Here is a 57671-nt window from a genome sequence, read left to right on the forward strand (position 1 = left end):
CTGCGGTGTGTCAGGCCAGCCGCTGCCTCTGTAGGAGCCAACTTGTTGGCGAGCCAGACGCTGCGGTGTGTCAGGCCAGCCGCTGCCTCTGTAGGAGCCAACTTGTTGGCGAGCCAGACGCTGCGGTGTGTCAGGCCTACCGTCTCGCGAACAAGTTCGCTCCTACAGGGACTCACAAACAAAAACGCCCCGACACAAGGTCGGGGCGTTTTGTCTTGCGTGTTACTTCACATCAATGCGACACCGCGCCGCTGGCACCCAGGCCAGTCTGCGAGCGTACGAACTGCGGGAAGAACAAGGCACGTTCGCCCTCGGCCGCTTTCGACTTGTCAGTGATCGAGAAGAACCAGATACCGATAAACGCGATAGCGATAGAAAACAGCGCCGGGTACTCGTACGGGAAGATCGCCTTCTCGTGATGCAGGATCTGCACCCAGATGGTCGGGCCGAGAATCATCAGCACGACCGCGCTGATCAAGCCCATCCAGCCGCCGATCATGGCGCCACGGGTGGTCAGGTTTTTCCAGTACATCGAAAGCAACAACACAGGGAAGTTGCAGCTGGCCGCGATGGAGAACGCCAGGCCCACCATGAACGCGATGTTCTGGCTTTCAAAGGCGATACCCAGAAGGATTGCCACGACGGCCAACGCAACCGTGGTGTACTTCGATACACGGATTTCGTCTTTCTCGTTGGCTTTGCCTTTCTTGATCACACTGGCATACAGGTCGTGGGACACCGCCGAAGCACCGGCCAGGGTCAGACCGGCAACTACCGCCAGGATGGTCGCGAACGCCACCGCCGAGATGAAGCCCAGGAACAGACTGCCACCGACCGCATCGGCCAGGTGAACCGCTGCCATGTTGTTACCGCCGAGCAACGCTCCCGCCGCGTCCTTGAATGCAGGGTTAGTGCTGACCAGCAGGATCGCGCCGAAACCGATGATGAAGGTCAGGATGTAGAAGTAACCGATGAAGCCAGTAGCGTAGAGCACCGACTTGCGAGCTTCTTTTGCATCACTCACGGTGAAGAAGCGCATCAGGATGTGCGGCAGGCCAGCGGTACCGAACATCAGTGCCAGACCCAGCGAGAAGGCGGAGATCGGATCTTTCACCAGGCCGCCCGGGCTCATGATCGCTTCACCTTTGGGGTGAACCTTGATCGCCTCGGAGAAAAGCGTGTTGAAGTCGAAGTTGACGTGTTTCATGACCATCAGTGCCATGAACGACGCGCCGGACAACAGCATCACCGCCTTGATGATCTGTACCCAAGTGGTTGCCAGCATGCCGCCGAACAACACATAGAGGCACATCAGGATACCGACGAGTACCACCGCCACCGCGTAGTCCAGACCGAACAGCAACTGAATCAGTTTGCCGGCACCGACCATTTGCGCGATCAGGTAGAACGCCACCACCACCAGCGAACCGCAGGCGGACAAGGTGCGGATTTCCTTCTGCTTGAGGCGATAGGACGCCACGTCAGCGAAGGTGTACTTGCCCAGGTTACGCAGGCGCTCGGCGATCAGGAACAGGATGATCGGCCAGCCGACGAGGAAACCGATCGAGTAGATCAGGCCGTCGTAGCCGGAGGTGTAGACCAGCGCGGAAATACCGAGGAAGGATGCCGCTGACATGTAGTCACCGGCGATGGCCAGGCCGTTCTGGAAACCGGTGATCTTGCCGCCTGCCGAGTAGTAGTCCGATGCGGTTTTGTTCTTTTTCGACGCCCAGTACGTGATGCACAGGGTGAAGGCGACGAACACCACGAACATGATGATTGCCGATATATTCAGCGGTTGTTTCTGCACAGCGCCCGTGAGCGCCTCTGCCGCCCAAAGGGTCGGGGCGAAAGCAGCAAGGCCAAGGGCCGCAAATAGGCGCCGGATCATTGCTGTGCCTCCTTCAGGATCGCGTTGTTCAGGTCATCGAACTCGCCGTTGGCACGACGAACATAGATGGCCGTCAGGATGAACGCGGAAAGAATCAATCCCACGCCGATCGGCATGCCCCAGGTGATGGTTGATGTAGGGCTGAGTTTGGCGCCCAGTATATGAGGCCCATACGCAATCAGTAGGATGAATGCGGCGTAAAGCCCAAGCATGATCGCCGAGAGAATCCAGGCGAATTTTTCTCGCTTCGACACCAGCTCCTTGAAACGCGGGCTGTTTTGAATCGAGAGGTAAATGCTGTCGTTCATTGTTTTTGTCCTCGCAGCACAGATGAGATGTCACGTATTGCACTGTAGTCGGCTCTGGGCGGCACTCCAGACGACCTTAGTATTAGAACGACATTAGTCGTAGATCAGGCAATACGCACTTTGGAGTTGCTGGAAGGCCTGCGGGTATCCGTTGGAGCGAGGCTTGCCCGCGAAGCTGAAAACCCGATTCGCCTGACACACCGCGTCGTCAGCTTCGCGGGCAAGCCTCGCTCCACCAGCTTGTACAAGGCACAAAAAAAACCGCCCGGTCGTGAGACGGGGCGGTCTTTGATGAAGCGGGTATTTAAAGCAGCTTACTTACCGGTCCACGCTTTTACGCGATCCGGGTTTTTAGCGATCCAGGCCTTTGCAGCGGCTTCCGGCTTGGCGCCGTCCTGGATGGCGAGCATGACTTCGCCGATTTCATCCTTGGAGCTCCACTGGAATTTCTTCAGGAAGTCCACAACGTCCGGGGCTTTCTTGGCCAGGTCCTGGCTACCGATGCTGTCCACGGTTTCAGCGGCACCGTAAACGCCTTTTGGATCTTCAAGAAATTTGAGTTTCCACTTGGCGAACATCCAGTGCGGCACCCAACCGGTAACGGCGATGGATTCTTTCTTGTTTTCAGCGCGGGTCAGCTCGGCAATCATGCCGGCACCGGAACTCGCCTGAAGTTTGTAACCGTCCAGACCGTAATCCTTGATCGCCTGATCGGTCTTGATCATCACGCCTGAACCGGCGTCAATCCCGACAATCTTCTTCTTGAAGGACTCGTCGGTTTTAAGGTCTTCCAGGGAATTGGCTTTCACGTACTCAGGCACGATCAGACCGATCTTCGCGTCCTTGAAGTTCGGGCCGTAGTCGACCACCTTGTCTTTGTTCTTGGCCCAGTACTCACCGTGGGTCACTGGCAGCCACGCGGACAGAATCATGTCCAGTTTGCCGGTGGCAACGCCTTGCCACATGATCCCGGCAGCGACCGCTTGCAGCTTGACCGGATAACCCAGTTTCTCTTTGATCACTTCGGCGGCGACGTTAGTGGTCGCGACACTGTCGGACCAGCCGTCAACGTAGCCGATACTCAGCTCCGGTTTAGTTTCAGCAAGGGCCAGCGTGGAACTGATGGCAAGGGCCAGAACGGCACCCGCACCCAGGATTTTGCGCATCTTCATCATTACTTCCCCGGTAGTTCTGAACCCGAAAGGCGTCGGGCGTCGTTAACGTTTTTTTAAGACCGCGACCTGCGCCCACATTTGGCGCGTCACGCGCCTTTAACGCTTCAACTGCTTGCCCGTGCGATGAACTTCATCGCGCTGACGCCTTGATCATCAACCTGCACCGGTCCACTGCCTTTCCTGTCAGCGACACTCAGCCATCGGGAAACGACATCACTGAGCCATCAACGACAATCAAGTCGTAAAACAGCCTGAGGCCGAACGGAAATTGCATGGGAAACGAAGACGGGCCATCGGTAGGAGCGCGCTTGCCCGCGGAAACGCCGGTTATGACGACAGATTTGCTTCGCCTGGAAGATTCTCCGCGGGCAAGCGCGCTCCTACAGCGCAGCGTTGCCAATGCTAATATGCCGGCCTCCCGCACCACTTCGGCCCGATCATGCCCGCCACCTTCCGCTCCCCTGTTGCCCTTTATTTGCTTGCTTGCCTGATCGCCCTTCTGGCCCTGTGCGGCTACTGGTATGCCTTGGGCAAGCCGGTGGTTTTGCCGGACGCAGCGACGCCGACGCACAAGCTGCAATGCGCGTCCTACACCCCATTCGATAAAGATCAATCGCCGTTCGATCAACCCTTCAAGCTGCGACCCGAGCGCATGGACGCCGATCTGGCATTGCTCGCCACGCGCTTTGAATGCATCCGCACCTATTCGATGACGGGCCTGGAAGCGATTCCGGCCCTGGCACGCAAGCACGGCTTGAAGGTGATGCTCGGCGCGTGGGTCAACAGCAACCCGGTCGACACGGCCAAGGAAGTGAGCGAGCTGATCGAACAAGCCAACGCCAATCCGGATGTTGTCACCGCCGTGATCGTCGGTAACGAAGCGCTGTTACGCAAAGAGCTCACCGGCGCGCAACTGGCGACGTTGATCCGTCAGGTAAAAGCGCAGGTCAAACAACCGGTGACCTACGCCGACGTCTGGGAATACTGGCTGCAATACCCGGAAGTCGCGCCGGCCGTAGATTTCCTGACGATCCACCTGCTGCCGTATTGGGAAGATGACCCCAAAGGTATCGACGAAGCGCTGGCCCATGTCGCGCAGATCCGCGAAACATTCGGCGCCCGCTTCGCCGGCAAAGACATTCTGATCGGTGAAACGGGTTGGCCCAGCGAAGGCCGCCAGCGAGAAACCGCACTCCCGAGCCGAGTCAATGAGGCAAAGTTCATCCGCAGCTTTGTGGCCATGGCCGAGCAACATGGTTGGCACTACAACTTGATCGAAGCGTTCGACCAGCCGTGGAAACGCTCGGCCGAAGGCGCAGTCGGCGGATATTGGGGCTTGTTCGATGCCGATCGCCAGGACAAGGGCGTGTTGGCCGGTCCCGTGTCCAATCTGCCGTACTGGCCATTCTGGCTGATGGTCAGCGGTATCATCGCTGTGTTGACGCTGGTTTTCGGCGGGCGGGTCGATCAGCCGCGCAGTGCGTTGCTCCTTCCTTTAATGGCCGCAATCGGAGCGTGCTGCATCGGCACATGGGGTGAACTGGCACGCGTGACCAGCCGCTTCGCCGGCGAATACGTGTGGGCGGTTTTGCTGGTCGTGCTAAATGGGCTGGTCATGGCGCACGCGGCTCTGATCTTGTCGGCGCGCAAAGGTTGGCGCGGCAAGGCCTTCAACTGGTTCGAATCCCGCGCTGGCTGGTGGCTGTGCGCGGCAGGGTTCGCGGCGGCCGTGATGATGCTGGCGATGGTTTTCGACCCGCGCTATCGCAGTTTCCCGACCGCCACACTCTTGCTCCCGGCGCTGGTCTATCTGTGGCGTCCGGTTGCCGCGCCGCGTCGAGAGATCACATTGCTGGCCTGCATCATTGGATTAGGGATCGTCCCGCAGTTGATACGTGAAGGTTTGGCCAATCCCCAGGCCTGGGGCTGGGCGTTCGTCAGCGTGCTGATGACGTTGGCGCTCTGGCGCAGTTTGCAGGTCACTGCAGCGTTGCCAGTTGCAGCGACAGTGCGCGTCGAAGTCACGGCTGTGTAACCGCACGTGCGTAACGACGGATACATTGTGTTACCGCTTGCCGGGTTGGGGCCTTACTTGCGGGTAACACGGAAACAAAAAACCGTCCTCTGCAGGCCGAAAATTTTTTCGATATCGCCAACTGCTTGATTTCAAAGGATTTGAAAAAGTTGGCACGCACCCTGCTATATCTCCTGCATAACAAGAATAAAAAGCGGCAACCTAATAAAAATAAGATGAATCGGCTCTGACATAACAAGAACAACGGCACAGAGACGCAGCTAACAGATTTTTTTGGAGTGGATGTGCTTTACCGGGGGTTGACCCCGCAACCGGACAGAGAACAATAAAACTACCCTCAGGTAGCGTCCCGAACTGGTTGGATACCTCGCGATAAACGAAGGCATCAAAGCAAGTCAGCGCTCAAAAAAATACGTTTGCTCTTGTATCCCGTATGGGGATCACTGAAGAAGCAGTAAAGGGACTGGTCGCCAAAAACAATAACAGGCCGCCCTAAAACAATAAAAAAAGAGCACGTGCAACGATTTAAAGGGGAGCTTCGGCTCCCCTTTATGCTGTCTGGGGTTTGGTGCCGGTCGCAGGATGATCATGTGGGAGCGGACCTGTCCGCGAAGAGGTCGTAAGCCCACACATCTGCATCGCCAGCACAACCGCATTCGCGGACAGGTCCGCTCCCACATTCAAATCGTGTAGCGTTTTACCGCGCCCGCACCAACCTCAGCCCTGCAATCACTACCGCGAACACCGCCAGACTTGCCGTGTACAGCACCAACGCCAGTATCCCCAGCAGCAGCGCGATAAAAGCCAGCACACGCCCGGTTCGGTGGGGGATGACGAACGCCACCACCGATGCAATCAACGCCCCCCAGCCAAACACCTGAAAGTGAATCAACAGCCCAAGATTGGCGCGCACCTGACATTCCCACTTGAGCGCTTCATCGCTGCAAACGCCTACCCATTGCACGTCTTCCATCAACCCGTAACGCAAGCCATAGCTCACAGCCAGCCAGAGAGCCAAGGCAACAAACAGCACAACGAGCGGCAGACGACGGGACACAGAAAACTCCAGAAAGATAGAAAGCGGCCGACAGCATATCTTGAGCCGGGAAAATGCTGAATCGGATAAGTTTTAAAGCACAACCGTGCACGCCAAAAGCGCCAGAACGTGTATTGTCCCGAAAGCTTTATATATCTGTCTTGCCAGAGCGGCACTTTGGCACTACACCCGTGTCATAGCCTGCGGTATTCCAACAGCACTTCTTTCCCAAGGGATTTAGTCATGCTTCGTTTTCTACGCTTCGCCGCCGTGATGGGCGGCCTCTTTTTGAGTGCGTCCGTGATGGCGGTCGATGTCGACCCGTCCAGTTATGGCTTTCCTTTGACCAACCCGTTCGAAGCGACTATCGCCACAACCCCGCCTGATCTGCGCGCCAAAGTGCCAGATGACGCAGACATCGATCAGGACGATTACAGCCTCACCCTTCGCCCGGAACGCGAATTCACACTGCCAGACAACTTCTGGGCCGTGAAAAAACTGCGCTACCGTCTGGCGAAACAGGACCACCCCGCCCCGCTGATCTTTCTGATCGCAGGCACCGGCGCGCCTTACAACAGCACGCTAAACGAATTCCTGAAACAGCTTTACTACGGCGCGGGCTACCACGTTGTGCAGTTGTCTTCGCCAACCAGCTACGACTTCATGAGCGCCGCTTCGCGTTTCGCAACGCCGGGTGTGACCAAGGAAGACGCCGAAGACCTGTATCGCGTGATGCAGGCCGTTCGCGCGCAGCAGAGCAAACTGCAGATCACCGACTATTACCTGACCGGTTATAGCCTGGGTGCGCTCGATGCTGCTTTCGTCAGCCATCTGGACGAAACCCGCCGCAGCTTCAATTTCAAAAAAGTGCTGCTGATCAACCCGCCGGTCAACCTGTACACCTCGATCAGCAACCTGGACAAAATGGTCCAGACCGACGTCAAGGGCATCAATAACAGCACTACGTTCTACGAACTGGTACTGGCCAAGCTGACCCGTTACTTCCGCCAGAAAGGCTACATCGACCTCAACGATGCGCTGCTGTATGACTTCCAACAGTCCAAGCAGCACTTGTCCAACGAGCAGATGGCGATGCTGATCGGCACTTCGTTCCGCTTCTCGGCAGCCGACATTGCGTTCACCTCGGACCTGATCAACCGTCGCGGGCTGATTACGCCGCCCAAGACCCCGATCACCGAAGGCACCAGCCTGACGCCGTTTCTCAAACGTGCGCTGCAATGCGACTTCGATTGCTACGTGACCGAACAAGTGATTCCGATGTGGCGCGCCCGCACCGACGGTGGCAGCCTGCTGCAACTGGTCGATCAGGTGAGCCTGTACGCCCTGAAGGATTACCTGAGCACCAGCAAGAAGATCGCGGTCATGCACAACGCCGATGACGTGATCCTCGGCCCTGGCGACCTCGGTTTCCTGCGCAAGACCTTTGGCGATCGCCTGACCGTTTACCCGTACGGCGGTCATTGCGGCAACCTGAACTACCGCGTCAACTCCGACGCCATGCTGGAGTTTTTCCGTGGCTAAACGTCTGCTTCTCCTCGCTGCCCTGCTGTGCGCAGGCATGGTTCACGCGGCCGACGCGCCGATCGTTTCAAAGGCGACACCGGTCAGTCGCAACGACACCCCCGATGGCTTTACCGAGCCGTTGAAGTCGTTGAAATTCAACCCGGGGCTTGATCAACGGGAATTCGAACGCGCCACGCTTAACGCGCTGAACGTGTACGACCCGCTGGAATCCTGGAACCGTCGTGTCTACCACTTCAACTACCGCTTCGATGAGTGGGTGTTTCTGCCCGTGGTCGACGGCTACAAGTACATCACCCCAAGCTTCCTGCGCACCGGCGTCAGTAACTTCTTCAGCAACCTGGGTGACATTCCCAACCTGGTGAACAGTCTGCTGCAGTTCAAAGGCAAGCGCTCGATGGAAACCACCGGTCGTCTGTTGCTGAACACCACCATCGGCATCGCTGGTTTGTGGGACCCGGCAACGATGATGGGCCTGCCACGCCAGAGCGAGGACTTCGGTCAGACGCTGGGCTTCTATGGCGTCCCGGCCGGTCCGTACTTCGTGCTGCCGATCCTTGGGCCTTCGAACTTCCGCGATACGGGTGGGCTGGTGTTCGACTTTACGGCCGAATCGCAGATCAACTTCCTGAACGTCTCGCAAGTCAGCGAAGACCATCCGGAAATCTACCTGCTGCGGGCGATCGATCGCCGCTACACCACCAGCTTCCGTTACGGCCAGATGAACTCGCCGTTCGAGTATGAAAAGGTGCGTTACGTCTACACCGAAGCACGCAAGCTGCAGATTTCCGAGTAAGGGAATCGCTTGAAAAAAACGGCCCCATGATGGGCCGTTTTTTGTGGGTGAACGATTTCTGTAGGAGCCAACTTGTTGGCGAGAGGAAATACGCGGTCGGTCTGGAAAATTCTCGCGAACAAGTTCGCTCCTACAGAAAATAACTATCCCGGAAACCCCAAATGAAGGCTCGACGTATCTAATCCACCGATCAATCCCCCGCAAAAAACCCACCCATCGAGCGCCTGAACAGGCATAGCATAACCACCATTCAAATCCTGCTCAGGAGTTGCCTTTCCATGACTCAACTACGCAAAGTGCTGTCGATCCAGGCGGGCCAGCCAACTTCCGATGGCGCCGGTGTCCAGCTGACCCGCGTGTTCGGCGGGCCAGGCGTGGAGCAGTTCGATCCGTTTCTGATGCTCGACGAGTTCGGGTCCGACAAGCCTGACGACTACATCGCAGGTTTCCCGGCGCATCCCCATCGCGGCTTTGAAACCGTAACCTACATGCTTGAAGGCCGCATGCGCCATGAAGACCACATGGGTAACGTCGGTCTGCTGCAAGGCGGTGGCGTGCAGTGGATGACCGCGGCACGCGGGGTGATTCACAGCGAAATGCCGGAGCAGGAAGAAGGCACCATGCGCGGTTTCCAGCTGTGGCTGAACCTGCCGGGCAAATCAAAATTGAGTGATCCCGGTTACGACGACATCCAGCCAGAGCGCATTCCACGCCTGACCACACAAGGGGGCGTCGAAGTAGTGGTCATCGCCGGGCAATTCGACGACGGACAGGTTCAGCAAGCAGGCGCCGTGCAGCGACCCGACACCGAGCCGCTGTATTTCGATTTTCACATGCCTGCGGGCAGCGCCATCAGCCCGAAAGTGCCTGAAGGGCATCGGGTGCTGCTGTATGTCTACGAAGGCGAACTGGAAATGGCTGGCCAGCCGCAGAAGCTCGGGACCAAGCGAATGGCGCGGCTCTCGGAAAGCGGTGAAGTGCAGCTGCGCAGCGAGTCAGGCGCGCGGGTGTTGTTGATCGCAGGCAAGCCGCTGGGCGAGCCGATCGTGCAGTACGGCCCGTTCGTGATGAACATCCGAGAAGAGATCGAACAGGCGCTGCGCGATTTTCGGGATGATCGGTTGACCGCGTGATTTCTACGCTTCTGTAGGAGCCAACTTGTTGGCGAGGCGACGGATGCGGTGCATCAGGTAAAACGCCTCGCGAATAAATTCGCTCCTACAGAGCTTCGTCATGATCGCTTAGGGTAGAGCTTCGGCTCGCCCGGCGGGCGGCTTTTGAAACGGCGATGTGCCCACAGATACTGCTCCGGGCACGCCGTGACAGCCTTTTCGACCCACTGATTGATCCGCAGGCAATCGGCCTCGTCACTCTCACCAGGGAAATCCTGCAGCGGCGCATGAACCACCAGCCGATAGCCGCTGCCATCGGCCAGGCGCTCTTGAGTGAACGGCACCACCAGCGCGCGCCCTAGCTTGGCAAACTTGCTGGTGGCCGTCACCGTGGCCGCCTGAATGCCGAACAGCGGCACGAACACGCTCTGCTTGGCGCCGTAGTCCTGATCCGGCGCGTACCAAATGCCACGACCGGCGCGCAGCAGCTTGAGCATGCCGCGCACGTCCTCACGCTCCACCGCCAGCGAATCGAGGTTATGCCGCTCACGGCCACGACGCTGAATGAAGTCAAAAAGCGGGTTTCTGTGCTCGCGGTACATGCCGTCGATGGTATGTCGCTGGCCCAACAAGGCAGCGCCGATTTCCAGGGTGGTGAAATGGAGCGCCATGAGAATCACGCCTTGGCCGTTCTCATGCGCCTGCTTTAGATGCTCGGCGCCTTCGATGTGCGCCAGACGCGCCAGTCGCTCTCTGGACCACCACCAGCTCATGGCCATCTCGAAAAACGCGATCCCGGTGGAGGCGAAGTTTTCCTTGAGCAAGCGCTTGCGTTCGGCCTTGGACAGGTGCGGGAAACACAACTCCAGGTTGCGCGCGGCAATCACTCGACGGTCGGTCGCGAAACGGTACATCAGCGCGCCAATCCCCCGGCCCAATACCAGCAGAACTCGAAACGGTAATTGCACGGTCAGCCAGAGCAGGCCCAGCCCCAACCATAGTGGCCAGAAGCGCGGGTGAAGAAAATAAGCTCGAAAACGCGGGCGATTCATTACAGCTTCCGTCAGGGCAAAGGCGGGCATTCTACATCGTTATGGACAATGGGTTGCGCAAGAACGGTAGTGGCTCGCTTGCGACTCGCGGGCGTTCTCGTTATAAGTCTCGGCACTTTTAGCGACAAGCTGCTGTATGCCGACATGAGCCAAATCGAATCGCAAGACCAGGATCACGTATTCCAGCTCAAGGGCAGCATGCTTGCCATCACTGTGCTGGAGCTGGCGCGCAACAATCTGGAAGCGCTGGACCGTCAATTGGCGGCCAAAGTCGCCCAGGCGCCTAACTTCTTTAGCAACACCCCATTGGTGCTGGCGCTGGACAAGCTGCCTGCCAACGAAGGCGCGATTGATCTGCCGGCGCTGATGCGCGTGTGTCGCCAGCACGGTCTGCGCACACTGGCCATTCGCGCCAACCGCATCGAAGACATCGCCGCCGCCATCGCCATCGATTTGCCCGTGCTGCCGCCATCAGGCGCCCGTGAACGGCCTCTTGAAATCGAAAGCGAAGTGAAGAAGAAGCCGGTCATCATCGAAAAGCCGCCTGAGCCGTTGATCAAACCGACCAAAATCATCACCGCCCCCGTGCGTGGCGGGCAGCAGATTTACGCCCAAGGCTCGGATCTGGTGGTGATTTCGTCGGTAAGCCCTGGGGCGGAACTTCTCGCCGATGGCAACATCCATGTCTATGGCCCTATGCGGGGCAGGGCATTGGCAGGCATCAAGGGCGACACCAAAGCACGGATTTTCTGCCAGCAGATGGTCGCAGAACTGGTTTCCATCGCCGGTCAATACAAGGTTTCCGAAGACCTGCGCAGAGATCCTCTGTGGGGTGCCGGAGTTCAAGTCAGTCTGTCCGGCGACGTGTTGAACATCACCCGTCTTTAACGGATACTGCGCCATTTTCAAAGCCACTCTGATTCGTCGCGCAATCGCTGCGTCATGAGGGGCTCTTCAGGAACTTATTGTTCCTCTTCCTCTAGGGGTGAAACACCTTGGCCAAGATTCTCGTGGTTACATCCGGCAAGGGTGGTGTGGGCAAGACCACCACCAGCGCCGCTATCGGTACCGGGCTCGCACTGCGCGGCCACAAAACAGTCATCGTCGACTTCGACGTCGGTCTGCGTAACCTCGACCTGATCATGGGTTGTGAACGCCGCGTCGTTTATGACTTCGTCAACGTGGTCAACGGCGAAGCCAATCTTCAACAGGCGTTGATCAAAGACAAAAAGATCGAAGGCCTGTACGTGCTGGCGGCCAGCCAGACCCGTGACAAAGACGCGCTGACCAAAGAAGGCGTCGAAAAAGTCCTGATGGAACTCAAGGAAACTTTCGAGTACGTCGTCTGCGACTCCCCGGCCGGTATCGAAACGGGCGCGCACCTGGCGATGTACTTCGCTGACGAAGCGATCGTTGTGACCAACCCTGAAGTGTCGTCGGTGCGTGACTCCGACCGCATGCTGGGCCTGCTGGCCAGCAAATCCCGTCGCGCCGAGCGTGGCGAAGACCCGATCAAAGAACACCTGCTGCTGACCCGCTACAACCCTGAGCGCGTAAGCAAGGGCGAGATGCTGGGCGTCGAAGACGTCAAGGAAATCCTCGCGGTAACACTGCTGGGCGTGATTCCGGAATCCCAGGCGGTGCTCAAAGCTTCCAACCAGGGCGTCCCAGTGATCCTCGATGATCAAAGCGACGCAGGCCAGGCCTACAGCGATGCGGTTGATCGCTTGCTGGGCAAGGAAAAAGAGCATCGTTTCCTGGACGTACAGAAAAAAGGATTTTTCGAACGCCTGTTCGGGGGTAATTAATGAATATTTTTGACTTCTTTCGTGCCAGCAAAAAGGTAAGTACCGCGTCGGTTGCGAAAGAGCGTCTACAGATCATCGTGGCGCACGAACGCGGCCAACGCAGCACCCCGGATTACCTGCCCGCTCTGCAAAAAGAGCTGGTGGAAGTGATCCGTAAATACGTCAACATCGAGAATGATCAAGTGCACGTCGCCCTGGAAAACCAGGGCAGCTGTTCGATTCTCGAGCTCAACATCACCCTGCCAGATCGTTGATCCGGCAGTAGCTCGCGGCGGTATCCAGCGTCCTTCCTTTCGGAGCGGCGCCGGGTACCGCCGTTAGCGTTTCTAGCGTTTAAGTTTTGAGGCCGTTACATGCCGTTGTCGAACATCCGCATCATTCATCAGGACGAAGCCGTTCTGGTGGTCGATAAACCTACCTTGCTGCTGTCAGTTCCAGGTCGTGCCGACGACAACAAGGACTGCCTGATTACCCGTCTGCAGGAAAACGGCTACCCCGAGGCGCGGATCGTTCATCGGCTGGATTGGGAAACTTCGGGCATCATTTTGCTGGCTCGCGATCCGGACACGCATCGCGAGTTGTCGCGGCAGTTTCATGATCGCGAAACTGAAAAGTCCTACACCGCGCTGTGTTGGGGGCAACCGGCGCTGGACAGCGGCAGTATCGATCTGCCCTTGTGCTACGACCCGCCGACCAAACCGCGGCATGTGGTCGATCACGAATTTGGCAAGCACGCGCTAACGTTCTGGAAAGTGCTGGAGCGTTACGACACCCACTGCCGCGTGGAATTGACGCCGATTACCGGGCGATCGCATCAGTTGCGGGTGCATATGCTTTCAATCGGTCATCCGTTGTTGGGTGATGGGTTGTATGCGCATCCCGAAGCGCTGGCGGCGTATCCACGGTTGTGTCTGCATGCGGCGATGTTGAGCTTTACTCATCCTGGGTCTGGCGAGCGCCTTCGATTCGAGTGTCCTGCGCCTTTTTGACAGTCGCCGTTACGCGGTCCCCTGTAGGAGCATTCGGAGGTTACGACGGTCTGGGCCGCATCCGGACGATGCGGTGTGTCTGACACCCTCTAATTGTGTGTATATCCATTATCTCGAGTGTGGCTGACATTGGTTCCGCCCTTACGGCGGGTCACTTTTTCCAAGAGCCCGGATTGCCGGCCCAGAAAAAAGTAACCAAAAAGGCCCTGCTCCGATGTCCGGCCCTCCTTCGTCGGGTTCCCTTGCTCCGGCATTGCTCCGGGGACACGCCGCCATCGGCCATCCATGGCCGGGGGCGGCTAGCGCGGCATCCATGCCGCGCTGTCCCCTACGCAACACCTGCGCTCGGCCTTCCAAAGTCGCACTTTGTGGCGTCTGTGAAATCTTGGTACGACACACGTTGATCGCTCCCACGCTTGGGAGCGAAGCTCATGACGCTCCGCGTCATCGGACGCGGAGCGTCCGGGGCTGCATTCCCACGCGGAGCGTGGGAATGATCAGAAAGCGAAAAGCCCAAGGAGCAAAGCGCGCTTCGCTTTTGTTCTTCATCCACGCCAGCCCAGACACCACAAAGCGCGACTTGGGTGCAGGCCGAACGCAGGCGACGCGCAGTGGGATGGCGAGCAGGGACGCCCGCCAAGCGCCGTCAGGACATGGATGTCCGTTCGGCGCGTGCCCACGGAGCGTCGCCGGAGCAAGGGAACCCGACGCAGGAGGGCCAAACCAGGAGCAAAAGCGCTTTGGTTACTTTCGCCTGGGCCGGCTTCCGGCTTTTCGAAAGTGACCCGCTGTAAAAGCGGAACCAATGTCAGCAACACCCCAAATAACGGATATACACACCAACCCGGTACAGCCGACCCATCGCATCGCAGCCTCCCGCTGGTCGTCAGCTCCTACAGGGGAGTGAGTGAACCGCTGCACCTGCCGGATACCTATAACCCTGGTACATCCGAAACACGGCATCGCGACCGTCGTTACCTCCGATTGCTCCTACGGGGACCGCGTGATCGACCTCCATCCTCTTTCGCCCCACTCGCTCCAACCGGCATTGGCCTGTAAACTCGTGCCCATTGCTGTCTGGAGTAACTTATGCGCGAAGAGTTGAACCAAGGCCTGATCGACTTCCTCAAGGCCTCTCCCACCCCCTTTCATGCCACCGCAAGCCTTGTCCAACGTCTCGAAGGCGCCGGTTTCCAGCGTCTGGACGAGCGCGAAACCTGGACCACCGAAGCCGGCGGCCGCTATTACGTCACCCGTAACGACTCCTCCATTGTCGCCTTCAAACTGGGCCGCCTTTCAGCCTTGAGCGGCGGCATTCGGCTGGTCGGCGCCCACACCGACAGCCCCTGCCTGCGAGTCAAGCCGCAACCTGAACTTCAACGTCAGGGTTTCTGGCAGTTGGGCGTCGAAGTTTACGGGGGCGCCCTGCTCGCCCCATGGTTTGACCGCGACCTGTCGCTGGCCGGGCGCGTGACCTTCCGCCGGGATGGCAAGGTCGAAAGCCAGCTGATCGATTTCAAACTACCGATTGCGGTGATCCCGAACCTGGCGATCCACCTCAATCGCACGGCCAACGAAGGCTGGGCGATCAACCCGCAGACCGAATTGCCGCCAATCCTGGCGCAGGTCGCCGGTGACGAGCGTGCTGATTTCCGCGCACTTTTGACCGACCAACTGGCCCGCGAACACGGCTTGAACGCAGACGTCGTGCTCGATTACGAGCTGAGCTTTTATGACACGCAAAGCGCAGCGGTTGTCGGTCTGAATGGCGATTTCATTGCCGGCGCGCGACTGGACAATCTGCTGTCGTGCTTCGCCGGGCTGCAAGCGTTGCTCAATGCCGACACCGAAGAAACCTGCCTGCTAGTCTGCACCGACCACGAAGAAGTCGGATCGTCTTCGGCGTGCGGCGCTGATGGCCCAATGCTTGAACAAATCCTGCAACGCCTGCTGCCTGAAGGTGATGAGTACGTGCGCACCATTCAGCGCTCGTTGCTGGTGTCAGCCGACAACGCTCACGGCGTGCATCCGAACTACGCCGACAAACACGATGGCAACCACGGCCCCAAGCTCAACGCCGGGCCCGTGATCAAGGTCAACAGCAACCAGCGTTACGCTACCAACAGCGAAACTGCCGGGTTCTTCCGCCATCTTTGCATGGCCGAGGAAGTGCCGGTGCAGAGCTTCGTGGTACGCAGCGACATGGGTTGCGGTTCGACCATCGGCCCAATCACGGCCAGCCATCTGGGCGTGCGCACGGTCGATATCGGTCTTCCGACATTTGCCATGCACTCGATTCGTGAGCTGGCGGGCGCCCAGGACCTCTCGCATCTGGTGAAGGTGCTGACTGCGTTTTACGCCTGCGTTGAGTTGCCGTAAGGGCTGACGTAACCCTGTAGGAGCGAACTTGTTCGCGAGGCGTCGTGCCTGAAGCACCGCATTGTCAGCCTCGCCAACAAGTTGTCTCCTACAGAAGCGCCGCCGCAGCGATGCAAAATCCGACCTAGACTTACAGCATCGCTTCCTAGAAAGAGCATGCTGCCATGGACGAATACCTCGCTCTTCTCATTCCAGTTGTACTGGGAATGCTGTTGTTGTGTGTCGGTTACAGCTACCGAGATTACAGCAGCGGCGTTGCATCCATAACGCTGGGCATGCTGCTAATGCTTGGAACCGCAGCGGTCAAGATTCTTGCGAAACTCACCTGAGTCGCCGCACCTCGTTCCACTGCTGGCCTGTGCGAAATCCCGCTCGCCAATGCCGGACGTCACTCGTAAACTCAGACGCTTCAGTCTGATACGCCCGGTTGATCCTGTCTGGTCGTCTCGGGCGCCTGTCGATTTAAGGTTGATTGCCCGGTGATTGCCCCTTCCCGCCTGCTTGTCCTGTCCCGCCTCTTACTGATTGCCCTGCTGGCACTGTTCCCTTTTGCGCTGACTCAGGCCGCAGGTTTGCCAAGCCTGCTGGGCAGCGGACAGAAAGCCCAACCTCAGGCGCAGGAGCCACTGGGACAATCGCTGGACGAAGTCATCACGTCCCTGGAAAACGACCAGCAACGCGCTCAATTGCTGCAAGACCTCAAAAAACTGCGCGACGCCACCAAAAAAGCCCAGCCCACCGCCGAACAAGGCGTGCTCGGGCTGATCGGCAGTTCTTTCGCGGAACTGGAAAAGCAGTTCACCGGAGACGACAGCCCGCTCAGCCGCTGGACGGACGAAGTCGAGTTGGCGCAAGGCGAACTGGTCGCGTTGATGCTGCCCGCCAATCAATGGTGGCCGATCATCTTCAGCTTTGCGGTGGTGTTGGCGTTGTGGGGGCTGTCAGCAGCGGCACTCATCTGGCTGGGTCATAAAGTGCGTCTGCGCTTCGGGCTGTCGGAAGAACTGCCGCAACACCCGCGCCCTTGGGACATGCTGCGCTTCGCCCTGCGCAAACTCGGGCCGTGGCTGGTGGCGCTGATTTTCACGATCTACCTCAGCTACTCGCTGCCTCCTTCGCTGGGTCGGGATTTGGCGATGGTACTGGCTTACGCGTTGGTGGTGGGGACGCTTTTTTCGGCCATCTGCGTGATTGCGTTTTCGTTGCTCGATGGCCCGCATCGGCATCAGGCGCTGTACATCTTGCGTCACCAGGCGTTTCGCCCGCTGTGGTGGATCGGCAGTTTCGCAGCCTTCGGCGAGGCGCTCAGCGATCCGCGTCTGGTGGCCAGTCTCGGCGTGCACCTGGCGCACACCGCCGCGACCCTGGCCAATGTAATGGCCGCCGTGTCGAGCGGCTTATTTGTCATCCGCTTCCGCCGTCCCATCGCCCATCTGATTCGCAATCAGCCGTTGTCGCGCCGACTCAAACGCCGCGCCTTGAGCGACAGCATCGAAGTCATCGGCAGCTTCTGGTATCTCCCCGCACTGGTGCTGGTGGGCGTCTCGCTGTTCGCAACATTCTTTTCGGCGGGCGACACCAGCACCGCGTTGCGTCAGGCGCTGATCTGCACCGTGTTGCTGGTATTGAGCATGGTGATCAACGGCCTGGTACGGCGCCATTCGCAACGTCCCGCCCACGGTCACAAACGCCACGCCCTGTACTCGGACAGGCTGAAAAACTTCTTTTACATCGTTGTGCATCTGCTGGTCTGGGTGGTGTTCATCGAGTTGGGGCTGCGAGTCTGGGGGCTGTCGCTGATCCGTTTTGCCGACGGCGAGGGGCATGACATCAGCGTCAAGCTGATCGGCCTGACCGCAACACTGATGTTTGCGTGGCTGATCTGGATCATCAGCGACACGGCGATTCATCACGCCCTCACCCGCTCGCGCAAAGGCCTGGCCAATGCCCGCGCGCAGACCATGATGCCGCTGATTCGCAACGTGCTGTTCGTGACGATTTTAATAATCGCGCTGATCGTCGCACTGGCGAACATGGGCATGAACGTCACGCCGCTGCTGGCCGGTGCCGGTGTGATCGGTCTGGCCATTGGCTTTGGTGCGCAGTCTTTGGTGGCGGACCTGATTACCGGGCTGTTCATCATCATCGAGGACTCGCTGGCCATCGACGATTACGTGGACGTCGCCGGACATCTGGGCACGGTCGAAGGGCTGACCATTCGGACTGTGCGCCTGCGTGATATCGACGGCATCGTGCACACGATTCCGTTCAGCGAGATCAAAAGCATTCAGAACTATTCACGAGAGTTCGGCTACGCTATCTTCCGAATCGCCATCCCTTCGAATATGAACATCGACGACGCGCTGAAGATGATTCGTGACGTTGGTCAGAAGATGCGTGCCGACCCGTTGCAACGCCGCAATATCTGGTCGCCGCTGGAGGTTCAAGGGGTCGAGAGTTTCGAGTCAGGCAACGCCATTCTTCGCGCGAGATTCAAGACAGCACCGATCAAGCAATGGGAAGTTTCCCGGGCGTTCAATTTGTCGCTCAAGCGTTACCTGGATGAAGCCGGCATGGATCTGGCAACACCACGACTGAATGTGCAGGTGAGCACCAGTGGCGGTAGCTTTAATGAGGTTCGCGGCACCCAAGGCGATTCAGCGAGCTAACCGCCATTAAGCACAATCATGTGGAAGGGCGCCTGGTGGGAGGGAGCAAGCTCGCGATGGGGCTATCAGCCAATGCAATATTGCCTGTCACCCTGCAATCGCGAGCAAGCTCCCTCCTGGAGCAAGCCGCATCAGGCCAAAGCCATCGCTGATCCCAAAACGGCCCGAAGTGTGATCAGGGCGTCGTAGAAGCCGTTTTAACGGTGTCGAACATTGCCGCAAAGCGTGGTTTGTTTGCCGCGTAGTACTCGGCGACGACTTTATCCGCAGAGCTTTCGCGAGCCCGCATCATCATGCTTTCAAGATCTGTCTTGGGGATGGAGTAGTGGGCGAAGAACTGCGCCACTTGCGGGTATTGCGCACTGAATCCTTTGCGAGCGACCGCGTGAATCTGCTCAGTGCCGCCAAACAGGTGCTCAGGGTCATCGAGATAGCGCAGCGGGTATTTGGAGAACATCCAGTGCGGACTCCAGGCATTGACCAGCGACCACTTACCACGCTTGAGGTTGCGATCCAGTTCGCTGAGCATGCCGCTCTCGGATGAGGCAACCATCTTGTAACCCACGATCTTTTTCTCGTTGATGGCTTTCTCGGTCAGTTTGTACTGCCCGTTGCCAACCTCGGACGTCAGGATCTTGCCGTCGAACTTCTCTCGGATTTCCGGTTTGTTCAGGTCCGCAAGGCTTGAGACCTCGCTGACCGGAACGCTGTCCGGTACTGCCATGCCAATGCGCCCTTCATACAACACGCCCAAGTCTTCGAGCTTGTCTCTGTACTTGTCGTAGAACGCCTTGTGCGTGCCAGGAAGCCAGACCATCGGGATCAGATCGATGTTGCCGTTGGCCATGGCCTGGAACTGAATACCGATATCAGCCATGACCAGCTTGACCGGCTGCTTGAGTTGATCTTCCAGAACGAGAGTGGCCAGTTTCACGGCGATCTCGGTGTCCGACCAGTTGACCCAGCCGATGCGTACGGGCGGCTGCTCGGCGGCATGCGTGATCAAAGTCACGGTGGCCAAGGCGACACCTGCCAACCAGCCAATACGTTTTTTCTTATGAAGTGAACAAGCAACCATTGTGCATTCCCCTTTCGTGTATGGAGGTTCCGGGTGTGGCAGTGAAAGTGGCAATTGCGCCGGTCTGAGCCGACTGTTCAGCGGATGGTATCCACACAATGCGTGGGGACGCAAGCAGAATGTACACCTGCGTCAACCGTTGTTGACACTCATGTACATTTCACTTAATTTCGCGTCAAACCACGCCTGATGTTCCCCTCCAGGAGCGCGCCACAATGTCCACCGACCCGCTGCTACAGCCTTACACCATCAAAAATCTGACCCTGCGAAACCGCATCATGACCACGTCTCATGAACCGGCGTACCCGGTTGACGGGATGCCGAAGGAGCTATATCGGGCCTATCACGTGGAGCGGGCCAAGGCAGGGGTCGCGCTGACGATGACCGCGGGGTCGGCAGCCGTCTCTCGTGACAGTCCGCCTGTGTTCAACAACGTGCTGGCGTATAAGGACGAGGTCGTCGGCTGGCTCAAGGACCTGACCGATGAGTGCCACGAACACGGCGCTGCCGTCATGATCCAGCTGACGCATCTGGGTCGTCGTACCCGCTGGGACAAGGCGGACTGGCTGCCGGTGGTCTCGCCCTCCCATCGCCGCGAGGCGTCCCACCGCTCGTTTCCCAAGAAGCTGGAGGCATGGGACATCCAGCGCATCATCCAGGATTACGTCGACGCCGCCGAACGGATGAAAGCTGCCGGCATGGACGGTCTGGAGCTTCAAGCCTACGGGCATTTGATGGATCAGTTCTGGTCGCCTCTGACCAATGACCTGGACGACGAATACGGCGGTTCCCTGGACAATCGCCTGCGTTTCACCTTCGATATCCTGCGCGGCATTCGCAAGCGCTGTGGGGAAGACTTCCTGCTCGGCGTGCGCTACACGGGCGATGAGGATCTGCCGGGCGGGTTTGGTGCTCAGGAAGGGATGGCCATCTCACACAAGCTCAAAGACAGCGGCCTGGTGGACTTCCTCAACGTCGTCAAAGGGCACATCGATACCGACGCGGGCCTGACTGATGTGATCCCGATCCAGGGCATGCGTAACTCACCGCATCTGGATTTCGCGGGTGAAATCCGTGCCGCCACGGGCTTCCCTACGTTCCACGCCGCCAAGATTCCCGACGTTGCCACCGCTCGCCATGCCATTGCGTCCGGCAAGGTCGACATGGTGGGCATGACCCGTGCGCACATGACTGATCCACACATCGTGCGCAAGATCATCGAGAAGCGCGAAGAGGAGATTCGGCCGTGTGTCGGCGCCAACTATTGCCTGGACCGGATCTACCAGGGTGGCGCGGCCTACTGCATTCACAATGCGGCAACCGGGCGTGAAACCACGATGCCCCACGAGATCCCGAAAGCCGCCACTGCGCGCAAGGTCGTTGTGATCGGCGCAGGCCCCGGCGGACTGGAAGCGGCACGGGTCGCCGCAGAACGCGGGCATGACGTGACTGTGCTGGAAGCCGCCGATCGCCCGGGCGGACAGATACGGCTGACCGCGCTGAGCGAGCGGCGCCGGGAAATGATCGGCATCATCGACTGGCGCATGGCGCAATGCGAACGGATGGGGGTGAAATTCCACTTCAACACGTGGGCCGAAGCGCACACGGTGCTGGACCATGAGCCGGATGTGGTGATCGTCGCGACCGGAGGCCTGCCGGACACCGATGTGCTTAAGGAAGGCAACGAGTGGGTCGTGTCGGCGTGGGACATCATTTCCGGCGATGTAAAGCCTGGCAAGAACGTGCTGATCTTCGACGACGCAGGGGATCACGCTGCGCTCCAGGCGGCTGAAGTCATTGCTAAAAGCGGTGCTCGGCTGGAAATCGTCACCCCGGACCGCGCCTTCTCACCCGAAGTCATGGCCATGAACCTTGTGCCTTACATGCGCAGCCTGCAGGACCTGGATGTGGTATTCACCGTGACCTATCGCGTCGAATCGGTCTTACGGCGCGACGGCAAACTCGTCGCGGTATTTGGCAGCGATTACGGCAAGGTCAATAAGGAGCGCGTGGTCGATCAAGTGGTGATCAACCACGGCACGCTGCCGATGGATGAGTTGTATTTTGAGCTACGTCCCCTGTCGAGCAACGGCGGCGCGGTCGAGCAACACGATTTGATCGCGGGCAAGGCACAGAATCTGGTGACCCATCCGGAGGGACGTTTCCAGCTGTTTCGCATCGGTGACGCAGTGGCCGCGCGTAATACCCACGCCGCTATTTACGATGCGTTGCGTCTGGTGAAGGACATCTGACGACCGCAGTGCCTGACACACAAAGGACTGCTGCGCAGCCCATCGCCTGCAAGCAAGGCTCCTACGCCCTTCGGGCAGAATCAAAAGCGTCACGTTCGGAGTCGTGCCGATACGCCCTTCGGGCAGAAGCAAAAGCGTCAGGTTCGGCGTCGTGCCGATACGCCGCAGTGGCAGATCAAAGAGCACCAGGTTCGACATTGGGCCTGGGACAGATGGGCCTGATGTTGAACCTCACAAACCATTGCGCGCTACCGTGGCGCCTGACTGTAACGCCTGGCCCAACATGCTTTCAAAGCCCGCATCCATCAGGCCATGCAAGGCAGCGGCGGTCACACCTTTGTACGCCACCAACGAATCAATCATCGCCTGCGGATCATGCCGGTCCAGCAGCTGACTGGCCGACACCACCACGCCGTGTGCCGCCTGCCGGGCAACGTCCTCGGGAACGCCAGCGTTGATGGCTTGATGAATGAGCGCGGTCATCAACAATGCAGGAAATGCCGGACCCGTGCCCGACATCGCGCTCAGGTAGTCAATGCAATCTTCGTCTGGTACTCGGCTCGCCGTGCCGACGCACTCAAGCAGACCTTGGATGAGCTCAACCTCGGGGGGCGTGAGTTGACTTGCGCAATACCAAGGCGTGAATGAGCGTCTTATCTCGACCGCAGCATTAGGCATTGCCCGCACGACGGTTGCAGCGCCAGTGGCCTCAACAATCGCCTGGGAGGAGACACCGGCCATCAGCGAAATGACGCGCTTACCCGCGGCGTCAATAGTGAGCGCTTTGAATTGCTCGGGGCGCACCGCGATGATCACGGTGGCACTGGCATCCACCAGCGCCTGGTTTTCGGCCAGCAGATGGGCGCCTGTATGCGCCAACGGATGACTGCCGGAGCGGTTGGACAGCAACAGTCGATCAGGTGCGATGAACGCGCCATCCAGCATTGCTGCGGCAAGCGACCCGCCCAACCAGCCGGTGCCACCAATAATGCCGATGACACCCATCGTGTCAGCTCTCATCCACCGATGCCTCGAACGTGTCGACCAAGGCTACAAACTCCCCCGGCTGCTTCTCGGAGTAGCCGAATTTGCCGAAGAAACGGTCAAGCTCGCGCTTTTTCGGGGCCTTGCCGGTAAAGATGCTGACGTAGTGCGGGATGCGACGGAAGCGCTCAGTGACGTCTTCACTGGTCTTCATGGAGATATAACCGATCTGCGTGAGGTAAATGGTACGGGCCCGTGTGTCGGCGCCATCGCAATCGTATCCAAAGCGCCTGAACATCGCTGACAACGCGTTGATGCGGGCCTGGTCCGCTGCCGCGATTTCCGCCGACACTTCCTCAGACTGCAAAGCCCAGCTGCGCACGGCAAATTCGAACTGGGAGTCGAAAAGTTCGGTATTGAGCCAGCACTCGAAAACATTGAGGATCGCCTCGGTAATATTTTCCGCATAGCTTTCGCATTGCTTGACCATCCCTCCGGTGTTCTTGTCCTTCCAACGGGCCAGGAGCGCGTCCAGTAGTTGCTCGCGGTCCTGAAAAAACCAATAGAAGCTGGTTCTGGACAGATTCAAGCGTTTGGCCAGCGGCATCACGCGAACGGCATCGATACCCGACTCTTTCAACGCATCATAGGCGGCCTCAAGCCATCCTTCCGGTGAGCCCCGCCAGCCAGAATCCTGGGATTTACCCCGTTCCTTGCCTGATACCGACATCACGTGTCGCCTTTGTCTTTGAGTAAGTGAGCGAACTGTACGCCCCTGCTTTTTGGATGTACATCCATGTACATTCTACCGACAGAGGGAGTAAGGCTTTGCTGAATCAGCCGCGGTGATCAAAACAAGGCCCACGTGAGGCGCCTGGCAGTGTGTCTGAGAAGCGCGCGCTTACGATCAAAATGCAGCAGTCTTGCTCACACATCCGCCACCACCGCACTCACATGAATCGCATCATGCCGCCAATACTCCAGATCGCAATCGATCAGCCGCCCCTGCTGGTCATGATTGACCCGCGCGATGCGCAGGCCGGGGCTGCCGATGGAGACTTTCAACGCCGCCGCTGCATCGATCGGTAACGCCGTCGGCACCATTTCGAAACGCACCTGGCCGTAACGAATGTCGTAATGACTGGCGTACAACTCGGTCAACGATTGATTGAGATCGAACTCGAGAATCATCGGGAAATATTCAGGATTGAGGTAGTGCTCGACGTACAGCACCAGGCGTTGGTCGATGCGTCGTGCGCGGCAGATCTGGATCACGCTCGATAATGCGGGCAAGCGCAACAACTCACACACCATCGCCGAAGCGGGCTGTAAACGCGCGGAAATCATCTGGGTTTCGGGCACACGCCCTTGGGCAGTAACCATGGCGTGAAAGTGGCTGCGACGCATCAAGTCGTAAGCCAGACGCGGCGGCGAGATGAACCAGCCTCGCCTTTCCTCTCGGTAAATCAGGCCCTGCGCCTCAAGCTGCACCAGCGCCTCGCGCAACGTGATGCGCGTGGTGTCGAACACTTCACTGAGTTTGCGCTCGGCTGGCAGCTTGCTACTGGGCGGCAACAGGCCGTGCTCGATCTGCTCTTGCAGAGCGTTGCAAATGGTCGTCACGGCTCGTGGCACGTCTTCGCGCATTTCGTTACCTATCTGGACTAGACCAGCGCTATTTGGGGGCAAAGTCTGCAACGCAACGGCCCATTTGTGTGCTGCAAAGCCTAGGGAGCGTAGATGACTGTTCGGTGACAGGCCACAAACGTGCCTTCAAAATTCGGCCACAGCCAATGCATTTAGCCTTTTCAGATCAATTACTTGAGCATGGTCTACGCTTAGCCGACAGCCGTATCCGTAGCCCTGGCATTCACCAGCAAAAGTCGGTCCAGACACGAAAGTGTCATTGAACAGGCCTAACTTGGCTCAGGTATTGCTGACCTAGACCAACCCATCCGCAACGATCACTTCTAAGAATTCGTCGAGAAGTGCACAAGGAGCTTCGAATGAAACACCTTTTGCTGGCATCACTCCTGGGTTCGGCCATCGCGCTGAGCACATCGGCCATGGCCGCGGACGCTGACCTGAAAACGCTGGAAGCCGCTGCCAAGACCGAAGGTGCGGTCAACAGCGTGGGCATGCCCGACGACTGGGCGAACTGGAAAGGCACCTGGTCGGACCTCTCGACCAAATACGGTCTCAAGCACATGGACACTGACATGAGCTCGGCTCAGGAAGTGGCCAAGTTCGATGCGGAAAAAGACAACGCCAGTGCCGACATCGGTGACGTCGGCGCAGCCTTCGGCCCGATTGCTACGGCAAAAGGCGTGACCCAACCTTACAAACCCACCACGTGGGATCAGGTCCCGGACTGGGCGAAAGACAAAGATGGTCACTGGGCATTGGCCTACACCGGCACCATCGCTTTCATCGTCAACAAGAAGCTGCTGCACGGTTCTGAAGTCCCAACCAAATGGACCGACCTCAAGTCCGGCAAATACAAAGTCACCATCGGTGACGTGAGCACCGCAGCCCAGGCGGCCAACGGCGTGCTCGCCGCTGCGATCGCCATGAAAGGCGACGAAAGCAACATCGCCCCAGGCCTGCAATTGTTCACGGAACTTGCCAAGCAAAAACGTCTGGGTATCAACAACCCAACCATCCAGACCATGGAGAAAGGCGAAGTAGAAGTCGGCATCGTCTGGGACTTCAACGGCCTGAGCTACAAAGCCAAGATGACCAACCCGGATGACTACGTGGTGCTGATCCCGTCCGACGGTTCGGTGATCTCTGGTTACACCACCATCATCAACAAATACGCCAAGCACCCGAACGCCGCCAAGCTGGCGCGTGAGTACATCTTCAGCGATGCAGGCCAGACCAACCTGGCGCGCGGTAACGCCCGTCCGATTCGTGCCGAGCACCTGAAGCTGCCGGAAGACGTGCAGAAGCAACTGCTGCCCAACGAGCAGTACAAAGGCGTGACCCCGATCAAAGACCCAGCCGCCTGGGAAAAAACCTCGAAAGCCCTGCCACAGCAGTGGAACGAGCAAGTGATCGTCGAAATGCAGTGATGCCCCGCTGGCGCTTCAAGGACGAAGCGCCAACTTCAATCCTGCTTCTGCCCGAAGGGCGTAGGAGTCTGGCTTGCCGACGATCTGCCGGGTACCGGCAGCCAAACCTGAATATGCGGTGTGCCTGTTGCACCGAGGCGTCTGGTTCTGGGGCTGCTTCGCCGCCCATCGTCGGCAAGCCGGACTCCTACGGCCTCCGGCCAGAATCAAAACCACATCAGGGCCCGACCAAGGCAGCATCAAAACCAGATCAAGGCCCAGTGTTGCTTCACCCTCGAATTCGAATACCCGGAGCGGCACATGAAACACAACGTCATCCTGATCCTGCTGGACGGCTTGAGCTACAGCGTTGCCCGTCATGCAATGGGGCATTTGCTGGCTTACAGCGATGCCGGCCGCGCTGCGCTGTACAAGCTGGAATGCGAGCTGCCGTCGTTGTCCCGTCCGCTGTACGAATGCATTTTGACCGGGGTTGCACCCATCGACAGCGGCATCGTGCATAACCAGGTGTCACGCCTGTCCAATCAGCGCAGCGTGTTCCACTATGCTACTGAAGCAGGGCTGACCACCGCAGCAGCGGCTTATCACTGGGTCAGCGAGTTGTATAACCGCTCGCCCTTCATTGCCGCGCGCGACCGCCACACCGATGCACCGGAACTGCCGATCCAGCACGGTCATTTCTACTACGTCGATCACTACCCCGACTCACACTTGTTCGATGACGCCGAGCATCTGCGCCTGCGCCATGAGCCGAACTTTCTGTTCGTTCACCCCATGAACATTGACGACGCCGGGCACAAGCACGGCCTCGACACCCCGCAATACCGCAACAGCGCACGCACCGCCGACATCATTCTGGCCGAGTACCTGCAGCGCTGGCTCGACGCTGGTTTCCAAGTGTTGGTAACGGCTGATCACGGCATGAACAACGACCGCTCGCACAACGGCATCTTGCCGGAAGAGCGCGAAGTGCCGCTGTTCGTGATCGGTGACGCCTTCAGCCTGAACCCCGACGCACATCCCAAACAAACCGAACTTTGCGGCACCGTCTGCGAACTGCTCGGCGTGACCCACGACAAGCCAGTCTGCAGGGAGATACTCAAGTGAATTCACAAAGCCGGGGCAAATGGCTGGGGCTGTTGTGCCTGCTGCCCTTCGCCATCTTCTTCATTATTTTCCAGATCGCGCCGTTGGTGTGGGTGGCGATCAACAGCCTGCATTCCGAGGCTGGCTGGGGCATTGAAAACTTCATCAAGGCCTTCGACTCGCGCTTCTATCGTCAGGCGATTCAGTACAGCCTGGAGATCAGTTTCTGGTCGAGTGTGATCGGCATCATCATTGCGATCCTCGGCAGTTATTCGCTGCGCAAAGTGCCGTCGCGGCTGCGGGATTTCGTGAGTGCCTTCGCCAATATGACCAGCAACTTTTCCGGCGTGCCGCTGGCGTTCGCGTTCATCATCCTGCTGGGCTTCAACGGCGCGCTGACGCTGATCCTCAAACAAGCGGGGATCATCGATGACTTCAATCTGTACTCCAAGACCGGCCTGATCATTCTCTACACCTACTTCCAGATTCCGCTCGGCGTACTCCTGCTGTATCCGGCATTCGACGCGCTGCGCGAAGACTGGCGCGAATCGGCGTCCTTGCTCGGCGCCAGCAGTTGGGATTTCTGGCGGCACATCGGGATTCCGGTGCTCACCCCTGCCCTGCTTGGCACCTTCGTGATTCTGCTGGCCAACGCCCTCGGCGCTTATGCCACGGTCTACGCGCTGACCACCGGCAACTTCAACGTGCTGCCCATCCGTATCGCAGCGATGGTGGCCGGAGACATCACGCTGGACCCGAACATGGCCAGCGCCCTGGCGATGATTCTGGTGGGCTTGATGACCCTGGTGACCATCGTCCATCAATGGCTGTTGAAGAGGAGCTACCATGTCTCGCGCTGAACGCGGCCCGGCCGGGCTCTACCACCGCATCGTGGTGTACATCCTTTTTCTGATTCTGCTGGCGCCGTTGCTGGGGACGTTCGTGTATTCGATCGCCACCAGTTGGTCGGCGACGATCCTGCCCAGCGGCCTGACCTTCAAGTGGTACATCGCGCTGTGGAGCGACCCGCGTTTCTTAATGGCCTTCGCGCAATCGTTGCTGGTGTGCGTCGGCGCTCTATTGCTCTCGGTGGTGCTGGTGTTGCCGCTGCTGTTCGTGGTGCATTACCACTTCCCGAAACTCGACAGCGTGATGAACATCCTGATCCTACTGCCCTTCGCGGTGCCGCCGGTGGTGTCTTCGGTAGGGCTGTTGCAGCTCTATGGTTCCGGGCCGATGGCGATGGTCGGTACGCCGTGGATTCTGATCGGCTGCTACTTCACCGTAGCGCTGCCGTTCATGTACCGGGCGATCACCAATAACCTGCAAGCGATCAATCTGGTTGACCTGATGGACGCCGCCCAACTGCTCGGCGCGAGCACCTTTCAGGCCGCCGTGCTGGTGGTCCTGCCGAACCTGCGCAAGGGCCTGATGATCGCCCTGTTGCTGTCGTTTTCCTTCCTGTTCGGCGAATTCGTGTTCGCCAATCTGCTGGTGGGTACGCGTTACGAGACCCTGCAGGTGTACCTCAACAACATGCGCAACAGCAGCGGCCACTTCAACAGCGCGCTGGTGATCTCTTATTTCCTCTTCGTGCTGCTGCTGACCTGGGCTGCCAATCGATTGAACAAGGACAAAGACTGATATGAGCTTCGTCAGTGTTGAAAACCTGCAAAAGAATTACGCCAGCACGGCGGTCTTCAGCGATATAAATTGCGAGATCAAGAAGGGCGAGTTCGTCACCCTGCTCGGTCCGTCCGGCTGTGGCAAATCCACGCTGCTGCGCTGCATCGCCGGGTTGACCTCAGTCACCAGCGGCCGGATATTTCTGGACGGCAAGGACCTGGTCCCCGTTGCCCCGCAAAAACGCGGCATCGGCATGGTGTTTCAGAGCTACGCGCTGTTCCCGAACATGAACGTGGAGCAGAACGTCGCGTTTGGCCTGCGCATGCAGAAGGTCAGTGCCGATGAAAGCAAACAGCGGGTGGCCGAGGTGTTGAAGCTGGTGGAGTTGGGCGAATACGCCAAGCGCTACCCTCATCAGATGTCTGGCGGGCAATGCCAGCGTGTGGCATTGGCGCGTTCGCTGGTGACGCGCCCTCGCCTGCTGTTGCTCGATGAGCCGCTGTCGGCGTTGGACGCACGGATTCGTAAGCACTTGCGCGAGCAGATCCGCGCGATCCAGCAGGAACTGGGCCTGACTACGATTTTCGTGACCCATGATCAGGAAGAAGCGCTGACCATGTCGGACCGGATTTTCCTGATGAACCAGGGCCGGATCGTCCAGAGCGGCGACGCGGAAACCTTGTACACCTCGCCGGTCGATGCCTTCGCCGCAGGTTTCATCGGCAACTACAACCTGCTGGAGCCCGATGCCGCCAGCCGCCTGATGCAGCGTCCGATCAACAGCCGCGTGGCGATTCGTCCCGAAGCCATTCAGTTGAGCCTGACCGGGGGGCTGGAAGGCGAGATCCGCAGCCACAGTCTGCTGGGCAACGTGATTCGTTATCGCGTACAAGCGCGCGGCGTGGATCTGGTGGTGGATGTGCTCAACCGCTCGGCCAGCGACTTGCACCCCAACGGCCAGCGCGTCACCCTGAACATCGAAGCGTCGGCACTGTGCGAGGTGGCATAAGCGCCGCATGACCCGCGACGAAATCCTGTAGGAGCGTGGCTTGTTCCGCGATCGGCGGGGAACCCGTCGTAGAATCTGCGACGGAATTCAGACTGACACACCGCATTCGCCTGGATTGCTGTCGGTTCCCGGCAGATCGCGGGACAAGCCACGCTCCTACAGTTGATCTGCGTGTAAATGATTTAAGAGGACAGCAGCAATGGCACTAGCAATTTTCGACCTGGACGAAACACTGATTCACGGCGACTGCGCCAGTCTGTGGAGCGAGCAGATGGGCCGCCTTGGCTGGGTCGATCCAGAATCTTTCATCAAGCGCGACCACGAGCTGATGGAGGCGTACGGCAACGGCGACCTGGCGATGGAGGACTACATGGCCTTCAGCCTGGAACCGATGATCGGGCGTACACCCGAAGAAGTGGAGTTTCTGGTGGGGCCGTGGGTCGAGGATTTCATCGAGCCGATCATTTTCAGCGACGCCACCAAAACCATCGCTCAGCATCGCGCGGCTGGCGACCGGATTCTGGTGATCTCGGCCTCAGGTGTGCACTTGGTCAAAGCCATCGCCGAGCGCATCGGCGTCGATGAAGTACTGGCGATTGATCTGGGCATCGCCCATGGCGTATACAGCGGCCAGACCACCGGCGTGCTGACCTACCGCGAAGGCAAGATCACCCGCTTGATGGAATGGCTGGATCAGGAAGGCGAGAACCTTGAGGGCGCCAGCTTCTATTCCGATTCGCGCAACGATTTACCGCTGCTGCTGAAGGTCGATTTCCCCCATGCAGTGAACCCGGACGCAACCCTGCGCGAACACGCCGAAAAAGCCGGCTGGCCGATTCATCACTGGAAGTAGCCCGGCACCTGTAGGAGCGAACTTGTTCGCGAGGCGGCGCGCCTGACACACCGCGTCAAACCTCGCCAACAAGTTGGCTCTTACAGACTTACGCCAGACTTTCGTCAATCACCAGTACCACCTTGCCCGACACCTGATTGGTCGCCAGCTCGGCAAACGCCGCTTCGGCATCGCTGATCGGGAAGCTGCGCGCCAGTTGCGGCTTGAGGCGGCCTTCGGTGAACAGCGGCCAGACGTGTTGCCCCAGATCGCTCAACAGATCAGCCTTGAACTGATCATCGCGGCTGCGCAACGTCGAGCCCAGGATCTGAATGCGCTTGCCCAGCACCAACGCCATGTCCAGCTCCGCTTTGCGCCCGCCCATCAGCCCGATCAACACCAGACGACCATCGACACCCAGCACTTTCAGATTCAGCGCCGCGTAGTTGGCGCCCACCGGATCCAGAATGACATTGAACGGTGCAAAGTCGCTTAGGCTGTCCAGGCTTTCAGTGCGAATCACCCCGCCCTGAGCACCCAACGCTTCGCAGTACGCCAGACGCTCGGCAGACCCAACGCTCACCCAGCACGGGTTACCGAAGGCTTTGCAAAGCTGAATGGCGGCTGAACCAACTCCACTTGCGCCGGCGTGCAGCAAAACTTTTTCACCGGGTTTGAGCCCTGCCAACTGAAACAGATTCAACCAGGCGGTGGCGTAGACTTCCGGGATACCGGCAGCCTCATGCAGCGAGATGCCTTCGGGAACCGGTAAAACATGACGCGCATCGACCACGGTTTCTTCGGCCATCGCCCCGCCCGCCAACAACGCGCAGACGCGGTCCCCCACCTGCCAGGACGTGCCCGGCCCCACTTCAGCGATCACCCCGGAACACTCCATGCCGAGGATTTCGGTGACGCCCGGCGGCGGCGGATACAGACCGGCGCGCTGGAGCAAATCGGCTCGATTGAGTCCGGCCGCAGCGACCTTGATGCGCACTTGGCCGACATCAAGCGTCGGTGATGGCTGTTGGACCCATTCCACTTGACCTTCAACGCCTTGCAATGCTTTCACGGTGCCTCCATAGTGAGTTCTCGACTGAGTCCGATGTGCTCTTAATAGGCATTCGGGCTTTTTGCATTATGCGACCGGGTTCGCATCAGGCTGTGTGAACACGTCACGGAGCCTGAGACTGAACCGGCGACCTTAAAGACGGCCTAATATGCGTTATCAATTGTCCCCGCGTCGAATCAGCATGAAGCAATTTTTGCCCAGCACACTTGCATTGCTCATTGGCCTCAGTGTTTTGCCAATGTCCGCCAACACCTTTGCTGCCAACAGCTGGGATAATCTTCAACCCGATCGGGACGAGGTGATAGCCAGCCTCAATGTGGTGGAACTGCTCAAGCGGCACCACTACAGCAAGCCGCCTCTGGACGACAAGCGCTCTGAGATCATCTACCAGAGCTACCTGAAATTGCTCGACCCTGCCCGCAGCTACTTTCTGGCCAGCGATATCGCTGAATTCGACAAGTGGCGTACGCAGTTCGACGATTTCCTCAAGAGCGGCGACCTGCAACCTGGCTTTACCATCTACAAGCGCTATCTGGACCGCATCAAGTCGCGTCTGGATTTTGCCTTGGCGGAACTCGACAAGGGCGTCGACAAGATCGATCTGACCACCAAGGAAACCTTGCTGGTTGATCGCAAAGACGCCGCCTGGCCCAAGAACGAAGCTGAACTGGACGACCTGTGGCGCAAACGCGTCAAGGATGAAGTCCTGCGCCTGAAGATCGCCGGCAAAGAGCCTGCGAAGATTCAGGAAACCCTGACCAAGCGCTACAAGAATCAATTGTCGCGTCTGGCCCAGACCCGCAGCGAAGACATTTTCCAGGCGTATGAAAACAACTTCGCCATGTCCTACGATCCGCACACCAACTACCTGTCACCAGACAGCGCGGAAAACTTCGACATCAACATGAGCCTGTCGCTGGAAGGCATCGGCGCCGTGTTGCAGAGTGATAACGACAACGTCAAGATCGTGCGATTGGTGCCTGCTGGCCCTGCAGCCAAAACCAAGCAGGTCGCTCCGGCTGACAAGATCGTCGGCGTCGCCCAAGGCGATAAAGAGATGGTCGATGTGATCGGCTGGCGTCTTGATGAAGTGGTCAAACTGATTCGCGGTCCGAAAGGCTCTGTCGTTCGCCTGGAAGTGATTCCGGCCAGCAACGGCCCGAACGATCAGACCAGCAAAATTGTCTCCATCACTCGTGAAGCGGTGAAACTTGAAGAGCAGGCGGCCAAGAAGTCGATCCTGCACCTCAATCAGGACGGCAAGGACTACAAACTGGGCGTCATTGAAATCCCGGCGTTCTATCTGGACTTCAAGGCTTACCGTGCTGGCGATCCGGAATACAAATCCACCACCCGTGACGTCAAGAAGCTGCTGACCGAACTGCAAGGCGACAAGGTTGACGGCGTGGTCATTGACCTGCGCAACAACGGCGGCGGCTCATTGCAGGAAGCCACCGAGCTGACCAGCCTGTTCATCGACAAAGGCCCGACCGTTCTGGTGCGTAACGCAGACGGTAAAGTGGACGTGCTCGAAGACGAGAACCCTGGCGCGTTCTACAAAGGGCCGATGGCCTTGCTGGTGAACCGCCTTTCTGCCTCGGCTTCAGAGATTTTCGCCGGTGCCATGCAGGACTATCACCGCGCGCTGATCATCGGCGGCCAGACCTTCGGCAAAGGCACGGTGCAAACCATTCAGCCGCTGAACCACGGCGAACTGAAACTGACCCTGGCCAAGTTCTACCGCGTGTCGGGCCAGAGCACCCAGCATCAGGGCGTACTGCCTGACATCGCGTACCCGTCCATTATCGACACCAAGGAAATCGGCGAAAGCGCGCTGCCGGAAGCGATGACTTACGACACCATCAAGCCTGCGATCAAGCCTGCAGTCGACCCGTTCAAGCCGTTCCTGGCGCAGCTGCAATCGCGCCATGACGTGCGCTCGGCCAAAGACGCCGAGTTTGTGTTCATCGAAGACAAGCTCGCGCTGGCGAAGAAGTTGATGGCGGAAAAAACTGTCAGCCTCAATGAAAGCGTGCGTCGCAGTGAGCACTCCGATATCGAAAATCAGCAATTGAGCATGGAAAACATCCGCCGCAAGGCCAAAGGCGAAGACCCGCTCAAGGAGCTTAAGAAAGAAGACGAAGACGCACTGCCGGTCGACGATGATAAAACCAAGCCCGAAGACGACGCTTACCTGTCAGAAACCGGGCGCATCCTCATCGATTATCTGGGTCTGAGCGGTAGCGTGGCAAAGAAGTAATACGGTAGGCCTGAGTGATCAGGTAAAGCTTCATGAAATTGCTGGCGATGTAATACCATTCGTCATCAAACAGTCATGAAGCTGTCGTGAAATACGGGGCTCTGCGCTATCGCGTCGAGCCCCTTTTTCTTGCCCCGAGATTGCCATGACCGTCACTGAACAGCTGAGCGCACTGAGTTCGATTCTGGCTCAGGGCGACTTGCACAGCCTGTTTCAACCGATTGTGTCGCTGTCTGACCGCCGAATCCTGGGCTACGAAGCCTTGACGCGCGGCCCTTCCAACAGCTCGCTGCACTCCCCCATCAGCCTGTTCGCGGTCGCGCGGCAAGCCGGCCGTTTGAGTGAACTGGAATTGGCCTGTCGCGAATCTGCCTGTCGGCGGTTCAGTCAGCACAAGCTTGAAGGCAAGCTGTTCCTCAATATCTCCCCCGAGTCTCTGCTGGAGGCTTCTCACCCGCCCGGCCGCACGCTTGAATTGCTCGCCAGTCACGGCATCCCGCCCAGCCAAGTAGTAATCGAGCTGACCGAACAGACGCCAACCGACGACTTCGGACTTCTGTACACCGCGCTGCATCATTATCGCGACATGGGCTTTTCCATTGCACTGGACGACCTCGGCGCCGGTTACTCGAGCCTGCGCTTGTGGTCGGAATTGCGCCCGGATTACGTCAAGATCGATCGGCACTTCATTGACGGCATTCATCAGGACGCAGTGAAGCGTGAATTCGTAGGCTCGATGCTGCAAATGGCCAAGGCCTCGCGGGCGATGGTGATTGCAGAGGGGATCGAGCTGCGCGAAGAACTGGAAGTGCTGATCGATATGGGCATCGATCTGGTCCAGGGCTATTTGCTCTGCCGTCCCCAGGAAAATCCTCCCCGTGATGCTCGCGCCATGCTGCCAAAGGCAGATGCCAGTGCCGCGAGCTTGAGCGAAGAGGGCAGTGACCTGGGCGCTCTGCTCAACGAACATCCGGCCGTTTTGCAATCAACGCCCACCGCCAGTGTGCTCGAAGCCTTCCGTAAACAAGCCAACCTCAACTCGCTGGCAGTGCTCGATGAACAAAGCCAGCCCATCGGTATCGTCCACCGGCACTCGTTGTCGGACGTGCTGCTGCAACCGTTCGCTACCGAGATCTATGCACGCAAACCGATCAGCCGCCTGATGAGTGATGACTTTTTGGCGGTGGAGCTGACGCAATCGCTGCAACAAGTCAGCCGCCTGATCACCAGCCGCGCGCGGCAGCGGATCGAGGAAGATTTCATCATCATGCAGAACGGTGCTTACCTGGGCCTGGGCCGGGTGATCGATGTGCTGAAGTTGATCACGGAGCTGAAGATTCAACAGGCGCGCTATGCCAACCCACTCACGTTGTTACCGGGCAATGTGCCGATTCAGCAATGCCTGACGCGGCTGTTGCAGCAGGGTCGCGAGTCGATGATCTGCTACGTGGACATCGACAGCTTCAAGCCCTTCAACGATATCTATGGCTACGGCCGTGGCGACGAGGTGTTGCTGTGTCTGGCGCAATGCCTGAACGACCGCATCGACCCCAGTCGCGACTTTGTCGGGCACATTGGCGGCGATGATTTTCTAATGGTGCTGGGCTCTGAAGATTGGCGCAAACGCCTGAACCTGCTGCTGGAAGATTTCCAGAATCAGTGCCGCCGCTTCTATCGCGCCGAACATTTGCAGGCAGGGTGTTTTGTCGCGCTCAACCGACAAGGCCAGCGCCAGGAATTTGCGTTGCTGTCGCTGTCGATTGGGGTGGTGCATCTGCATCCGCAGGCGTGCAGCGTGCTGGATGCGAGCCAATTGGCGGAGTTGGCGTCACAGGCCAAGCATCACGCCAAGGACGTGCTGGGGGCAAGTATTCATGTGATTGATACAGCGGAGATAGCTGCAAGCTCTAAGCTGCAAGCCTCAAGCTGAATGCATGTACCTGTAGGAGCGAACTTGTTCGCGAGGCTTTTCAATTGAAATACTGCGTCGGCTGCCTCGCCAACAAGTTGGCTCCTACAGACCTGCGGCGATCACTCGTCCTGTGAGTACTCAAATTCAAACACCCGCACCACTTCCGACGCATGCCATGACGCTGCAGCGACGCCATCAGAGGGTCCGGAAAAACGCCCGAGCCGCTCGGCACACTCGAAAAAACCAGTGCGCGGCAGGCGACTCGCACCCTGGCTGATCACCAGCGAACTGCGCAACGGCTGTTCGGATTTGGCGTCCATGGCGGCGAGGTGTTCGAGGGCGGCGGTAAGGGTGAGCATCGCAGGCGTCGGCAACTGCAAACGTTCGAGCAGCGCTCGGTAGGTGACCAGATGACGCTGGCGCCGTGCGAGATCCAGTTCAGCCAGTAGCGCTTCCCAGTGCTGGCGGCTGATCCTCACGCTCATGACACACCTCGCCAGCCTGCGACGCCGAGTTCCCACGCCAGACTGCGGCGAATGGCGGCGTCCGGAATGCGCGTGCCGTTCTCAATCAGTTCAAGGTAAGACGGGCTGATGCCGACAGTGCGGGCCAGTTGAGCAACTTCCAGACCTTTGGCCTGACGCAGCGGCCCCAGTTGGTCGAGCCCGGGCAACTCTTCTTCAGCAGTTGAAGCGCTGGCAGCAGATAGCTCAGCACCGGCAGCACTTTGTGCACTCGAAAGTCCGGCAGCCCGAAGCAGCGACTGATACTGCGCCCATGGCAGCACTGCGTATTCTGGCTCTCCATCACGAGATATGACCTGAAGATCCATACAACCCCCTGTAAGACAGCAACTTGTTGCAAGTACGCTTTTTCTTTTCTATGGCGGCATCTTAACAGTGGATCGACGCAAGTTGGTTCGCCCTTCTCTGTAGGAGCGAATTCATTCGCGAGACGTTCTGCTGGCCAATGATGACGGATCAGCCTCAGCTACATCTCGCGAATAAATTCGCTCCTACAGAAGGTAACGGGTCAATCCGTGAGGTAACGGGTCAATCCGTGAGGTAACGGGTCAATCCGTGGATTTTTCCTGCGCCAACAACTTTGGATTGGCAGGCAAACGCTCAACCACCGCAAGCTTCTCCGGGCTTTGCTTCGCGCGCCATGCACGGAAGGCATCCAGCTCGACGTTCAGACTTTTCATCACCCACGCCAGCACGGCGATGTCATCGAGCATGCCGAGCCCTGGAATCCAGTCCGGGATGGCATCCAGCGGGCTGAGGAAGTACATCAGCCCCGCCACTACCGACAGAATCGCCTTGGGGCTGATCGCACGGTACTCACCGCGCCAGTACGCCAGACACAGTGCTTGCAGCAGTTTGAGGTCATCCTTGAGTTTGCCCAGCCGATTTCCCTCGCCCGCGCCCTTGCGAGCCACAGCAAAGAGCAGCGTCGGCAAACGGCCCGCCGCCATCAGGCGCCGAGCCATCGGCAGGTAACGGATTAAATTCCAGGGTGCTTTCATGCTCACTCCAGGGTGCTAATAACGAACCGTTGAGAAAAATGCGACGTCTGAATACCGCTGCTACGAGCACCAGAATGTTATCCACACAAGTTGTGGATAACCTTGTGAACAGAGGCACTTTTCAGCGCTGAAACCCCCGTTCTACTGGGCTTTGGCTTAGATCGCGCGTTTTTTACTCACACAAATAAACACAAAAAATCATTGACTTAGACCCACCCCGAGACTAGCCGAGGCTTAAAACAAGACGATGATCTAATCGTCGGACAATCCGCGTAACCCGCGAATTCGTCAACGATATTGGGACTCTGCGCGAAAGGCTGGGTTCGGTCTGTTTATCACAGATACAAAAATGCCCCGAAAAACGGGGCATTTTTTCAAGCGCTCATCGACGAATCGATTACTTCTTGGCGGCAGGTTTTGCCGGTGCAGTCTCTTCCTGCTCTTCGTCGTCTGTTGCTGCAGCGCCTGCTGCGGCTTCATTGGCGACAGCTGCCGGATCTTTGATCGCCAGCAGTTCCAGATCGAATACCAGCACCGAGTTGGCCGGGATCATCGGGCTTGGGCTCTGAGCGCCGTAAGCCAGATCGCTAGGAATGTAGAGTTTGACCTTCTCGCCTACGTGCATCAGTTGCAGGCCTTCAACCCAACCCGGGATCACGCCGCTAACCGGCAGATCAATCGGGCTGCCGCGCTCAACCGAGCTGTCGAAGACTTTGCCGTCAGTCAGTTTGCCTTCGTAGTGAACGGTCACAACGTCGGTTGGCTTAGGCTGAGGGCCGTCGGCTTTCTTGATGATTTCGTATTGCAGACCGGAAGCGGTAGTGGTCACTTCCTTACGCTTGGCGTTTTCTTCGAGGAACTTCTTGCCAGCGGCTGCCGACTCTTCGCTCATCTTGGCCATGCGCTCTTCAGCACGTTTTTGCAGATCGCCGAACGCTGCTACCAGTTCGTCGTCTTTGAGTTTCTGTTCTTTCTTGCCGACGGCGTCTTCGATACCCAGCGCTACCGCTTTGGAATCCAGATCGTCCATACCTTCCTGAGCCAGGCTTTTGCCCATGTTCAGACCGATACCGTAGGAGGCTTTTTGCGCCGGAGTTTTCAGCTCGACGGTGCTGGCTTGTTTGTCGCAACCTGCGAGTACCAGACCGACCAGGGCTATCGCCGCTGCCAACCGATGCTGTTTCATGCTAATTCCTTGTTCATGCGCCAATAGGGCAAACGAGTAAAGCCGCGAGCTTATCAGGCCGCCGCGATCAATGGCTACCGGCATGAGAGGGAGAAAAGGCAGATAAGTTCAGGTATCCAAAGGTTTTCTTGTTTGATCGAGAAAGTCGTTCAGTTCGGGTTCAGAAATGCGTGATTGATCCTGTAGGAGCCAACGTGTTGGCGAGGCGATCTGCGCTTCAAACCGATAGACCGCCTCGCGAACAAGTTCGCTCCTACAGAGTGAGACGCCTGCTTTAGTAAACATCCCGCAAATATCGCTTCTGCTCGGTCAGAGAGCGCAAATGCTCTGCCGCGCCCTCCTCGCTCAATCCGCCGTGCTGCGCAATCACTTGACGCAGCGCCAGATCCACATCCTTGGCCATGTGCGCCGCGTCGCCGCACACATACACCTGCGCGCCTTCCTGCAACCAGCGCCACAGTTCAGCCCCTTGCTGCTGAATCCGATGCTGCACATAAATCTTCTCGCCCTGATCACGCGAGAACGCCAGGCTCAGGTTCGTCAGCAGGCCGTCGTGCTGCATGCCTTCGAGCTCATCGCGATAGTAAAAATCGCTGACCGCATGCTGTTCGCCAAAGAACAGCCAGTTCTTGCCACGATCGCCCCGCGCCCTGCGCTCCTGAAGAAACCCGCGAAATGGCGCCACGCCGGTACCCGGTCCGATCATGATCATCGGCACATCGCCATCGCCGGGCACGCGAAAATGTTTGGACGGCTGTAGGAAAATCGGCACCTCGCACCGCTCAGCACGGTCGGCGAGAAACGTCGAGGACACGCCTTTGCGCTTGCCGTAACGCACTGCGGACACCGTCAAATGCACCTCGTCGGGATGCGTTTTGGAACTCGAAGCGATGGAGTAAGAACGCGGCTGTAAAAGCTTGAGCGAACCAACCAGCTCCTGCGCGCTGCAACGCATCGGAAATGCCTGTAGCACGTCTGCCAACTGCCGTCCCCACAACCAGTCCTTCAGCTCGCCTTTATAGGCTTCGCCCAAGAGCACTTTCAGCTCAGGATTGCGACTGCGTTCGGCGATGAACTGCAACGTATCGAAATGCGGTTTGGCGATCTCGAAATGCCGGACCAACGCTTCGCCCAGCGGCACGTCGCCGTGTTTTTCGATGGTCACCGGACGCTCGGCATCGAGGCCCGTCAGGTCGAGCAATTCCTCGACAAGCTCCGGACAGTTGCGGGGCCATACACCGAGGGCATCTCCCGCTTCGTAGTGAAAGCCCGAATCACCCAGCGTCAGCGCAAACTGCCGGGTGTCCTTCTGCGCGCCTGCAGCGTTCAGTCGTCGATTGATCGACAAGCCAGACGAAAGCGGTAGCGAACGCGTATGCAGCGCCACCAACGAGGCGCTTTCACCGGCCGGCAACTCAGGCACATCAAGCGACAGCGCCTTTTGCAGCGCCTTGAACCAGGCATCCGCTGGCACTTCGAATTCCGGATCGCAGTCAACGCGTGGCAGCAAAGCCGAGGCGCCGAGGCTTTCGAGGCGTTGATCGAGATTTTTGCCGTGCTGACAAAAGCTGTCATAACTCCGATCGCCCAGCGCCAGCACCGTGTAGCGCAGGTTCTCGAGCCTGCTGTCGTGTTGGCGCAGCGATTGCCAGAAACCCTGGCCGTTATCCGGAGACTCTCCGTCGCCGAAGGTGCTGCTGATCAGCGCAAGGTTGTCGACTTCGGCCAGTTGCGTAGCAGGGAAGCTGTCCATTGCACGTACATCAATGGCGATGCCGGCGTTACGCAAGCGCCTGCCGAAGCGCTCAGCCAGGGATTCCGCGTTGCCGGTTTGCGAGGCCCAGAGCAACGTCAGCAGCGGTTTGCCCTGTGACTCGTGAGCAACCTCGGCAGCGGGCGCCGTTTCGAAAAACCGATGAGCAATCAGCCCCACCCGCTGCAAAGCCACAGCGCTGTATTTGAACTCTGGCTGAAATGAGATCGGGTCCACAGCGTCGCTGGTGACTGCATTGATCGCCAGGTTTTCCCCAAAGACATCGTTCCAGTGAAACGGCGCAAAACAGTTGCCCGGACGAACCCGATCGGTGACCACCGCAGGCAATACTGCACGCCCGCGCACTGAACGGACCTCCACGGCGTCCTTATCCTTGATGCCGAACAACGCGGCGTCTTCCGGGTGCAGCTCGATAAACGGGTTGGGGTTGAGCTTGTTCAGCGTCGGCACTTTCCCGGTTTTGGTCAGCGTGTGCCATTGATGCTGTAGCCGACCGGTATTGAGCACTAAGGGATAGGCTTCGCTGGGCATTTCTGCCGGGGGCAAATGGGGGCGCGGCAGGAACACCGCCTTGCCGCTGGCCGTCGGAAACACCACAGCAGGACGACTGCCATCCGGCTCGAAGATCAAGGTCTGGCTGACGCCGTCATTAAGGTAGCGAACCGGGTTGCGCTCGTTTGCGTCGTGAGAGGCGACAGGCCATTGCAGGGGCGTCTGGCGAAGACGCGCATGACTGGCGCCGCGAATGTCGTAGCCGGTCTTGGGGTTCCAGGCGCGCTTTATCTCTTCGAAGACCTCGGCCGCCGACGCGTACGTGAACGCCTCGGCGTAGCCCATTTCACAGGCGACCCGCGCGATGATCTGCCAGTCCGGCAAACTGTCGCCGGGGGCGTCCACGGCTTTTTGCGTGAGCGTCAGGTTGCGCTCGGAATTGATCATCACCCCGTCGGCTTCGGCCCACAACGCGCCGGGCAAAAGGATGTTGGCGTAGCGGTTGGTTTCGGTGTCGAGAAACGCATCCTGAGTGATGACAAGTTCAGCGGCGCGCAGGCCTTCGATCACGGTCTGGCGATTGGGCACCGATGCCACCGGATTGGTGCAGATGATCCAGCACGCTTTGATGTCGCCGTCGCGCATCTGCTCGAACATCGCCACCGTGCCGCTGCCGGACTCGGTGCGCAAGGTCCCCGCCGGGACACCCCACATGCCTTCTATATAGAGACGGTCCTCCGCCACCAGCGCGGAACGTTGTCCGGGAAGTCCTGGGCCCATGTAGCCCATTTCCCTGCCGCCCATTGCATTGGGCTGGCCGGTGAGTGAGAACGGTCCGCTGCCAGGGCGACAAATGGCGCCTGTCGCCAGATGCAGATTGCACAGCGCGTTGGTGTTCCACGTGCCATGGGTGCTCTGGTTCAGGCCCATGGTCCAGCAGCTCATCCAGTCGCGGCCCTCGCCGATCATCACCGCTGCCTGGCGAATGTCCTGCTCGGGGATGCCGGTGATAGCCGCGACCTTGTCCGGCGTGTAATCCGCCAGAAACGAAGGCATCACGTCCCAGCCTTCGGTGAAAGAGGCGATGAACGCCGGATCGGTGTGACCGTTTTCCATCAGTAGATACAGGAGGCCATTGAGCAGGGCCAGGTCGGTGCCGGGCTTGATCTGCATGAACAGACCAGCCTTGTCGGCAGTGGTGTTGCGCCGGGGATCGACGACGATCAACTGCGCACCAGCCTTGACCCGATCCATCATGCGCAGGAACAGAATCGGGTGACAGTCGGCCATGTTCGCGCCGATGACGAAGAACACGTCGGCCTTGTCGAAATCTTCGTAGGAGCCTGGCGGGCCATCAGCGCCCAGCGACAGTTTGTAGCCGCTGCCGGCGCTGGCCATGCACAGGCGCGAGTTGGATTCGATGTGAGCGGTGCGCACGAACCCTTTGGCGAGCTTGCTGGCCAGGTACTGCGCCTCCAAAGACATTTGCCCGGACACATAAAAGGCCAGGGCGTCCGGGCCGTGGGTGTCGATGATCGCTCGCAGGCGGCGGGCGGTTTCGCTGATGGCGAAGCCGATGTCGGCGCGCACCGGCTCCTGGCTGCGCACGTCACGCAGGTAGGCCGAATCCATACGTCCGGATTCCGTCAGCGGCTGGGCACAAGTCGTGCCCTTGGTGCACAGGCGCCCGTAATTGCTAGGGTGCGTCTTGTCCCCGGTCACTTTGATGACCCGGTTGTTCTCGACCTGCATGACGATCCCGCAGCCAACACCGCAATAAGGACACACACTTGAAACGCTTCGACTCGCCATACCCATTTCCCGAAACCAAAAAAAAAACGCCCTGTTCTCCTCCGTCTGAAACGGGGAGCACACGGCGCCTTTGTCGTGAAGATGGCGATCGGCGTTGATCACCTTTGACGGGGGTGTTGCAAGGGATGGGCCAGAGGGGCGGCCGAAAGTTGTAAGCCCCAAGCTGCAAGCCTCCAGCTGCAAGTGAACCTGTTGGAGCGAGGCTTGCCCGCGAAGCTGATAACGCGGTGAGCCTGACACACCGCACTCGCAGCTTCGCGGGCAAGCCTCGCTCCAACAGGATTTGGCTCCTTGGGGGTTTCAGGATTGCGACACAGGGTTTAGGCATCACAATGATGCGCAACCGATCATTCACGCACTTTTTTCGCGCCATTTGCAGAACAATCGAAAGCGTCCGGCGATGCGTTAGCGGACTCTCATCAGTGGCTGTTAATCAGTCTTTTAACCAGCATTTACCGGACAGCCAAGCCCCGACAACCCGCCAGACCCGCGCCCCCAACCACCCTCTGGCACACCCCTTGCTTTGACCAACCAAGTCCAGCCTGAATGCGCGGTTGGCGGCCCTGACGTTCAATGACGATCGTCAGCCCAGCAGGGCATCGGGCCAAGCAGGTTGCACCCACACTGTGGTCGGGTGGCAACCCACAAAGAACAGGCAAAGGCGCCTGGAACCGAAAGGTTCCGGGCGCTTTTTTTTTGCTTTCGAAAAACCTGAATTGGCTTTGGCCGGGACTTGCTATGAACACCACAGTCGCCCCTTTTGAAGATGTGCCCACCCTGATCGTCATCGGTAACGGCATGGTCGGCCACCAATGCGTCGCGCAATTGATCGCCGACGGCGCGCTGGATCGCTACCGCATTCATGTGTTCGGCGAAGAGCGCCAGCGCGCCTACGACCGCGTGCATCTGTCCGAGTACTTCGGCGGGCGTGACGCCGAGTCCCTGGCCATGTGCGAAGCCGAGCTGTATCAACAGAGCGGGGTGACGCTGCATTTGGGTGTGCCGGTGCTGGAAATCGACCGCGTTCGGCGTGAAGTCATCACCGCCAGCGGTTGCTTCCCGTTCGACAAACTGGTGCTGGCGACCGGTTCGTACCCCTTCGTGCCACCGATTGAAGGCGCGGCCGGCGATTCGCGCCTGGTCTATCGCACTCTGGACGATCTGGACACCATCCGCGCCGCGGCCAAAAACGCCAAACGCGGTGTAGTGGTCGGCGGCGGCTTGCTTGGCCTGGAAGCGGCAAACGCGCTGAAGTCTCTGGGGCTGGAAGCCCACGTGGTGGAATTCGCCCCGCGCCTGATGCCGGTGCAACTGGATGACTTCGGCGGCGCGGCATTGAAGGCTCGTATCGAAGCACTGGGCGTTGGCGTGCATTTGTCTCGCGCCACGCAGTCGATTACGCCGGGCGAGGAATACCGCTACCGGATGAATTTTGCCGGCGACGAATTTCTTGAAACTGACCTGGTGGTGTTCTCCGCCGGGATTCGCCCGCAAGACGCCCTCGCCCGCCAGTGCGAGCTTGAGTTGGGGGCACGCGGCGGCATCGCGATTGACGAGCATTGCCGCACCAGCGACGCCGACATATTCGCCATCGGCGAATGCGCGGCCTGGAACGGCAGCGTGTTCGGCCTGGTTGCCCCGGGCTACCAAATGGCGCGTAACGTTGCGGCGCAGTTGTGCGACCTGGACGCCGAGCCATTCTTCGGCGCGGACATGTCGACCAAACTCAAACTGCTCGGCGTTGACGTCGGTTCCATCGGCGATGCCCATGGCGCACTCACCGGCGCGCGCAGCTATCGCTTCATCGACGAAGCCAGCGGCAGCTATCGCCGACTGGTGGTGTCGGCCGACGGCAAACAGGTGCTCGGCGCCGTGCTGGTGGGCGACAACAGCTACTACGACACCCTGCTGCAATACGCGCAAAACGGCATCAAGCTGCCCGCCGATCCGTCGAGCCTGATCATGCCGCAGAGCGGCGGTGTGCCAACCCTGGGCGCTGATGCACTACCCGACAGCGCGACCATTTGCTCCTGTCATAACGTGAGCAAGGGCGCGATCTGCGCCGCCATCGATGGCGGCTGCACCGACCTTGGCGGGTTGAAAGCCCAGACCAAAGCCTGCACCGGTTGCGGCGGTTGCGCCGGATTGCTCAAGCAGGTCTTCGAGCACGAGCTGATCGCTCGCGGCGTGACGGTCGATAAAAGCCTGTGCGAACACTTCGCCTTTACCCGCCAGGAGCTGTACGCGATGGTGCGCGTGGAAGGCATTGAAACCTTCGACGACATGCTTGCCCGTCACGGCAAAGGCCACGTCGGCTGTGACATCTGCAAACCGGCGATTGGCTCGATCCTAGCGTCGTGCTGGAACCGGCCGATCATGGATTCAAAACTGGTGCCGTTGCAGGACACCAACGACACGTTCATGGCCAACATGCAGAAGAACGGCACCTACTCGGTGGTACCGCGTATTCCCGCCGGTGAAATCACGCCTGACGGCCTGATCGCCATTGGCGCGGTGGCGAAAAAATACGACCTGTACACCAAGATCACCGGTGGTCAGCGCATCGATCTGTTCGGTGCACAGTTGCACGAACTGCCGGACATCTGGAGCGAGCTGATCGCGGCAGGCTTCGAAACCGGTCACGCGTACGGCAAATCGACGCGCACAGTGAAATCCTGTGTTGGCAGCACGTGGTGCCGTTACGGCGTGCAGGACAGCGTGCAAATGGCGCTGAACATTGAGGACCGCTACAAGGGCCTGCGCTCGCCGCACAAACTCAAGTTCGCCGTCTCCGGTTGCACTCGCGAATGCGCCGAAGCCCAAAGCAAAGACATCGGCGTGATTGCCACCGAGAACGGCTGGAACCTCTATGTATGCGGCAACGGCGGCATGCGTCCACGCCACGCCGAACTGTTCGCCACCGACCTGGACGACGAAACCCTGATTCGTTACATCGACCGTGTACTGATGTTCTACATCCGCACCGCCGACAAATTGCAGCGCACCTCAGTCTGGCGCGAAGGCCTGGAAGGCGGGCTGGATTACTTGAAAGCCGTGGTCATCGACGACAGCCTGGGCTTGGGCCAAGAGCTGGAAGCGCAGATGCAACTGGTGGTCGACCGCTACGAATGTGAGTGGGCCAACGCCCTACACGACCCGGAAAAACTCAAGCGCTTCCGCACCTTCGTCAACGACAAGAGCGCCGACCCGGACATCCATTTCGTCAAGGAACGCAGCCAGCGTCGCCCGGCCCGTGCCGATGAACTCAAACTGATCGCCGTCGAGGAAATTGCCCAATGAACCAGGCCAACGCAGCAATGATCGACAAAGCCTCCGTACAGACTTGGCGCGCGGTATGCGGGCGCAACGATCTGGTACCCAATTCCGGCGTGGTGGCGCTAGTGGGCAACACCCAGGTGGCGTTGTTTCAGGTGGTTGACCCCAGCGGCGCGGCGCAGATTTTTGCCGTGGACAATCGCGACCCGGTCACCGGGGTCAACGTGATCGGCCGCGGGATCATCGGCAGTCTGTCGGGGGATCTGGTGATTGCCTCGCCGCTGTACAAACAGCATTACCGCCTGGAAGACGGCACCTGTCTGGAAGATGCGGCGCTGCGGTTGCGCACCTGGGCGGTGCGGCTGGAGGGGGATGTCGTAGAAATTGGCCTGCCCTGAAAACTGTAGGAGCGAACTTGTTCGCGAGGCGTCATATCAAATGCGCCATGTCAAAAGCCTCGCCAACAAGTTGGCTCCTACAGATAGGTCAGTTGGCCGACTGCACCTTCAGGCACCCGAGCTGTATCGACTGGAGCAAAGCCTTCGCGGACAGGTCCGCTCCCACTCGAATCCAGGCCTTTCAGTTCTGATTCATAAATCCCAGGCACAAAAAAAGCGACCCTAAGGTCGCTTTTTTCGTTGCTTCAAGGAGTTCAAGGGCCTTGAAGCTAAATATGGCGCAGCGGACGGGACTCGAACCCGCGACCCCCGGCGTGACAGGCCGGTATTCTAACCGACTGAACTACCGCTGCGCGTAACACTGAGAAGGATTGGTGGGTGATGACGGGATCGAACCGCCGACCCGCTGCTTGTAAGGCAGCTGCTCTCCCAGCTGAGCTAATCACCCTTCACTCTCGGTGTGGCGCGCATTCTACGGAGCGACCCTACCTCTGGCAAGCACTTTTTTAAATAATTTTTATAATCGTTCCAAAGGCTTAGAGCAGGGTTGGCCGCAGGGTTTTAGCAGCGAATAATGCCCCCCTTTGTATAAAGGAGAGATTCACCCCATGTGGTTCAAAAACCTGCTTGTGTATCGCCTGACCCAAGACCTGCCATTTGACGCCGAGGCGCTGGAAACCGCGCTGGCGACCAAACCTGCCCGCGCTTGTGCCAGCCAGGAGTTGACCACTTACGGTTTCGTCGCCCCGTTCGGCAAAGGCGAAGATGCACCGCTGGTCCACGTCAGCGGCGACTTCCTGCTGATTGCTGCGCGTAAAGAAGAACGCATTCTGCCGGGCAGCGTCGTCAACGACGCGCTTAAAGAGAAGATCGAAGAGATCGAAGCCGAGCAGATGCGCAAGGTCTACAAGAAGGAACGCGATCAGCTCAAGGATGAAATCATCCAGGCGTTCCTGCCCCGCGCTTTCATTCGCCGCTCAGTAGCCTTCGCGGCCATCGCGCCGAAACAAGGCCTGGTGCTGGTCAACTCGGCAAGCCCGAAACGCGCCGAAGACCTGCTTTCTACACTGCGTGAAGTGGTCGGCTCGCTGCCAGTGCGCCCTGTCACCGTGAAGACCGCACCGACCGCCGTCATGACTGAATGGGTCAAAACCGGCCAGACCGCCGAGAACTTCTTTGTGCTCGATGAGTGTGAACTGCGCGACACACACGAAGACGGCGGCATTGTGAAGTGCAAGCGTCAGGACCTGACCAGCGAAGAAATCCAGCTGCACCTGAGCACTGGCAAGGTAGTCACTCAGCTGTCCCTGGCCTGGCAGGACAAACTGTCCTTCGTGCTGGACGACAAACTGACGGTCAAGCGCCTGAAGTTCGAAGACCTGCTGCAGGACGAAGCTGAGCAAAACGGCGGCGACGATGCGTTGGGCCAGCAGGACGCCAGCTTTACCCTGATGATGCTGACCTTCGGCGAGTTTTTGCCGCAGCTGATGGAAGCGTTGGGCGGCGAAGAGATTCCTCAGGGGATCTAAACCAGCCCTGTAGGAGCCAACTTGTTGGCGAGGCGGTATCCGGGATCAAGTCCGGGCCATTGTCTCGCGAACAAGTTCGCTCCTACAGATATGTGCATTATCCAACCAACAAGAAAGGACCCCCGCCATGCGTGCCCTGGCTGCATTAAGTCGTTTTGTCGGTAATACCTTTGCGTACTGGGTGCTGCTGTTCGCCGTCCTGGCTTTCCTGTTCCCGACTTGGTTCATCGGTCTGAAAACCCTGATCGTGCCGCTGCTGGGCCTGGTCATGTTCGGCATGGGCCTGACCCTCAGGCTCGATGATTTTTCCGAGGTCGTGCGCCACCCTTGGCGTGTGGCCCTTGGCGTGGTCGCGCATTTCGTGATCATGCCTGGCGTCGCGTGGGCGCTGTGTCAGGTGTTTCACCTGCCACCGGAAATCGCGGTGGGCGTGATCCTTGTAGGCTGCTGCCCGAGCGGCACGTCATCCAACGTCATGACCTGGCTGGCGAAAGGTGACCTGGCGCTGTCAGTTGCCATCGCCGCCGTCACCACCCTACTCGCTCCACTGCTCACGCCCGCGCTGATCTGGCTGCTGGCCTCGGCGTGGTTGCCGGTGTCTTTCATGGAGATGTTCTGGTCGATCCTGCAACTGGTGATGCTGCCGATCGTGCTGGGCGTACTGGCCCAGCGCCTGCTGGGTAAGCGCGTGAGCTTCGCCGTTGACGTGCTGCCGCTGATTTCGGTGGTCAGCATTGTCATGATCGTCTGCGCAGTAGTGTCTGCGAGCCAAGCGAAAATCGCCGAATCCGGCCTGCTAATCATGGCGGTGGTGATCCTGCACAACAGCTTCGGTTTCCTGCTGGGTTACTTCACCGGCAAAGTGTTCAAACTGCCGCTGGCTCAACGCAAATCGCTGTCACTGGAAGTCGGGATGCAAAACTCAGGGCTCGGCGCCGCACTCGCGAGCGCCCACTTCTCGCCACTGGCGGCAGTGCCCAGCGCGTTGTTCAGCGTATGGCACAACATCTCAGGGGCGTTGCTTTCGACGTATTTCAGGAAGATGGAGCCTGAAAAAGTCGTAACCGAAGAAAAGCCCATCGTGAGTTGATTGCCAAAACCCTGTAGGAGCGAACTTGTTCGCGAGGCGGCGTGACTGACACAACGTGCCGGATGCTTCGCCAACAAGTGGGCTCCTACAGTTTGGCGCTAGCGATATCTGCTGTAGTCGACCTGCGCGTCGAGCCAGATATCAAAGGTCTTATAGTCTCCATCTACCCTGAGCCCCGCTGGGGTGTGAAAGCTATAAACGGTTTTTCTAGTAGAAACCTTCACCCGCCCCTCGTTTACCGAGACCTTCGCATCGTAATCTCGGGTAACGAGGAAAGAGTTCCCGTTTGCCCTCAATGACTCCAGCGCAAGTTCGTTATCGTCGATGCGTTGATGCACGAAGTAATGATAGGTATATGGCACCGTGGCCCCACCTGCATCACTCTGCACGACATAGACCATCCCAGCGTCCCCGAGGGGATAGCGCCCGATGATTTCGGAAAGCACTGGCGTTCGCTTTTGATTTAGAAATAACAAGCCCCCCAGGATGACGCACAGCAGAATTAAACAACGGATTACGGTTTTCGGTTTAAATCGGGTGGCAAATCGCATATTTGATGCCCTCAGCAATCTGCTCCTGGTCTCTTACGTCATCTCCGTACGGGTAAATAAACCAGTCCGGCCAAGTGACTCCTCGCTCTGTTGTTTCGGCCCTGAACTGGGCTGCGCCCGCCGCACGATGAAGGATGGCGCTGGAAAACCCCGCCGCTGTCCCTACAGCCCCGTAATGAAAGTTTCCGAAGTCCTCGAACTCCGATCCTCCTTTTTATAGTCCCAAGGCCCGCCATTCCTGACTTGCTCGTAAAACCAAAACCACAGAAGAGCCCCCCTCCCGTACTTGTATCTGACCTTGTAATGGCGAGCGGTACCCATGTTCAAATGAAGCGAAACCCCATCCGGGGCGCGTGGCACGATCATGATTCAGACATCCGTCTCAACTGGAGACGGATGAATCTATGCGCGATTAGCAGGAAATTTAAGTCAAAAAGCAGGCACGGGAAAAATTCAGAATATCCCTACAAGCCACCCACGAAGTCCCTTTCAGAAACCTCCTACGCGCTATCAGCGCACCGTCCCACGCAACGCCATCACCCGCTCCCGCACCAACGCCGGGGCCGAGTCTTCGCCCGAGATCGGCGCCCCCGCCACCAACGTCACTCGCGACCACAAGCGGCGGAACACGCCTTTGTTCGGGTCGCGGCTGAAGAAGCTGCCCCACAAGCCTTGCAGCGCCAGCGGGATGACCGGGACGTTGGTTTCTTCGAGGATGCGCGCCATGCCGCCTTTGAACTCATCGATCTCACCACTGGTGGTGAGTTTTCCTTCAGGGAAGATGCACACCAGCTCACCTTCTTTCAGGTAATCGGCGATGCGCTTGAAGGCTTTGTCGTACGTCGCCAAGTCTTCATTCCTGCCTGCGATGGGGATCGCGCCTGCCGTGCGGAAAATGAAGTTGAGCACCGGCAGGTTGTAGATCTTGTAGTAGGTGACGAAGCGGATCGGGCGGCGCACCGAGCCTGCGATCAGCAGCGCATCCACGAACGACACATGGTTGCAGACCAGCAATGCGGCGCCTTCGTCGGGGATCTGCTGCAGGTCGCGATGCTCCACACGGTACATGGAATGGCTGAGCAGCCAGATCATGAAACGCATGGTGAACTCGGGGACGATTTTGAAGATGTAGGCGTTGACCGCGATGTTCATCAGCGACACCACAAGGAACAACTGCGGGATCGACAGCTTCGCAACGCTCAGGAACAGGATCGACACAATGGCCGACACCACCATGAACAGCGCGTTGAGAATGTTGTTGGAAGCGATGACCCGCGAGCGCTCTTTCTCGGCTGTTCTGGACTGGATTAACGCGTAAAGCGGCACGATGTAGAACCCACCGAAAACGCCGATGCCGAGGATGTCGAACAACACCCACCAGGCTTGTCCGATCGACAGCACGGCGAGCCAGTCATTGGCCTGCACGTTCTGTGGGAAACCACCCGAATGCCACCAGAGCAATAAACCGAACACGGTCAGACCCATCGAGCCGAAAGGCACCAGACCGATCTCGACCTTATGCCCCGATAGCCGCTCACACAGCATCGAGCCTGCCGCGATGCCTATGGAGAAGACCGTGAGAATCAGCGTGACCACGGTTTCGTCGCCGTACATCCAGTCTTTGGCGTAGGCCGGGATCTGCGTCAGGTAAATCGCCCCGACGAACCAGAACCACGAGTTGCCGACGATGGAGCGCGAGACTGCCTTGGTCTGGCCCAGGCCGAGTTTCAGCGTGGCCCAGGACTGGCTGAAGATGTTCCAGTTGACCTTTATGTCCGGCGAGGCCGCGGCAGCAGGCGGAATGCCGCGACTGGCCAGATAACCCAGGCAGGCGATCAGCACCATGGCCGTGGCGACGATGGGGGCGTAGTGCGTCGCGGACATCATGATCCCGGCGCCGATAGTGCCCGCCAGAATCGCCAGAAAGGTGCCCATTTCCACCAGGCCATTGCCGCCCACCAGCTCGTTTTCGTGCAAGTGCTGGGGCAGGATCGAATACTTCACCGGGCCGAACAGCGCCGAGTGGGTGCCCATGGCGAACAGTGCCACCAGCATCAGCGATAGATGATTGAAGAGAAACCCGACTGCGCCGACCACCATGATGGCGATCTCCAGAAGCTTGATCAGGCGGATCAGTTTGTCCTTGGGGTATTTCTCGCCGAATTGCCCGGCCAGCGCCGAGAACAGGAAGAACGGCAGGATAAACAGCATCGCGCACAGGTTGACATAGATCGAACGGTCGCCGTCGATGGTCAGCTTGTAGAGGATCGCGAGGATCAGCGATTGCTTGAAGATATTGTCGTTGAACGCCCCGAGGGACTGGGTCACGAAAAACGGCAGGAAGCGCCGTTTGCCCAACAAACTGAACTGCGACTGACTCATCGTCCGTGGTCCTGAATGGCGCCGATACCGGCATGAGGATGGGAAGATCAAATCCCTTTGCGAGCCACATTGAAGACGTTGTGTGGCAGGTTGTCGATAGGGAGACGTATCTGCTGCTATGCCCCACTGCCTCCCACAGGTTTTGCTCAGTCCTCAGCCAAACGCGTTCCCTGTCGGAGCCGAGCTTGCTCGCGAAGCTGAGACCTGGATCTGTCTGACACTACGCAAAACGGGAACTTGGTTTTGCCTGACCCTGCGCGTCGTCAGCTTCGCGGGCAAGCCTCGCTCCAACAAAAACGCGCCCCCTTGCGACACCACACCGCTGCGACCTTGGTCGAAACAGACGAAGACGATCCGGCGTGCGAGACTGTCTGGCCGGCTTGACCCACGCCTGATTTGATTGATTTGAGTTCTGGAGTTCCCATGTCGCTGTCCAGCGGGCTGATCGCTGCCGTCGCCCTGGCCTATATGGCCATCATGTTCGCGATCGCGTTTTATGGCGATCGTCGCAGCGGCGCACTGCCGCCCAGACTGCGGGCCTGGGTCTACAGCCTGTCTCTCGCCGTTTACTGCACCAGCTGGACCTTCTTCGGCGCTGTCGGTCAGGCCGCCGAGCAGCTGTGGTCGTTCCTGCCGATCTACTTGGGCCCAGTGCTGATGATGGTGCTGGCGCCGTGGGTGCTGCAGAAAATGGTGCTGATCAGCAAACAGGAAAACATCACCTCCATCGCAGACTTCATCGCCGCGCGGTACGGCAAATCCCAGTCGCTGGCCGTCGTGGTCGCCCTGATCTGCCTGGTCGGCGTGCTGCCCTACATCGCGCTGCAACTCAAAGGCATCGTGCTCGGGGTGAATATCCTGATCGGTGCCGGCGCCGATGCATCCGGCACCCGCGCGCAAGACACCGCCCTGATCGTTTCCCTGGTGCTGGCGCTGTTCACCATCGTCTTCGGCACACGCAACCTCGACGCCACCGAGCACCATCGCGGCATGGTGCTGGCGATTGCCTTTGAAGCCATCGTCAAGCTGTTCGCTTTTATGGCCGTCGGCGCCTTCGTCACCTATGGCCTGTACGACGGTTTCGATGACCTGTTCAGCCAGGCCATGCTCGCGCCGCGCCTTGAGGAATACTGGAAAGAAACCATCAACTGGCCCTCGATGGTGGTGCAGACCGGCGTCGCGATGATGGCGATCATCTGCCTGCCCCGGCAGTTCCACGTCACGGTGGTGGAGAATATCGAGCCCGGGGATTTGCGGCTGGCGCGCTGGGTATTTCCGGCGTACCTCATCCTGGCGGCGCTGTTTGTGGTGCCGATTGCGCTGGCCGGACAGATGATGCTGCCAAGCTCCGTGCTGCCGGATTCATTCGTGATCAGCGTGCCGCTCGCGCACGCGCACCCGGCGCTGGCGATGCTGGCGTTTATCGGCGGTGCTTCGGCGGCGACCGGCATGGTGATCGTCGCCAGCGTGGCGCTGTCAACCATGGTTTCCAACGACATGCTCTTGCCGTGGTTGCTCAGGCGCAAAACCGCCGAGCGCCCGTTCGAGGTATTCCGCCACTGGATGCTCTCGGTGCGCCGGGTGAGCATTGTGGTGATTTTGCTGCTGGCCTATGTCAGCTATCGCTTGCTGGGTTCCACCGCCAGCCTGGCGACCATCGGCCAGATCGCCTTCGCCGCCATCACTCAGCTGGCGCCAGCCATGCTCGGCGCGCTGTACTGGAAACAGGCCAACCGGCGCGGCGTATTTGCCGGCCTGGCTGCCGGGATTTTCCTGTGGTTTTACACGCTGGTGCTGCCAATTGCCGCGCACAGCATGGGCTGGGCGTTGAGCAGTTTTCCGCTGCTGCAATGGCTGCACGGTAATCCGCTGAACCTGCCAATCAGCCCGCTGACCCAAGGCGTGGTGCTGTCCACGGCTGGCAATTTCATCCTGTTCGCCTGGGTTTCGGTGCTGTCGCGAACCCGAGTGTCCGAGCATTGGCAGGCGGGGCGTTTCATCGGCCAGGAATTGCAGGCGCGGCCCAACAACCGTTCGTTGCTGGCGGTGCAGATCGAGGATTTGCTCAAGCTGTCGGCGCGTTTCGTCGGTGAAGAACGCGCGCAGCAAAGTTTCAACCGCTTCGCCTATCGACAGGGCAAGGGCTTCAACCCCAACCAAAACGCCAACGGCGAATGGATCGCTCACACTGAGCGTTTGTTGGCCGGTGTGCTGGGCACGTCCTCGACCCGCGCCGTGGTCAAGGCCGCCATCGAAGGTCGCGATATGCAGCTGGAGGACGTGGTGCGGATCGCCGACGAAGCGTCCGAGGTGCTGCAATTCAACCGCGCGCTGCTGCAAGGCGCCATCGAGAACATCACCCAGGGCATCAGCGTGGTCGACCAGTCGCTGAAGCTGGTGGCGTGGAATCACCGGTATCTGGAGCTGTTCAATTACCCCGAAGGCCTGATCAGCGTCGGGCGGCCGATTGCCGACATCATTCGCTACAACGCCGAACGTGGATTGCTCGGCCCCGGTGAAGCGGAAGTTCATGTGGCCCGGCGCCTGCACTGGATGCGTCAGGGACGCGCGCACACCTCCGAGCGCTTGTTCCCCAACGGTCAGGTGATCGAGCTGATCGGCAACCCGATGCCCGGCGGTGGATTCGTCATGAGCTTCTCGGACATCACCGCCTTTCGCGAGGCCGAACACGCGCTTAAAGTCGTCAATGAAAGCCTTGAACAACGCGTAGCCGAGCGCACCCACGAGCTGTCGCAACTGAACGTGGCGCTGACCGAAGCCAAGGGCTATGCCGAAGCGGCGAACCAATCGAAAACCCGTTTTCTGGCAGCGGTCAGCCATGACCTGATGCAGCCCTTGAACGCCGCGCGGCTGTTTTCGGCGGCGCTGTCCCATGCCGGCGACAACATCCCTGACGAGGCGCAACAGCTGATCACTCATCTGGACAGCTCGTTGCGTTCGGCCGAAGACCTGATCAGCGACTTGCTGGATATCTCCCGTCTTGAAAACGGAAAGTTCACTCCGAACTGTCAGCCGTTTGCGCTGAACACCCTGTTCGACACCTTGGGCGCCGAGTTCAAGGCGCTGGCTCACGAGCAAGGCTTGGGCTTTCGGGTGCGCAGCAGCACGTTGCGCATCGACAGCGACGTGAAGCTGCTGCGTCGGGTGTTGCAAAACTTTCTGACCAATGCCTTCCGCTATGGAAAAGGTCCGGTTTTGCTGGGTGTGCGGCGCAAGAACGGGCAACTGAGCCTGGAAGTCTGGGACCGCGGGCCAGGGATTCCGGAGGATAAGCGTCAGGTGATTTTTGAAGAGTTCAAACGCCTGGACAGTCACCAGACCCGCGCCGAAAAAGGCTTGGGGCTGGGCTTGGCGATTGCCGACGGTTTGTGTCGAGTGTTGGGGCATACGCTGCAAGTGCGTTCATGGCCTGGGCGCGGCAGTGTGTTCAGCGTGACGGTGCCGTTGGCGCCTCAACTGGCGCCGCTGCCGGTTAGCGCACCCGTCGGCGAAGTGACGCGCGCAAAACTCAATGGCACGCAAGTGCTGTGTGTCGATAACGAAGACAGCATTCTGATCGGCATGAACAGCCTGCTGAGCCGCTGGGGGTGTCAGGTCTGGACCGCACGCAATCGCGAGGAATGTCAGGCGCTGCTGGATCAGGGGGTTCGCCCGCAGCTGGCATTGGTGGACTACCACTTGGACGACGGCGAAACCGGCACGCAGTTGATGGCTTGGCTGCGTACCCGGTTGGGCGAGCCAGTGCCCGGGGTGTTGATCAGCGCCGACGTACGCCCGGAGTTGGTCGCCCAGGTGCACGCGGCGGGCTTGGATTATCTGGCCAAACCGGTCAAGCCGGCGGCGTTGCGAGCGCTGCTGAGTCGGCATGTGAGTTTGAGTTGAAGCGCTCGGCGCTGTAGGAGCCAACTAGTTGGCGAGAGGGGGAGTATCAGATTTTTTGTGTTCAGGCTGGTTGGGGCCTGCCGTCAGGCAGGCCGTTGCTTTACCAGCTCGGTCTGGTAAATCGGTCTCCGTAAAGAATCGCAAACTGATTCATTGCCACTTTCCAATCATGCGCTGGGTGCCCCCAGTTAGCCGTGATATTTCGTAGTCCCAACCAGATCAGCTTCGTTGCGGCATCGTCGGTCGGGAAGTGCCCTCGGGTTTTAATAATCTTTCTTAGCTGAGCGTTGATACTTTCGATTGCATTGGTCGTGTAGACCACTTTTCGGATACCCGCAGGGAAGACAAAAAACGGTATAACCCGATCCCAGGCACGACGCCATGCAGCAACTACAGTCGGATACTGCTTGCCCCAAGGCCCCGCTTCAAAGGCGTTAAGCTCTTGCTCGGCTACATCGGCATTGATCGCCTGGTAGATCGGCTTGAGGGCTTTGGCCAATGCCCGACGTTTATCCCAAGCGGCATAGTCCAAGCTGTTGCGGATCAGATGCACGATGCAGGTTTGCAGCGTCGTGGCAGGAAAAACCGCTCCCAAAGCCTCCGGTATCCCTTTGAGGCCATCCGTGACGGCAATCAGAACATCCTCAACGCCAAGAGTCTTGAGGTCATTGAACACCTTCATCCAGAACTTGGCGCCCTCGGTGCTCTCGATCCATATCCCAAGGATGTCGCGGGTCCCATCCGGCAATACGCCCAACGCCAGATAGATAGCCTTGTTGCGCACTAACCCTTCGTCCCGGATTTTGACCCGTAGCGCATCAAAGAAGATGACCGGGTACATAGGCTCCAGGGGACGCTGCTGCCAAGAGCCCACTTCTTCCATGACTGCATCGGTGACTGAGCTGATGAAGTCATGGGACACGTCGGTTCCATACTGCTCAGACAGAAAAGCGCGGATCTCACGCACCGTCATGCCCCGGGCGTACATGGCAATTATCTTGTCGTCGAAGCCTGTAAAACGGCGTTCGTGCTTGGGGATCAGGATCGGGGCGAAGCTACCATCGCGGTCTCTGGGAATATCCAGACGAAGTGGGCCATCGTCGGTCAGAACCGTTTTGCCACTCTTGCCATTGCGCTGATTGGTCGATTCCTCCGGGCGCTCTGCGCCCTGAGCATAACCAAGGTGGTGACCCAGCTCGGCACCTAGCGCACGCTCGATCAGCGCCTTCTTAAACGCCATGGAGGCGTCTTGAATGGCTTCAGCGCTCATCGGGCCTTTAACAAACTGCTCGATCAGCTCTTGGGGAATCGAGGGCAACTCCCTCGTTGTTGCATTGACGGACTTCTTTTTGGTCGGCATACATGCACCTCTATCTACATGTTATGCCCGAACACAAAATTTCTGACAGTCTCGCGAGAGGGCATATGAGGTAAACCCGACTAGCCGTCTCGCGAACACGTTCGCTCCTACAGAAACCCGGCCCGCATCACTTGGCCTTGCGAAACACAAACACCAATCCGATCACGATCAGCACCATCCCGAACACACTCAGCAACGGCAGGCGATTGCCGAAGATGAGGTAATCCATGATCGCCGTCACCGCCGGTACCAGATAAAACAGGCTGGTGACGTTGACGAGATTGCCTCGGGCAATCAGCCGGTACAGCAGGAACGTCGCCAGCACCGACACCACCAGCCCCATCCACAGCACCGGCACGTAGAACCCTGCGCTGTGCTCGAAGTGAAACGGCTGAAACGGCACGAACACCGCGCAT

Annotated in this window: 44 protein-coding genes, 2 tRNA genes and 1 pseudogene (1 of these 47 only partly in view); 25 read left to right on the top strand and 22 right to left on the bottom strand. The window is 58.8% G+C overall.

Going from position 1 to position 57671, the window contains the following annotated elements:
* Positions 1-232 precede the first annotated feature (232 nt).
* The 3 genes from ACWKWM_RS11155 to ACWKWM_RS11165 all read right to left on the bottom strand — a co-directional run bounded on the left by ACWKWM_RS11155 (position 233) and on the right by ACWKWM_RS11165 (position 3371).
* Complete coding sequence (locus ACWKWM_RS11155) at positions 233-1891, bottom strand: cation acetate symporter (RefSeq protein ID WP_483846198.1); 1659 nt, start codon at positions 1889-1891, stop codon at positions 233-235.
* A complete protein-coding gene (locus tag ACWKWM_RS11160; protein WP_483838430.1) occupies positions 1888-2199 on the bottom strand; it encodes a DUF485 domain-containing protein in 312 nt (103 codons plus the stop codon). The genes ACWKWM_RS11155 and ACWKWM_RS11160 overlap by 4 nt, the downstream gene beginning before the upstream one ends.
* A gap of 314 nt (positions 2200-2513) precedes the next feature.
* Entirely contained in the window at positions 2514-3371 is an 858-nt protein-coding gene (locus ACWKWM_RS11165) for a glycine betaine ABC transporter substrate-binding protein (protein ID WP_483846199.1), read from the bottom strand.
* Between the two features lie 442 nt (positions 3372-3813).
* Here ACWKWM_RS11165 and ACWKWM_RS11170 point away from each other — a divergent pair, with 442 nt between their 5' ends.
* Positions 3814-5409: a glycoside hydrolase family 17 protein gene (locus tag ACWKWM_RS11170; protein ID WP_483846200.1), complete on the top strand. Its 1596-nt coding sequence runs from the start codon at positions 3814-3816 to the stop codon at positions 5407-5409.
* 697 nt (positions 5410-6106) lie between these two features.
* On the opposite strand, the gene ACWKWM_RS11175 is transcribed toward ACWKWM_RS11170, so the two are convergent.
* Complete coding sequence (locus ACWKWM_RS11175) at positions 6107-6466, bottom strand: hypothetical protein (RefSeq protein ID WP_483846201.1); 360 nt, start codon at positions 6464-6466, stop codon at positions 6107-6109.
* Between the two features lie 222 nt (positions 6467-6688).
* Here ACWKWM_RS11175 and ACWKWM_RS11180 point away from each other — a divergent pair, with 222 nt between their 5' ends.
* The 3 genes from ACWKWM_RS11180 to ACWKWM_RS11190 all read left to right on the top strand — a co-directional run bounded on the left by ACWKWM_RS11180 (position 6689) and on the right by ACWKWM_RS11190 (position 9916).
* A complete protein-coding gene (locus ACWKWM_RS11180; RefSeq protein WP_483846202.1) occupies positions 6689-7987 on the top strand; it encodes a serine/threonine protein kinase in 1299 nt (432 codons plus the stop codon).
* Positions 7980-8783, top strand: a complete 804-nt coding sequence (locus tag ACWKWM_RS11185; protein WP_483846203.1) for an MlaA family lipoprotein — start codon at positions 7980-7982, stop codon at positions 8781-8783. Before ACWKWM_RS11180 ends, ACWKWM_RS11185 begins: the two co-directional genes overlap by 8 nt.
* Positions 8784-9061: 278 nt before the next feature.
* Positions 9062-9916 (top strand): pirin family protein, encoded by an 855-nt coding sequence (locus tag ACWKWM_RS11190; RefSeq protein ID WP_483846204.1) that lies wholly within the window; start codon positions 9062-9064, stop codon positions 9914-9916.
* A gap of 98 nt (positions 9917-10014) precedes the next feature.
* Here the strand turns inward: ACWKWM_RS11190 and ACWKWM_RS11195 are convergent, their stop codons facing one another.
* Positions 10015-10947, bottom strand: a complete 933-nt coding sequence (locus tag ACWKWM_RS11195) for a lipid A biosynthesis lauroyl acyltransferase (protein ID WP_483846205.1) — start codon at positions 10945-10947, stop codon at positions 10015-10017.
* Positions 10948-11091: 144 nt separating this feature from the next.
* Here ACWKWM_RS11195 and minC point away from each other — a divergent pair, with 144 nt between their 5' ends.
* From minC to ACWKWM_RS11230, 7 genes are all read left to right on the top strand, one after another.
* On the top strand, positions 11092-11835 hold the full coding sequence (gene minC, locus ACWKWM_RS11200) for a septum site-determining protein MinC (RefSeq protein WP_483838422.1): 744 nt from the start codon (positions 11092-11094) through the stop codon (positions 11833-11835).
* 107 nt (positions 11836-11942) lie between these two features.
* On the top strand, positions 11943-12755 hold the full coding sequence (gene minD, locus ACWKWM_RS11205) for a septum site-determining protein MinD (RefSeq protein WP_237254080.1): 813 nt from the start codon (positions 11943-11945) through the stop codon (positions 12753-12755).
* Positions 12755-13009 carry a cell division topological specificity factor MinE gene (gene minE, locus ACWKWM_RS11210; RefSeq protein ID WP_483838421.1) on the top strand — a complete coding sequence of 85 codons (255 nt, stop codon included), beginning with the start codon at positions 12755-12757 and terminating at the stop codon, positions 13007-13009. Before minD ends, minE begins: the two co-directional genes overlap by 1 nt.
* Before the next feature lie 99 nt (positions 13010-13108).
* The gene (locus ACWKWM_RS11215) at positions 13109-13744 is read left to right on the top strand and encodes an RluA family pseudouridine synthase (protein ID WP_483846206.1); all 636 of its coding nucleotides are present in this window, start codon (positions 13109-13111) and stop codon (positions 13742-13744) included.
* 1089 nt (positions 13745-14833) lie between these two features.
* Positions 14834-16123 carry a M18 family aminopeptidase gene (locus ACWKWM_RS11220; protein WP_483846207.1) on the top strand — a complete coding sequence of 430 codons (1290 nt, stop codon included), beginning with the start codon at positions 14834-14836 and terminating at the stop codon, positions 16121-16123.
* Between the two features lie 164 nt (positions 16124-16287).
* Positions 16288-16452, top strand: coding sequence for a hypothetical protein (locus ACWKWM_RS11225; RefSeq protein ID WP_483846208.1), 165 nt, complete (start codon positions 16288-16290; stop codon positions 16450-16452).
* A 150-nt stretch (positions 16453-16602) separates the two neighbouring features.
* A complete protein-coding gene (locus tag ACWKWM_RS11230) occupies positions 16603-18792 on the top strand; it encodes a mechanosensitive ion channel family protein (protein ID WP_483846209.1) in 2190 nt (729 codons plus the stop codon).
* Between the two features lie 175 nt (positions 18793-18967).
* Here the strand turns inward: ACWKWM_RS11230 and ACWKWM_RS11235 are convergent, their stop codons facing one another.
* Complete coding sequence (locus ACWKWM_RS11235) at positions 18968-19870, bottom strand: glycine betaine ABC transporter substrate-binding protein (protein WP_483846210.1); 903 nt, start codon at positions 19868-19870, stop codon at positions 18968-18970.
* 215 nt (positions 19871-20085) lie between these two features.
* Between ACWKWM_RS11235 and ACWKWM_RS11240 the strand changes: the two genes are divergently transcribed.
* Positions 20086-22122, top strand: coding sequence for an oxidoreductase (locus ACWKWM_RS11240; RefSeq protein ID WP_483846211.1), 2037 nt, complete (start codon positions 20086-20088; stop codon positions 22120-22122).
* Positions 22123-22353: 231 nt separating this feature from the next.
* Here the strand turns inward: ACWKWM_RS11240 and ACWKWM_RS11245 are convergent, their stop codons facing one another.
* From ACWKWM_RS11245 to ACWKWM_RS11255, 3 genes are all read right to left on the bottom strand, one after another.
* Complete coding sequence (locus tag ACWKWM_RS11245) at positions 22354-23142, bottom strand: pyrroline-5-carboxylate reductase family protein (protein ID WP_483846212.1); 789 nt, start codon at positions 23140-23142, stop codon at positions 22354-22356.
* Complete coding sequence (locus ACWKWM_RS11250; protein WP_483846213.1) at positions 23132-23836, bottom strand: TetR/AcrR family transcriptional regulator; 705 nt, start codon at positions 23834-23836, stop codon at positions 23132-23134. The genes ACWKWM_RS11245 and ACWKWM_RS11250 overlap by 11 nt, the downstream gene beginning before the upstream one ends.
* A gap of 197 nt (positions 23837-24033) precedes the next feature.
* Positions 24034-24753, bottom strand: a complete 720-nt coding sequence (locus ACWKWM_RS11255) for a UTRA domain-containing protein (RefSeq protein ID WP_483846214.1) — start codon at positions 24751-24753, stop codon at positions 24034-24036.
* Positions 24754-25112: 359 nt separating this feature from the next.
* Between ACWKWM_RS11255 and ACWKWM_RS11260 the strand changes: the two genes are divergently transcribed.
* From ACWKWM_RS11260 to ACWKWM_RS11285, 6 genes are all read left to right on the top strand, one after another.
* Positions 25113-26180 (top strand): ABC transporter substrate-binding protein, encoded by a 1068-nt coding sequence (locus tag ACWKWM_RS11260; RefSeq protein WP_483846215.1) that lies wholly within the window; start codon positions 25113-25115, stop codon positions 26178-26180.
* 300 nt (positions 26181-26480) lie between these two features.
* Positions 26481-27287, top strand: coding sequence for an alkaline phosphatase family protein (locus tag ACWKWM_RS11265; protein ID WP_483846216.1), 807 nt, complete (start codon positions 26481-26483; stop codon positions 27285-27287).
* Entirely contained in the window at positions 27284-28126 is an 843-nt protein-coding gene (locus tag ACWKWM_RS11270; RefSeq protein WP_483846217.1) for an ABC transporter permease, read from the top strand. Before ACWKWM_RS11265 ends, ACWKWM_RS11270 begins: the two co-directional genes overlap by 4 nt.
* Positions 28113-28910, top strand: coding sequence for an ABC transporter permease (locus ACWKWM_RS11275; RefSeq protein WP_483846218.1), 798 nt, complete (start codon positions 28113-28115; stop codon positions 28908-28910). Before ACWKWM_RS11270 ends, ACWKWM_RS11275 begins: the two co-directional genes overlap by 14 nt.
* Before the next feature lies 1 nt (position 28911).
* The gene (locus ACWKWM_RS11280; protein WP_483846219.1) at positions 28912-29901 is read left to right on the top strand and encodes an ABC transporter ATP-binding protein; all 990 of its coding nucleotides are present in this window, start codon (positions 28912-28914) and stop codon (positions 29899-29901) included.
* A 199-nt stretch (positions 29902-30100) separates the two neighbouring features.
* Complete coding sequence (locus ACWKWM_RS11285; protein WP_483846220.1) at positions 30101-30754, top strand: HAD family hydrolase; 654 nt, start codon at positions 30101-30103, stop codon at positions 30752-30754.
* Positions 30755-30842: 88 nt separating this feature from the next.
* Here the strand turns inward: ACWKWM_RS11285 and ACWKWM_RS11290 are convergent, their stop codons facing one another.
* Positions 30843-31805, bottom strand: a complete 963-nt coding sequence (locus ACWKWM_RS11290) for a zinc-binding dehydrogenase (protein ID WP_483846221.1) — start codon at positions 31803-31805, stop codon at positions 30843-30845.
* Positions 31806-31986: 181 nt separating this feature from the next.
* Here ACWKWM_RS11290 and ACWKWM_RS11295 point away from each other — a divergent pair, with 181 nt between their 5' ends.
* Both ACWKWM_RS11295 and ACWKWM_RS11300 read left to right on the top strand, forming a co-directional pair.
* Entirely contained in the window at positions 31987-34065 is a 2079-nt protein-coding gene (locus tag ACWKWM_RS11295) for a carboxy terminal-processing peptidase (protein WP_483846222.1), read from the top strand.
* Between the two features lie 145 nt (positions 34066-34210).
* Positions 34211-35995, top strand: coding sequence for a bifunctional diguanylate cyclase/phosphodiesterase (locus tag ACWKWM_RS11300; protein ID WP_483846223.1), 1785 nt, complete (start codon positions 34211-34213; stop codon positions 35993-35995).
* Positions 35996-36096: 101 nt separating this feature from the next.
* On the opposite strand, the gene ACWKWM_RS11305 is transcribed toward ACWKWM_RS11300, so the two are convergent.
* The 5 genes from ACWKWM_RS11305 to ACWKWM_RS11325 form a co-directional block, all read right to left on the bottom strand.
* Complete coding sequence (locus tag ACWKWM_RS11305; RefSeq protein WP_483846224.1) at positions 36097-36462, bottom strand: hypothetical protein; 366 nt, start codon at positions 36460-36462, stop codon at positions 36097-36099.
* The gene (locus tag ACWKWM_RS11310) at positions 36459-36809 is read right to left on the bottom strand and encodes a helix-turn-helix domain-containing protein (RefSeq protein WP_483846225.1); all 351 of its coding nucleotides are present in this window, start codon (positions 36807-36809) and stop codon (positions 36459-36461) included. The genes ACWKWM_RS11305 and ACWKWM_RS11310 overlap by 4 nt, the downstream gene beginning before the upstream one ends.
* 240 nt (positions 36810-37049) lie before the next feature.
* On the bottom strand, positions 37050-37502 hold the full coding sequence (locus ACWKWM_RS11315) for a YkvA family protein (protein ID WP_483846226.1): 453 nt from the start codon (positions 37500-37502) through the stop codon (positions 37050-37052).
* Positions 37503-37899: 397 nt separating this feature from the next.
* Positions 37900-38688: a BamJ family beta-barrel-assembly machinery protein gene (gene bamJ / locus ACWKWM_RS11320; RefSeq protein WP_483838400.1), complete on the bottom strand. Its 789-nt coding sequence runs from the start codon at positions 38686-38688 to the stop codon at positions 37900-37902.
* 274 nt (positions 38689-38962) lie between these two features.
* Positions 38963-42766 (bottom strand): bifunctional nitrate reductase/sulfite reductase flavoprotein subunit alpha, encoded by a 3804-nt coding sequence (locus tag ACWKWM_RS11325; RefSeq protein WP_483846227.1) that lies wholly within the window; start codon positions 42764-42766, stop codon positions 38963-38965.
* Between the two features lie 738 nt (positions 42767-43504).
* Between ACWKWM_RS11325 and nirB the strand changes: the two genes are divergently transcribed.
* Together nirB and nirD are read left to right on the top strand one after the other, a co-directional pair.
* Positions 43505-46066: a nitrite reductase large subunit NirB gene (gene nirB, locus ACWKWM_RS11330; RefSeq protein ID WP_483846228.1), complete on the top strand. Its 2562-nt coding sequence runs from the start codon at positions 43505-43507 to the stop codon at positions 46064-46066.
* Positions 46063-46440: a nitrite reductase small subunit NirD gene (gene nirD, locus ACWKWM_RS11335; RefSeq protein WP_483846229.1), complete on the top strand. Its 378-nt coding sequence runs from the start codon at positions 46063-46065 to the stop codon at positions 46438-46440. The genes nirB and nirD overlap by 4 nt, the downstream gene beginning before the upstream one ends.
* A 276-nt stretch (positions 46441-46716) precedes the next feature.
* Here nirD and ACWKWM_RS11340 read toward each other — a convergent pair.
* Together ACWKWM_RS11340 and ACWKWM_RS11345 are read right to left on the bottom strand one after the other, a co-directional pair.
* Positions 46717-46793, bottom strand: a tRNA-Asp gene (locus ACWKWM_RS11340).
* 19 nt (positions 46794-46812) lie between these two features.
* Positions 46813-46888, bottom strand: a tRNA-Val gene (locus ACWKWM_RS11345).
* Between the two features lie 160 nt (positions 46889-47048).
* Here ACWKWM_RS11345 and rdgC point away from each other — a divergent pair.
* Both rdgC and ACWKWM_RS11355 read left to right on the top strand, forming a co-directional pair.
* Positions 47049-47969 (top strand): recombination-associated protein RdgC, encoded by a 921-nt coding sequence (rdgC, locus tag ACWKWM_RS11350; RefSeq protein ID WP_483846230.1) that lies wholly within the window; start codon positions 47049-47051, stop codon positions 47967-47969.
* A gap of 127 nt (positions 47970-48096) precedes the next feature.
* Positions 48097-49059 (top strand): bile acid:sodium symporter family protein, encoded by a 963-nt coding sequence (locus ACWKWM_RS11355; RefSeq protein WP_483846231.1) that lies wholly within the window; start codon positions 48097-48099, stop codon positions 49057-49059.
* A 98-nt stretch (positions 49060-49157) separates the two neighbouring features.
* On the opposite strand, the gene ACWKWM_RS11360 is transcribed toward ACWKWM_RS11355, so the two are convergent.
* From ACWKWM_RS11360 to ACWKWM_RS11370, 3 genes and pseudogenes are all read right to left on the bottom strand, one after another.
* On the bottom strand, positions 49158-49610 hold the full coding sequence (locus ACWKWM_RS11360) for a hypothetical protein (RefSeq protein WP_483846232.1): 453 nt from the start codon (positions 49608-49610) through the stop codon (positions 49158-49160).
* Positions 49588-49749 (bottom strand): annotated as a pseudogene (locus tag ACWKWM_RS11365) (hypothetical protein); the annotation flags it as partial. The gene ACWKWM_RS11360 and the pseudogene ACWKWM_RS11365, both read right to left, overlap by 23 nt.
* A gap of 371 nt (positions 49750-50120) precedes the next feature.
* Positions 50121-51992, bottom strand: coding sequence for an MFS transporter (locus tag ACWKWM_RS11370; protein WP_483846233.1), 1872 nt, complete (start codon positions 51990-51992; stop codon positions 50121-50123).
* Between the two features lie 423 nt (positions 51993-52415).
* Here ACWKWM_RS11370 and ACWKWM_RS11375 point away from each other — a divergent pair, with 423 nt between their 5' ends.
* Positions 52416-55895 (top strand): hybrid sensor histidine kinase/response regulator, encoded by a 3480-nt coding sequence (locus ACWKWM_RS11375; RefSeq protein WP_483846234.1) that lies wholly within the window; start codon positions 52416-52418, stop codon positions 55893-55895.
* 100 nt (positions 55896-55995) lie between these two features.
* Here the strand turns inward: ACWKWM_RS11375 and ACWKWM_RS11380 are convergent, their stop codons facing one another.
* Positions 55996-57255: an IS256 family transposase gene (locus ACWKWM_RS11380; protein WP_483846235.1), complete on the bottom strand. Its 1260-nt coding sequence runs from the start codon at positions 57253-57255 to the stop codon at positions 55996-55998.
* Positions 57256-57382: 127 nt separating this feature from the next.
* Positions 57383-57671, bottom strand: partial view of a DMT family transporter gene (locus ACWKWM_RS11385; protein WP_483846236.1) — the final stretch only. Its footprint extends 566 nt past the window's final position; 289 of the gene's 855 nt are visible here — the last part of the coding sequence; the start codon falls outside the window, past its right edge; its stop codon occupies positions 57383-57385.

The sequence above is a fragment of the Pseudomonas rosaeacicularis genome, from assembly GCF_057128745.1.

Bases quoted from the DNA above. Each gene is read 5' to 3' on its own strand.
- ACWKWM_RS11285 (WP_483846220.1), top strand. From the start codon at position 30,101: ATGGCACTAGCAATTTTCGACCTGGACGAAACACTGATTCACGGCGAC.
- ACWKWM_RS11310 (WP_483846225.1), bottom strand. From the start codon at position 36,809: ATGGATCTTCAGGTCATATCTCGTGATGGAGAGCCAGAATACGCAGTG.
- ACWKWM_RS11220 (WP_483846207.1), top strand. From the start codon at position 14,834: ATGCGCGAAGAGTTGAACCAAGGCCTGATCGACTTCCTCAAGGCCTCT.
- ACWKWM_RS11260 (WP_483846215.1), top strand. From the start codon at position 25,113: ATGAAACACCTTTTGCTGGCATCACTCCTGGGTTCGGCCATCGCGCTG.
- bamJ (WP_483838400.1), bottom strand. From the start codon at position 38,688: ATGAAACAGCATCGGTTGGCAGCGGCGATAGCCCTGGTCGGTCTGGTA.
- ACWKWM_RS11215 (WP_483846206.1), top strand. From the start codon at position 13,109: ATGCCGTTGTCGAACATCCGCATCATTCATCAGGACGAAGCCGTTCTG.
- rdgC (WP_483846230.1), top strand. From the start codon at position 47,049: ATGTGGTTCAAAAACCTGCTTGTGTATCGCCTGACCCAAGACCTGCCA.
- ACWKWM_RS11190 (WP_483846204.1), top strand. From the start codon at position 9,062: ATGACTCAACTACGCAAAGTGCTGTCGATCCAGGCGGGCCAGCCAACT.
- ACWKWM_RS11370 (WP_483846233.1), bottom strand. From the start codon at position 51,992: ATGAGTCAGTCGCAGTTCAGTTTGTTGGGCAAACGGCGCTTCCTGCCG.
- ACWKWM_RS11360 (WP_483846232.1), bottom strand. From the start codon at position 49,610: ATGCGATTTGCCACCCGATTTAAACCGAAAACCGTAATCCGTTGTTTA.
- ACWKWM_RS11305 (WP_483846224.1), bottom strand. From the start codon at position 36,462: ATGAGCGTGAGGATCAGCCGCCAGCACTGGGAAGCGCTACTGGCTGAA.
- ACWKWM_RS11155 (WP_483846198.1), bottom strand. From the start codon at position 1,891: ATGATCCGGCGCCTATTTGCGGCCCTTGGCCTTGCTGCTTTCGCCCCG.
- ACWKWM_RS11325 (WP_483846227.1), bottom strand. From the start codon at position 42,766: ATGGCGAGTCGAAGCGTTTCAAGTGTGTGTCCTTATTGCGGTGTTGGC.
- minC (WP_483838422.1), top strand. From the start codon at position 11,092: ATGAGCCAAATCGAATCGCAAGACCAGGATCACGTATTCCAGCTCAAG.
- ACWKWM_RS11315 (WP_483846226.1), bottom strand. From the start codon at position 37,502: ATGAAAGCACCCTGGAATTTAATCCGTTACCTGCCGATGGCTCGGCGC.
- nirD (WP_483846229.1), top strand. From the start codon at position 46,063: ATGAACCAGGCCAACGCAGCAATGATCGACAAAGCCTCCGTACAGACT.
- ACWKWM_RS11235 (WP_483846210.1), bottom strand. From the start codon at position 19,870: ATGGTTGCTTGTTCACTTCATAAGAAAAAACGTATTGGCTGGTTGGCA.
- ACWKWM_RS11255 (WP_483846214.1), bottom strand. From the start codon at position 24,753: ATGCGCGAAGACGTGCCACGAGCCGTGACGACCATTTGCAACGCTCTG.
- ACWKWM_RS11375 (WP_483846234.1), top strand. From the start codon at position 52,416: ATGTCGCTGTCCAGCGGGCTGATCGCTGCCGTCGCCCTGGCCTATATG.
- ACWKWM_RS11240 (WP_483846211.1), top strand. From the start codon at position 20,086: ATGTCCACCGACCCGCTGCTACAGCCTTACACCATCAAAAATCTGACC.
- ACWKWM_RS11170 (WP_483846200.1), top strand. From the start codon at position 3,814: ATGCCCGCCACCTTCCGCTCCCCTGTTGCCCTTTATTTGCTTGCTTGC.
- ACWKWM_RS11300 (WP_483846223.1), top strand. From the start codon at position 34,211: ATGACCGTCACTGAACAGCTGAGCGCACTGAGTTCGATTCTGGCTCAG.
- ACWKWM_RS11295 (WP_483846222.1), top strand. From the start codon at position 31,987: ATGAAGCAATTTTTGCCCAGCACACTTGCATTGCTCATTGGCCTCAGT.
- ACWKWM_RS11380 (WP_483846235.1), bottom strand. From the start codon at position 57,255: ATGCCGACCAAAAAGAAGTCCGTCAATGCAACAACGAGGGAGTTGCCC.
- ACWKWM_RS11195 (WP_483846205.1), bottom strand. From the start codon at position 10,947: ATGAATCGCCCGCGTTTTCGAGCTTATTTTCTTCACCCGCGCTTCTGG.
- ACWKWM_RS11160 (WP_483838430.1), bottom strand. From the start codon at position 2,199: ATGAACGACAGCATTTACCTCTCGATTCAAAACAGCCCGCGTTTCAAG.
- ACWKWM_RS11180 (WP_483846202.1), top strand. From the start codon at position 6,689: ATGCTTCGTTTTCTACGCTTCGCCGCCGTGATGGGCGGCCTCTTTTTG.
- ACWKWM_RS11280 (WP_483846219.1), top strand. From the start codon at position 28,912: ATGAGCTTCGTCAGTGTTGAAAACCTGCAAAAGAATTACGCCAGCACG.
- ACWKWM_RS11265 (WP_483846216.1), top strand. From the start codon at position 26,481: ATGAAACACAACGTCATCCTGATCCTGCTGGACGGCTTGAGCTACAGC.
- ACWKWM_RS11165 (WP_483846199.1), bottom strand. From the start codon at position 3,371: ATGAAGATGCGCAAAATCCTGGGTGCGGGTGCCGTTCTGGCCCTTGCC.
- ACWKWM_RS11225 (WP_483846208.1), top strand. From the start codon at position 16,288: ATGGACGAATACCTCGCTCTTCTCATTCCAGTTGTACTGGGAATGCTG.
- ACWKWM_RS11275 (WP_483846218.1), top strand. From the start codon at position 28,113: ATGTCTCGCGCTGAACGCGGCCCGGCCGGGCTCTACCACCGCATCGTG.
- minE (WP_483838421.1), top strand. From the start codon at position 12,755: ATGAATATTTTTGACTTCTTTCGTGCCAGCAAAAAGGTAAGTACCGCG.
- ACWKWM_RS11355 (WP_483846231.1), top strand. From the start codon at position 48,097: ATGCGTGCCCTGGCTGCATTAAGTCGTTTTGTCGGTAATACCTTTGCG.
- ACWKWM_RS11250 (WP_483846213.1), bottom strand. From the start codon at position 23,836: ATGTCGGTATCAGGCAAGGAACGGGGTAAATCCCAGGATTCTGGCTGG.
- ACWKWM_RS11245 (WP_483846212.1), bottom strand. From the start codon at position 23,142: ATGAGAGCTGACACGATGGGTGTCATCGGCATTATTGGTGGCACCGGC.
- nirB (WP_483846228.1), top strand. From the start codon at position 43,505: ATGAACACCACAGTCGCCCCTTTTGAAGATGTGCCCACCCTGATCGTC.